The sequence below is a fragment of the Paenibacillus tritici genome, assembly GCF_018207515.1.
Classification (GTDB): domain Bacteria; phylum Bacillota; class Bacilli; order Paenibacillales; family Paenibacillaceae; genus Paenibacillus_AQ; species Paenibacillus_AQ tritici.
Window position 1 is genome coordinate 288356 of the sequence record NZ_CP073365.1, and the last position, 57671, is coordinate 346026.

The following is a 57671-nucleotide window of genomic DNA, read 5'->3' on the forward strand; positions in this document are numbered from 1 at the left end:
GGACCACGGCATTAAGCCCCGCTTGCCCGTAATGGTGATGAACTTCACCAATGAGGAGGGCGCGCGCTTCGAGCCGTCGATGATGGCCTCCGGGGTCTTGGCAGGCAAGTTCGGGAAGGCGGAGATGCTGGAGAAGAGGGACCCGGAGGGGATTACTTTTGGTGAAGCGCTGGAGGCCAGCGGTTATGCCGGAGATGCCGCCAACCGGATCAAGGAAGCGACGGCTTATCTGGAGCTGCATATCGAGCAGGGTCCTGTGCTTGAGAGAGAGAATCTCAAGATCGGCCTGGTGGACTGTGTGGTTGGAATGGCCTGCTATGAGATTGAAGTAACAGGCGAATCGGATCATGCCGGTACCACGCCGATGGATATGCGGAGGGATGCGCTTGTTGCCGCGACAGATCTAATGACGGAGCTGCGCCGGAAGCTGGCAGTGCTGGACCCTGAACTGGTCTATACGATGGGCAGAATGAACGTGCTGCCTAATATTCATACCGTTATTCCGAATAAGGTGATCTTCACCGTGGAGGCCAGACATAAGGACATGGACATCGTCCGTGAAGTGGAGGCGATTATTAACGGCCTGCCGGAGGAGCTGCTGGAATGCAGCGTGTCCAAGACGAAGCTGTGGGGCCGCGACACGGTATGGTTCGATCCGGGAATCTGTACGCTGGTGGAGCAAGCTGCGCAGAAGCTTGGTTATAGCAGCCGGAAGCTGGCCAGCGGAGCGGGGCATGATGCCCAGTTCGTGGCCGGGTTTCTGCCTTCGGCGATGATTTTTGTTCCCAGCGTGAAGGGGAAAAGCCATTGCGAGGAAGAGCTCACTGCTTATGAGGATTGTGAGCTGGGCGTGAATGTGGTGCTGGAGACGGTGCTGTCGGTGTTGGCTGGTGGCTGATGAAGGCCTTGCTGTATGGGCAATGGGGCGTGGGGCGACTTAGAGATATTTAAGATATTGGGGAGCATTTAACATACCTTGAGACTTTGAGACACTTTAAGACAAATTGAGACACTTACCCAGTGTCTTTTTTTATTTATTTTTAGTTAGGAAATGTTGATATCCGTCTGTTGTGGATAATATGTGCATAAAGTTGGGGATAAGTCTCTTGAGTAATCAGGGATAGGGGTCAGGATTCCTGCTGACCCTCCAGTATCCGCTGCTTAAAGGATCAAAGGGAAAAATCCCTTTGAATCCGGCAAAAGTGGGCAGTATGGGGGAATCAGAGGGAGAAATCCCTTTGATTCAGCCGAAAGTAGGGAATAGGGGAAAATGAAAGGGATAATTCCCTCTGAACCAGTTGGAGGTGGGCGGCAGGTAGGCGGCAAGCGGGAATGAAGAGCATAAGTGCACCTGAATCCGGTGAAAGTGGGCGGCAAGCGTGAATGAAGAGCATAAGTGCACCTGAATCCGGTGAAAGTGGGCAGCAGGCGGGAAGGAGGAGCATTAGTGCACCTCAATCCGCCGAAGGTGGACGGCAGGCGGGAATGAAGAGTATAAGTGCACCTGAATTCGACGGAAGCGGGCGGCAAGCGTGAATGAAGAGCATAAGTGCACCTCAATCCGGCGAAAGAGGGCGGCAGGCGGGAATGAAGAGCATAAGTGCACCTGAATCTATCGAAGGTGGGCGGCAGGCGGGAATGAAGAGCATAAGTGCACCTGAATTCGGCGAAAGCAGGCAGCAGGCGTGAATGAAGAGCATAAGTGCACCTCAATCCGGCGAAAGTGGGCGGCATGCCGGAATGAGGAGCATAAGTGCACCTCAATCTGGCGAAGGTGGGCGGCAGGCGTGAAAGAGGAGCATAAGTGCACCTGAATCCGCCGAAGGTGGGCGGCAGGCGGGCGTCCATTCTGGTGGAAGTGTGTTCAATGCCGCGACAACGTATCAGTCTGATATAATATGAAAGCGCATCCACCGCGCGCGACATTTTAATAAATCCCGTTAAACCGGGATTTCAATGTGCAATCCGAAATCAATCCTGATTTCTTGGCTTATATATACAATTCCTGTGATGGACAGGCCGTAAGCAATATATCGATATCGCGGCAAGAATGGGAGATAGTCAGCATTGCTGTATAGCGTTAAGTTGGAGAAGCGGGAGGCAGCACCACAGCAAGACAGCAACTCAGCAGAACAGCACCAACAAGACAGCAACTCAGCAGAACAGCACCTAAAAGACAGCAACTCCGCAAGACAGCACCAACAAGCGAGCAACTCAGCAAGCCAGCAGCACAGCACCACTAAGCCAGCAACTCATTAACACAGCAAGACAAGGAACTACTGGGCCTCCGGCATCGCATGACGACTATTAATTAAGAACACATGGGGGAGATGTGAAGGATGAAGAGAACTTGGAGAAGGCGGATGACGCTCGGGACCAGCCTGCTGCTGGCGATAAGCGGACTGGCAGGCTGCTCGGGCGGCGCGGACGGGAACAAGAACGCGGAGGGAGCAGCGGCGGATAAGCCGACCCCGATCTCGATCTGGGCGTCGCTGAATACGAATGTGTCGATTACGCTGAAGAATATGAGTGAGATTACGGCGATTCAGGAGTGGGAGAAGAAAACCAATATTAAGACGGAATTCCAGCACCCTGCCGTAGGCGCGGAGACGGAGCAGTTCAATGTCATGCTGGCGTCCAATAAGCTGCCGGATGTAATGTTCGTTTACGGGGATTACTCCAAGCTGTACAACGACGGCTCCATTATTAAGCTGAATGACCTGATTGACCAGTATGCGCCTAACCTGAAGAAGATTCTGGACGAGAACCCCGAAGTGGCGAAGCAATTGAAAGCGGATAACGGAGATATCTATGCGATTCCCCATCTGCGGCTCGGCAAGTACAAAACCTTCGGCGGCACGTTCATCCGTCAGGATTGGCTGGACGAGTTGAACCTGCAGCAGCCGGAGACGCTGGAGGAGTGGGAGACGGTGCTGAAGGCTTTTAAGGAGAAAAAAGGCGTAACCGCACCTCTCCTGTTCGGCGCACCGCCTAAGATGACAACCATGGGCCCGGCGGCCCCTACCTTCCTGGAAGCTTACGGCATTACCAATACCATCTTCCTGAAGGACGGCAAGGTGGCGTTCGGGCCGATGGAGCCGGAATTCAAGGAGTTCCTGACCACGTTCCACCGTTGGTATCAGGAAGGGCTGATTGATCCCGATTTCGCGACCAATGATCAGAAGACCTATGATGCCAAGATTCTGGGCGGTCAGGCCGGGGCCTTCTTCACCTTCATCGGCGGCGGTATCGGGCGTTATCTGCCTGCACTGCAGGAGAAGGAGCCGAAGGCCAATCTTACCGCCGCCCAGTACCCTGTGTTGAACAAAGGGGATGAACCGATGTTCACCGGACGGTCCTGGGAGTGGAGTGGTGCCGGAGCAACGATTACGAAGAGCAATAAGCACCCGGAAGAGACCGTGAAGGCGCTGGATTACTTCTTCAGTGAAGAAGGGCATATGCTGAAGAACTTCGGCGTAGAAGGGGTTACGTATACAATGAAGGACGGCTATCCGACCTATACGGATGAGATTCTGAAGAATCCCGAGGGGTTGTCGGTGGTTCAGGCGATGGCGAAGCATTTCATTGCCAATTATCCGTTTGTCGGCGAGGATGACGACCGCTATAACGAGCAGTATTACCAGTTCCAGCAGCAGAAGGACGCGGTTGCGCTCTTTTCCAAATACAGCGACAACACGCTCAAGGTGGGCATTCCTCCGGTCAGCCTGACCACTGAGGAGTCCAGTGAATACAGCAAAATCATGAGCGACATCACCACCTACCGCGATGAAATGTTCATCAAATTCGTGATCGGCGCGGAGCCGCTGGAGAACTTCAGCAAGTTCACGGCCCAGATTGACAAATTCAATGTGAAACGGGCGATTGAAATTCAGCAGGCGGCGATAGACCGCTACAACGCAAGATAATTCAGGAGTTGAGGACGCCCGCGGCGCGGCGGAACTTAAAGCTAGTGTCAGTATAGTGCCCCCGCGGAGCTTGTCCTGAAGAAGAAAGGAGGGAGATTATGCCGCAGAGGCTCTCCCTGGTTTGGCTGAACTACAAGAAGAACAAAGCGATCTACTGGATGGCCCTCCCCGTGGTTGTGTATTTCCTGGTATTCAAGTACCTGCCGATGTATGGTGCGGTGATTGCTTTTAAGGAATATACCGTCGGCAAAGGCATCTGGGGCAGCGATTGGGTGGGACTGCAGCATTTCCGGGATTTTTTCCAAAGCTATTATTTCTGGCGGATTCTCAAAAACACCCTGGTCCTAAGCTTCTACCAGCTGCTGTTCGGCTTCCCGGCCCCGATTCTGCTCGCGCTGCTGCTCAATGAGCTCAGACATGAGCTGTTCAAGCGTACGGTGCAGACCATCTCCTATATCCCCCACTTCATTTCGATTGTGGTCATTTGCGGAATGGTGGTCGATTTCTCGTCCCGTGACGGGCTGTTTAATTCTATTATTGTGTTCTTTGGCGGGGAGAGCAGCGCTCTGCTGAGTGAGCCGGGCAATTTCCGTACGATTTATACCGCTTCCTCCATCTGGCAGGAGCTTGGATTCTCGACAATTATCTACCTGGCCGCGCTTAGCGGAATTAATCCTGAGCTCTATGACGCCTCCAAGGTGGACGGGGCCAGCCGGATACGCCAGGTGTGGCATATTACCCTGCCGGGGATTATCCCGATGATCGTGATTCTCCTGATTCTGCGGGTGGGCGGACTGATGGAGATTGGCTTCGAGAAGGTCATTCTGCTCTATAATCCGAATATCTACGATACCGCCGATGTCATCTCAACCTTTGTCTACCGCAAAGGGATCAGTGAAAGTGCCGAGTTCAGCTATACGACAGCCGTCGGCCTGTTCCAGTCGGTAGTCAATTTCATTCTGCTCATTGGCGCCAACAGGCTGTCCAAGGCGGTATCTGACAATAAGCTGTTCTAGTACGGCTTCACCAGGAAGACAAAGTGAGGGATTCCCATGATAATCAAAAGAACGATAGGAGAAAGAATCTTTGACAGTATCAATGTGCTGATCATGATTCTGCTGATCATTATCACCTTGTATCCGCTGTGGCATGTGCTGAATGCGTCACTTAGTGACTCCAACCGGCTGATGGCCCATAGCGGGCTGCTGCTCCTGCCGGAAGGGTTCAATCTCGACAGCTATAAGCTGGTGCTGAGCAATCCGAGCATTCTGTCCGGCTACAGGAATACCATGCTGATCGTAGTGCTGGGCACGGCACTGAATCTGCTGTTCACCATCCTGGGGGCGTATACCCTGTCCCGCAAAAGCTTCATGCTGCGTAATCCGATCATGCTGGCCATAGTGTTCACTATGTTTTTCAACGGCGGGATTATTCCCACCTATCTGCTGATCAACAATACGCTGCACCTCGGCAATAATCTGCTGGCCCTGATTGTGCCGGGGCTGGTCAGCAGCTATAATCTGATCATTATGCGGACGGCCTTCCAGGAGATCTCCGAGAGTCTGCTGGAATCCGCCAGGATGGACGGGGCAGGTGAGGTGCGCATCCTGTGGCGGATTGTGATCCCCTTATCCATGCCGGTGATTGCGGTGATGATTCTTTTCTACGGAGTGGCGCATTGGAATTCCTGGTTCAGTGCCATTCTGTATCTCCGCGACCGTAATTTGTATCCGCTTCAACTGGTGCTGCGGGAGATTCTGATCCAGAACAGCACGGATTCAATGACGACTTCAGCGGCAATGGGCGACAAAGAGGCGATCGGAGAAAGTGTGAAATACGCAACGGTGATGGTGGCTACGCTGCCGATCCTCTTTATCTATCCGTTTTTGCAGAAATATTTCGTAAAAGGTGTCATGATCGGCGCGATTAAGGAATAACACACACACGAGGAGGAGGAGAACCATGAAAAAGAAAAGCATCCTGTTATCCTGGAGCCTCTCTTATCTGGTCATCCTGCTCATCCCGGTCGCTATCGGCGCCGCCGTCTTTGCGGAGTCGCGCCATCTGCTGAAGGAGGAGGTTAACCGCTCCAACAGGGTGCTGCTGTCCCAGGTGCAGGAGACGATTGACAGCCAGACCCAGGATATCAGCAGCATCAGCAGCCAGCTAATGGCCGATTCCCAGCTCAGCAGCTTCATCAATCACGCGTCCGAGCAGGATGCCAGGTGGCGGCTGATGGGGCTGGAGCTGATTAAGAACCTCAAGTCGATCCGGATCGGTAATGGATTAATCCGTGAATTATATATCTATGTGAAATCTGCGGATGTGGCGCTGTCCTCCTCCTCGCTCGTCTCCAAGAATCTGTTATACGATATTTATTATGAGGGGACCGGGGTAAGCGAGGAGGAGTGGACCCGGCTGATGCAGGATTCAAGCGAGAGCGTGTTCCGCAAAATGAAGGTCTTCAGCGAGGACCGCCGGATTGAGGAGACGCTCGTCTACCTTCAGCCGTTCCCGGTCAGGGTATCGGAGGATAGCCCGGCCACCTTTGTCGTTACCCTGGACCCGGAGCGGTTCCAGCAGGCGATCAATAATGTGCGTCTGGAGCCGGAGAGCATCGTATTCATCCTGGACCGGAACGGGCGGACGCTGTTCTCTACGGGAACGGCCGAGACCCCTTATTCAATATACCGCTATTTGCAGGAAAACAAAGATACGGGAAGACGGACGGGAACGGCAGACTGGAACGGGGAATCGGTGACGGTCTCCCAGATCTCTTCGGGCGTACAGGATTGGCAGTATGTCTCCATCGTACCTACGCGTATCTATGCCAAGAAGCTGATGGTCATCCGCAGCATTACATTCACCGGAGTAGCGGCCGTTCTGCTGCTGGGCGGTGTGACTGCCTGGTGGTTCACCCGGCGCAATTACCGTCCGCTCGGCCGGATCATGAATATCATTTCCGACAAGGTCAAAGGGAAGCTGGAGCAGCCGGATGATGAATTCGGCATCCTGCAGACCGTGCTGACCCGGGCCTGGGAAGAGCAGGACCAGTTCGCGACGAGGCTGAAGGAGCAGCAGACAGTGGTGCGCAGCGGCTTCCTGGCGAGGCTGCTGAAGGGACGGGTCCAGCCGGGGGCGGGGGTTGCTGCGGAGCAGGAGATGGAGCGCCTGGGGATCAGGTTCGAGAGCGATTCCTTTGCCGTATTGCTGGTACACATTGAGAATTATGAGGGACTGTTCCGCACCCGCGGACCGGAGGACAAGGAGGGCAAGCTCCAGTTCGTCCATCTGATTCTTACCAATGTGCTGGAGGAGCTGATGGGCCCGGCCGGCCCTGTCTATTCCGCTGAAATGGATGGCCGGATCGCCCTTCTGGTCAATATCCGGGAGAATGACGCGGATGCTGTCCCGCAGTTGATCCAGGCCGCCGGAGAGGCGCAGCACTTCATTCAGTCCCGCTTCCTGATCTATTTCTCGGTTGGAGTCAGCAGCGTCCGCCAGTCCATGGCCGAGATCTCGGCCTGCTATCAGGAGTCGGAGGAGGCGCTGGAGTACCGGCTGATTCTGGGCATCGGCCAGATTATTGACCAGCATAGAATCCGGCAGCCCAAGGAGGAGCTCTATTATCCGCTCGATCTGGAGCGTCAGCTGGTCAATTATATCGCTACAGGCAACTACGCCCGCTCTACAGAGGTCATGAATGAGATTCTGATGACCAATTTCGCCGGGGAGCCCTTGTCGGTAGAGCTGGCCCGCTGCCTGATGTTCGAGCTGATCGGTACCATGCTGAAGGCAACCGAGCAGATCAAGACCGATGACATGAAGGAGCTGGCCCGGCGTAATGAGCTGATCCGCCAGTTGTTCGCCTGTGAGACCTTCGAGGAGATCGAGGCCGAGCTGCTGCAGATTCTGGAGACGGTCTGCCAGATGGTGCATGAACGCAAGCGTTCCCACAATACGGAGCTGAAGGAGCAGTTACTGGAGTTCATTCATGAGAATTACGCCGATGTCAATCTGGGGCTGACCCCCATCTCCGAACGGTTCCGCTTCCACCCTACGTATGTCTCCAAGTACTTCAAGGAGCAGACCGGAACCAATGTGATCGACTATATCAACCAGTACCGGATCACAGAAGCCAAGAGGCTTCTGCAGCAGGATGAATTGAACGTGCAGGAGGTATCGGAGCGTGTAGGCTTCCTGAACAGCAATTCCTTCATCCGTGTCTTCAAAAAATATGAAGGGATCACACCCGGCCAGTATAGACAGAACAACCGGCTGATCCCGCACGATAATCTATAAGAAGGAGCAGTGTCTGATATGTGGCAGCAAGCAATTGAGGATGCGCTTGGTGTGACCAAGCGCAATATTACAAGATTCGGGGACCGGTTCCCCCACGTGAGCGCCGGTGATGAGCATTATACGCTGAATGACAATACCGAGTGGACGGCGGGCTTCTGGTCCGGCATTCTGTGGCTGTGCTCCGAGTACAGTGAAGACCCGGTCTACCGCGAACAGGCGCTTAGAACCGTCCAGAGCTTCCGGCACCGGATGGACCATAAGATCATCTTCGATCATCATGATATCGGCTTCCTCTACTCCCTCTCCTCCAAGGCCCAGTGGATCATTGAGCGGGATGCCGGGGCGGCGCAGCTGACGCTCGAGGCGGCAGATATGCTGATGAAGCGCTGGCGCGAAGAGGCGGGGCTGATTCAGGCCTGGGGGAAGGAGGGGGATTCCGTCAACGGCGGGCGGATTATTATTGACTGTCTGCTCAATCTGCCGCTGCTGCTCTGGGCGCATGAGCAGACCGGCAATGACGCCTACCGGCGGGTAGCGGAGCTGCATGCCCGCAAATCCCGCCGTTTCCTGGTGCGGGGGGATGATTCCAGCTATCACACCTTCTATTTCGATCCGGCGACAGGCGATGCGATCCGCGGCGGGACGCACCAGGGGTATGGTGACGGCTCCACCTGGACCCGGGGGCAGGCCTGGGGGATCTACGGCTTCGCACTAATCAGCCGTTATCTTCAGAGCCCGGAGATGCTGGAGACGGCGAAGCGGCTGGGCCGTTATTTCGTAGCCCAGCTGCCGGAGGACGGCGTAGCGTACTGGGATTTCGATGTCCCCGTGGGGCCGGACACGAAGCGCGACAGCTCCGCATCGGCCATTGCCGCCTGCGGACTGCTGGAGATTGCTGCGCAGCTGGATTCGGCAGACCCGGAGCGCCGTTTCTTCCAGGAAGCGGGGGAAGCGTCGGTGAAGGCACTGGCTGAGCAGTATTCGACCCTGGGCAGCGAGCACGCAGAGGGTCTGCTGAAGCATGGCGCGTATTCGGCCAGAGCCGGGGATTCCCCGGATGATTACACCATCTGGGGCGATTATTATTATCTGGAGGCGCTGATGCGGCTGGAACGGGGGATTCCGGGGTATTGGTATGAGCGGCCTGTTCTATAAATCCCAGCGGTGTGGGATGACCGGGCGGCTGAACAGCGGTGTGCCGCAGCGGGCTTATCTCCCGATATATTGCAGCTTATCGGGATTGCGGACAATATACAGCTTCTGGATCAGATGATCCCGGAGATGCAGAAGTCCTACGGTATGAATACCCTCCTCCGAGCGAAGGAGTAAGCCGGGTTGCCCGTTAATCCGGCTGACCTCAATCGTCACCTCGCCGTTCATTGTAGCTGCCCCGCGGAAGGGGCCCAGCAGGAACCCGGCTACAAGCCCGGCGCTGACTACCGGCTTGGCGGCAGCGTGTACTTTGCCTCCCCCGTCGGAGATTAACTCAACTGCCGGATCAAGCAGTGACAGCAGCTCATTCAGGTTGCCCTGCTTCAGGGCGGCGAGGAACCCGTGTACCCATTCCTCTGTAACCGCCTCAGGCTGGACGGGCTGCTCAGGAACGAGGCCCAGCTTGGCGCTGGCCCGGCTGAAGAGCTTGCGGCAGTTCGGCCCGCTTTTGCCGACCAGTTCTGCAATCTCCTGATATTCAAAGCCCAGCGCCTCGCGCAGCACGAACACCGCCCGCTCCGCCGGAGTCAGCCGCTCGAGCAGGACAAGCATGGCGTAGGATAAGAGATCATCCTGAACAACGGACTCCATCGCATCCGGGGCTGTACCGGCAAGCGGCTCCGGCAGCCATTCGCCGAAATATTCCTCCCGCTGCTTACGCGCGGATTTGTGCAGATCCCGGCAGCGGTTGGTGACCATTTTGCACAGATAGGCTTTGGGTTCGGTGAGGCGCTCGGGCGGCACATCATAGATTCTCAGGAATACGTCCTGGACCACATCCTCAGCATCGGCGGCCGATCCGGTTAGCTGGTAGGCAAGCTTAAACAACAGATTCTTATACTGGTCATACCACTCCTGCATAACGACACTTCCCATCCTAATATAGTCAATCTAACTCTGCTACTCTGCTATGATGTAGACAAAATAGACGGAGGATGTGTGACAGGATGGGGCAGCATTACGCTCGGGGGGCATTGTCACAAAAAGAATAGCTGTCTCGTTATATGTCCGAAGGGCGAAGAAAGTCCGGAACCGGACCTTCTACTAAAACCAGCCCCAAGGAGGAATATATTATGGCACAACGTGTGAATTATATGCAGCAGTCCCCGGAGCTTTTCAAGAAATTTCTCGATTTCAGCATGGCCCTGAAGCACAGCTCCATTGAGGAGAAGATCGAAGATCTGGTATCTATCCGGGCTTCACAGATGAACGGCTGCGGCTTCTGCCTGGATATGCATGTGAAGCAGGCCAAGATGAACGGCGAGAGTGAGCTGCGTATCTATCACCTCTCTATCTGGCGGGAATCGACACTGTTCTCCCCGCGTGAACGGGCGGCGCTTGCCTGGACGGAGGTACTGACTAAGCTGCCGGAGCACGGCGTACCTGATGAGCTGTATAACCGTGTCCGTGAACAGCTGTCCGAGCAGGAGATTTCCGACCTGTCCTTCTCGATCATGGCGATTAACGCCTGGAACCGGGTGAACGTAGGCTTTACCACCGTACCGGGTTCATCCGATGCGGCCTATGGCCTGACTAAGGCAGGGCTGTCGTAACATCCTGATATCCAATAATGCGGTCCGTGTGAATGACAAAGGAGCTATGCCACTGTATGATCTGTGGCATAGCTCCTTCGCTTATAAGCAGGGTCAGCCCTTCACCGCCGAGCTGGCCACCCCTTCAATAATGTATTTCTGGCCGAGCAGGAAGACGAGGATCATGGGAATAATCCCGGCTGTCGCGGCGGCCATCATGCCGTTGTAATCGACATTGTTCTCCAGGATGAAATTCTGCAGCCCGAGCGGAACGGTGAACAGATCATGGTCGATCAGGAAGACGAGCGCATTCTCATAATCGTTCCAGTGCCAGGAGAAGTCGATGATGGCGAGGGTCGCCAGCGACGGCTTAGCCATCGGCAGGATAATCCGCGAGAAGATGCGGAAGTGGCCTGCGCCGTCGATGAAGGCGGCCTCTGAGATTTCATGGGGCACCGAGAGGAAGAACTGCCGCATCATGAACACGCCGAAGATCGTGAACATTCCGGGCAGGATCAGCGCCCAGTGGGTATTGTAGATGCCCGCCCAGTCGAACATGATGAATTTGGGCACGAACAGCACCTGCGGGGGCACCATCATCATGGACAGATAGATCATGAACATGGTGTTGCGTCCCTTGAATTCAATCCGGGCGAAGCCATAGGCCGCGAGGGCGGACAAGGAGACAGCCCCTATGGTGCTCAGAATAGCCACCTTAAGGGAATTGAGATAGTAAGGCACGAAGCTGCCCGTACCGGACCAGACCTTAACATGATGACTCCAGTTGAAGTGCTCAGGAATCCACTGGATCGGATATTGGAATACCTCCGCCGGGGTTTTCAATGAGGTGCTGATCATCCAGATGAAGGGCACAATCATTACGATGCTGAAGAATAACATGATCAGAGTAGCGATGCTTTTGGTAACTGCGGCTTTATTCATTTTCTCAGCTCCTTAGTAGTGAACCCAGCGTTTCTGGCCCAGCCATTGAACCACGGTGAATATCAGAATGATCAGGAACAGGGCCCAGGAGACCGCTGAAGCATAGCCCATTTCGTAATAGCGGAAGGCATTCTGATAGATGAACAGGGATAATACGGTGGTACTGTTGCCGGGTCCGCCCTGTGTGATCGCCTGGATGATGCCGAACTGCTTGATCGACATGATCAGTCCGGTAATCAGCAGCAGGAAGGTGGTCGGACTGACCAGCGGCCAGAGGATACTGCGGACCGTCTGCCAGGTGCGGGCACCGTCGATTTTGGCGGCTTCCAGCAGCTCACCGGACACCTCCTGCAAGGCGGCGAGATAGATAATCATGTTATAGCCGAGCATGAACCAGATCCAGATGATGTCGATCGCATACATGGACGTCTCCATCGTGGACAGCCAGCCGGGAGGATTCTCAATGCCGATGGAGCGCAGAATGCCGTTAATCGGCCCGTTGTTCGGATGGAACAGCAGCATCCAGACAAAGGCTACCGCAACGCCGCTTGTGATATAAGGCATGAAGTATAAGGCGCGGAGCAGCTTTTTGAGATACACGGACCGGTTCAGCACCACAGCAACGATGAAGGCCAGTCCAATGGATACCGGAACGGAGACCAGGAACAGCAGCGTGTTCTTGATGGCGATATAGAAGACCTCATCCCCCAGCATCCGCTTAATGTTGGCCAGCCCGATGAACTTGGTATGGGGACTCATAAACTTGTAGTCTGTAAACATGAGATAGAAAGAATAGACGGCTGGTATGATGAAAAATAGAATCACGCCAATCATATTTGGCCCGATAAACAGATAGCCCAGGTACTGCTGCCGTTTCATCCAGGATGCCTTCACATAACCCCACTCCTTTAGGTCTTTTGAGTACACTACAAGCATACCAAGCGGCTTCAGGGGGGTTAAGGAACAAAACCAACGACTTCATGCTACAGAAATATACATTTACGAAGCAGCGGCGGACAGGAGGATCGTAGTTATGTTCTATCCCTGTCCGCGCAAAAAACAGCCTTCCCGCTGGGAAGGCCGCTATTCTATACACTGTACTATAGACTCATGGAGTCCGGCTTATGCCGCTGGGTATGCCTGTACTGGCTTGGCGTCTGCGTCGTGAGGCGTTTGAAGATCTTGATGAAATAGTTATCGTTCACGAAGCCGACCCGGTTGCCAATCTCATACACTGGCAGGTCGGAGGTGGTCAGCAGCCGGATCGCCTGATCCACCCGCACCTGATGCAGGTAGTGGATCAGGGTCTGGCCGGTTTTCTTTTTGAACAGGGTGCTGACATAATTCTCGGCCATCATGACATATTGTGACATGGACTTCACGGTAATATCCTCTGCGTAGTGATTGTGCAGATAATGGAGGATCTTCTGGATCTCCGGGTGGCTGGTGATCTCCTCATGGGCCGGCAGCTGCGGGGGAGTATCCGGGCCGGGCAGGCCTTGGCTTCGGGTGCGGTTCTCCAGGCTTTTCTCCAGCTCGCCGCTGATCTTGCGCAGGGTATCCCGGAGAGAGTTCACGCTCATGGACAGCTTCAGGATATAGCTCGAAGCCCCGTACTCCATGGCCAGCCGCACATTCTCGAAATCATTCATGCAGGTCAGCATGACGAAGCGGGAATCCACCCCCTCTTCACGCGTGCGCCGCAGCAGCTCCACCCCGTCCATCTCCGGCATGACAATATCCGAGATCACCAGATCGGGGACATCCTGCCGGATCATCTCCAGCGCCTCTGCCCCATTGCCCGCTTCTCCGCTGACGGTGAATCCAAGCTCCTCCCAGGCAATAATCTCGCGGACGCTCTCCCGTACAAAAACCTCATCCTCAACCAGCAGTACCTTCCACATGTGTATTCCCTCCCTTATAAATGCGCTCTAAGCCGGATGTTCATTGCCGTAAGGTGTGGACAACAGAAGCGGTATGGTGAAGCGGACGGTGACCCCTTCCCCGGTGGATAACACCTCCAGAGTACCCTCTTCCCTGTACAGCAGCCTCAGCCGCTCCTGAATATTACTCAGCCCGATACCGGGGCGCTTGCGCGGGGCCTTGTTCATCCTGGCCTGCTCCATACCTGCGCCGTTGTCCCTGATCTCTACGATCAGCCGATGCTCTTCGCGGTGCACGATCAGCTCAATCAGTCCCTTGCCGGGCAGTCTGCTGATCCCGTGAATAATGGCATTCTCGACCAGCGGCTGAAGGCTGAGCTTGGGCACCAGCGCATAGAGGATATCCTCGTCATAGCGGGTGGTTAGCTCGAACTTGTGCGCGTACCGGACCTGCTGAATATGGACATAGGCCTCGACAAGCTCAATCTCATCTTTGAGATGGATCAGATCCTTATCGGTATTGAGACTGGCCTCCAGCAGCTTGCCGAGCGACAGGGTCATGTTCGTAATATCCTCGTTATGCTCACGGATGGCAATCCATTTGATCGTATTCAGTGTGTTCAGCAGGAAATGGGGATTCGTCTGGGCCAGCAGCATCTGGAAATGCACAGCCTCCTTCTGCCGCTCCTCCGCCTTCAGCTTCTGGATCAGCAGGTGGGTATCGTCCAGCATGGTATTGAAGGTCCGGGTCAGATCCAGGATCTCCCCGCTGAATTTATGCTCGGGCAGGCGGATTTTGAGGCTTTTCTGCACGGCGGCCTTCATCTTGTTCTGCAAATGGGACAACGGGCGCGTGATGGTCGTAGCAATGACGAAGGTCATCATCAGGAAGATGGCCGTCAGCACAAAGAACGTAATAAAGTACTGCTGCTTCAGCCCTTCGATCTCCACGAACAGCACCGACAGCGGAATCCGGTTCACGATATACCAGTCGAGCGACTCCACATAGATATAATTAATCAGGGAATTCGAGTCCTTGTCGATAAAATACTGCTGTCCGGCGAAACCCGCCTTGACCTTCGCAGATAAAAGGCTGCCCGGAACCGACTGGGAGATATCTTCTCCCGAACGGGTAATCAGGAAATACTGCTGCTCCAGATCGGATTGCTTATGGATGGAGCGCAGCCAGTAGGTGTAATCAATACTGATGCGAGCCATTCCATACGGCTTGTTCCGGGTATCCTCCAGATAGGCGTATAAGGAGAGAAGATAGGCGCTGGTGGAGACATCGCGCAGCACGTAGTTGGTATCATTGGGCACCCAGTGATAAGAGCCGGTATTCATCTGGCCCCGGTCGAACCCGGGATTTCCCCGCAGATCCGAGTAGATTAGCGAATCCTTGGGCGGATAAGAGGTGTATGCGCTTTCAGTTAAGTCCAGAATCATGAAATACACCGAAGGATTGTACAGGAAAAAGCTGTTGTTCAGATTCTTGAAAATATTCTCCATCAGCCGCTTATTCTCCAGCTCATTGCGCTGTTCGGGATGGAGCAGCACGGACTTCACCGTATCATCCTGCTTCAGGAACAGCAGTGTCTTGAAGGCAATGCTGATCTGATCCTCGAGCGTGCGGTACATCTGCTCCAGCTGGTAGTGGCTCTGCTGGCTGATTTTTTTCTGGACCAGGGTCTCAATGCGCTGATAATTATATATATTCAATGCGCTGAAGGGCAGCAGAATCAGACATACGAAGGCGGTGAACAGGCGGTATTTCAATTTCTGGGGAATCAGAATACGCAACAGCTTTGACATACGGAAGCACCTCCAAGCCTGACTGAACCTGCCCGGTCCGGGACGGTTGATATGGCTAGATTATAGCATAATCAAAATGCCGGATAGACGATATTTTAAATTGCATGGTTTTGTTACAGCAGGCATGGGGTGGATGCCGGAATTACATAGTTTTGTTCTACTCGGGCTGCTTGACAGTGGGGAAAGACGGGCGGATGCTGATGAGGCCCGTCTTGCAAAGTGGCTTCCTGGAGGATGCAGCGGCATAGTACATCAGTTCAAACGGATGATGTTGTACTTCAGAGCCAAGAGAAGAAGAATCCCGGCCAGAATAACGGTTCCCGCCGTTACTAATCCTCCTACAAGGATTGTTCTGTCAAAGGATTTAGAGTTCTTGAGCATTTCATCACTCCTTTACAAAGATAGTAGAAAGAAGATATCGAAGTCTAGCAACCGATCAGGACGGGCAATACCAGCTCCAATATAGACTAAAATATTGTATATTGGTAAATGGAATGTTATAAAGGGAATGGTATCCAGCAGACTGCAATTGCTCAAACGTTTCTTAGTCGTGTGATGCCGCTCCAGTTCCTCCAGGGATATGTCGTTATTAGAATCAGAAATGGCCTTACTATGTGCTGCAGCGAAAGGAATGGGTGTGAATTATGAACAATTCTATCGTGAAATTTCAAAAAAATTATATTTTAATAATAGTATTTATAGATATAATTTGGTTATTTTCTTCCACCTTCAATTATGATATTACTATATTTAAAAAAAGTAACTTTATAGTTCCTATCGTACTGCACATCATTTTATTTTTTTGGCTAGGCTACAAAAGTAAAGGAAGAAAGCTAATTCTGTTTGTTATTTTAATTATTCTTTCTTTTCTTTTTCTGATTAAGCAGTCATTTGCCCCAGTGTTTAATCCATACAGTTATGAGCATCTAGATGTTCCTGGAAACTATGGTGAGGTTATAGTAGAACATCGAGCGAACCTAATAGACCAAGGCATTACAGAGTATCGTGTCTACCAAACGAAATTATTGGGTTTGTTCTTAACTGAGTTAACGACTAGGGAAGTTTTTATAGAAGAACCACACGACTTATATCTTTCCCAGAAAGATATTTTTAATTACTCTGCTCCAGAATGGACGAGAGAGACAGTTAGTTTTGAAACCTATAAAGGAAAACTTACTCTCAACCTCAAATAAAAAAACGGGAGTATCAGTAATTAAAATATACGAGAAAGAGAGGCTTGCCACGATTTCAATGGCAAGCCTCTCTTATCATGCACGCTACTTCTCTATTTCCATTTCTGTCTGTATCGCAGCCGCTACTTCTTCTGCTTCAGGTACTCATTATGCCGGGTGACCATGGCCTGGACCGTCTGATCCAGTGACTGGGAGTCAAGGAAGTACTTCTCGTACTCCTGGGAGCGCAGGTCCATTACTTCCTGAGGCAGGCTGCGGACATAGGTCGGCGTCTTGTTGTCGAACATGACGTACATCAGGGAATCCAGATCATAGGAATCACTTTTATCGCCAATGAGGCTTTTGAGCGCGTCGTCCTGGTTGGCATCCTTGGAGGCCGGCAGTCTTCCGCCTGCTGCCATCGGGGACATGCCGCCATCGGAATACCACTTCAGGAACTCCCACGCGGCGTCCTGCTTCTTGGACTTGGCGTTAATGGAGATATAATCGCCGAGGCCTCCGCGGGTTACATAATCACCTGCAGCTTCGGCTAGTCTCGGTACAGGAGCGAAGGCGATTTTGAAGTCACGCGGGAAATCGGTGAAGTTATTCGAGCTGCGCAGCAGCCATGCCCCGATATTGAGCATCGGCACCTCTCCGCTGAGGAAGACCTGCTCGACCGGCATTTTGGAAGTCAACTGCTCGCCCAGCGGCGGCGTAGTCTTATCTTCCTTCATCATCCCGTTCAGCGTCTCCAGCCATTGCCGGACGAGAGGATGGTCCAGATTGGAGCTGCCATCGGCCTTGGTGTAGCCCTCCTGGGACAGCACGGAGTCAATGGGGTCCACGAAAGGCTCCATGTTTTGAATGAATCCATAGGAGTTGCTGCCCTTCAGCTTCTTCGCATAGTCGCGCAGTTCATTCCAGGTCCATTCCTTCGGAACCGGCAGGTTCGCAGCATCAAGCGCGTCCTTGTTCAAGGCGATGAAGAACGGGCTTTTGGTAGTGGGAACGCCGTAGAACTTGCCGTCAATCTTCCAGCTCGCAGTGTCCGCGCCCATCTTCTCTTCAATGTTGTAATCGGTGAAACGGCTGAGATCCAGGGCCAGACCCGATTCAACGCGTTTGGCAGCATGGGAGATGGTGTAGTTCACGAATAGATCCACATCCTGGCCGGTAATCATAGCGGTGTCCAGCTTGAGGTTCCCGTCATCATCATTAACATAACGTACATACTCCACCTGAATATCCGGGTGATCCTTGTTCCAGTTATCCACGACCTGCTGCGGACCGGATTCCGGGGGAACACCGCCCCACATTTTGAGGGTGACCGGGCCTGCAGACTTCGTGCCGTTGCCTGCGGCTGGGCTCGCATTATTGGCTGAAGATGAATTGTTGCTGTTACCGCAGCCTGTCGCCAGGCCCATTATAAGAACGAGTGAAGTAATTCCGGCGATGAAACGGTTCTTTTTCAAAAGCGACAACCTCCCTGTGTATACTGTATAGGCTTGCAAATCAAGAATAGCAGATTGCCGGAAGCCTCAGAAGGAACAAAAAACATGAGAATATGGAACATAACTTTACATTTCACCGCCCGGACTCCGGGTAGGTTGCAGGGAAACGTTCTATCCCAGGAGGGGGCCATTCCCTTGTGTAAAAACACAATCATGGCAGATAATTTTTTTCTTTTTACCCAAAAGGCAGCGGGAATTCGTATGTTATGATTCTTCACATAAGAGGATTATATCAGACGGGAGCGATTGAAGATGATTATTGGCGTACCTAAAGAAATCAAAAACAATGAAAACCGCGTAGCGATTACCCCTGCGGGTGTGGTAAGTCTGGCGGCAGAAGGACACAAGGTGCTGGTCGAGGCCGGAGCGGGTATTGGCAGCGGATTCCTGGATGAAGAGTATGCCGCAGCCGGTGCGGAACTGGTTGCAGAAGCTACTGCGGTGTGGGCGGCCGCCGAAATGGTGATGAAGGTCAAAGAGCCGCTATCAAGCGAATATGGTAACTTCCGTCCGGGGCTCATCCTCTTCACGTATCTGCATCTGGCACCAGAGCCTGCTCTTGCCGCAGCCCTTAAGGACAAAGGCGTATTCGCCATCGGCTATGAGACGGTTGTAGATGGACGGACCCTGCCGCTGCTCACCCCGATGAGCGAGGTTGCCGGGCGTATGGCCGTGCAGCTTGGTGCACAGTTCCTGCAGAAGAACTACGGCGGGCAGGGCATTCTGCTCTCTGGTGTTCCAGGTGTAAGCCGCGGCAAGGTGAGTATTATCGGCGGCGGGGTAGTGGGGACTAATGCAGCGAAGATGGCGATCGGCCTTGGCGCCGAGGTGACCATTATCGACTTGAGCGCAGACCGGCTGCGCCAGCTGGATGATATTTTCGGTTCACAGATCAGCACCCTGATCTCGAATCCGTATAACATTGCCAAAGCGGTAGCTGAAGCAGACCTGCTGGTAGGCGCGGTGCTGATCCCGGGCGCTAAAGCTCCAAAGCTGGTGACTGAAGAAATGGTCAAAACCATGAAGCCGGGCTCCGTCATTGTAGATGTGGCGATTGACCAGGGGGGTATCGTTGAGACGATTGACCGGGTGACCACACATGATCAGCCTGTATTCGAGAAACACGGTGTTCTGCACTATTCGGTCGCTAATATGCCGGGTGCGGTCGCCAAAACCTCGACCATTGCCTTAACGAACGTTACGGTTCCTTATGCACTGCAAATTGCCAATAAAGGGGTGTTCCAAGCGATCGAAGACAATGCGGGCCTGAAGAGCGGTGTCAACTTAGCTAACGGAAAAATTACCTGCCAGGCCGTGGCAGAAGCTCTTGGGGAAGAATACTTCACGGTTGAGGCTGCTGTAGAGCAGGAGTTCACGCTGATCTAATCTGGCGGGAGGCGTCAGGTGGAGCAGAGGGATATCGGAATAGACAGAACAGGGGTAGAAAAGTATGTCAGGTTTCCTTCACTTTCCTTGCATCTGCCTATAGGCAACTGCTGGGCGCTGTAATATAATGTAATCACTTATTCTGCTATTCTTCGGGTTGAGGTGGGAACATTGACAGAATCAGAGCCAGCATTTGACCGTTTTTTTGACAGTATGGAATCCCTGGCGGATACCCTCAGTGAATCGCTTCAGTCTCAGGTTACCATTGAGGACAGCAACCATCACGTGATCGGCTACAGCTCCCATCAGGCTGAGAGTGATCCGGCACGGATCTCGACCATTATCGGCAAAAAAGTTCCGAATACGGTGATTATTGGTCTCCGCAAAAAGGGAGTCATGCACGATCTGGAGAATACCAGCCACCCTATCCGTATCCCCGCAGTGATGGAGGTCGGCCTTGGCCCCAGACTTGCCATGTGTATCAAGCACCAGCAGGAGATACTCGGTTATATCTGGGTGGTAGACCGGGGGAATCTGGCCGAGGGACAGGCGGAGCGGGTTGTGGAGAAGGCTGCCGGGATCGCGGGGCGGTATCTGCTGAAGCAGCGCGGCTGGAAGACGAAGCAGGAGAAGACGTTCGAGGACTTCTTCTGGAAGCTGCTGACCTCCCATTATGAGAGTGAGCTGCGTATCCGCCAGGAAGCGGAGGCCGGGGCCATTCTGCTGCCGGAGAGCTATTATATTGCCGTGCTGGAGAGCGGCAAGCCGATGGATGAGCATTTCCTGCTGAGCTTCCGCCGGATGATGGATGCCTATGCCGGGCAGCGGCTGCTCTTCCAGACCGCCGAGCAGAACCGGCTGATCATTCTATTCTCATTCCTATCTCCGGTAGACCAGGCAGAGCGGCTGTCCTCGTTCCTGCACAAGCTGCTCCGGGATTTGGGCCGCAGTGAAGACTGTAGGCTTACGGCAGGCTGCAGCCCGGGATACCGCGAATATACTTCAGCGGCTGACGCGTACCGTGAAGCGTTGCAGATTCTGGAGATTAAGCACCTGCTGCCATATCATGCACGTGAGCTGCTGCTTTATGAAGAGATCGGGTTCTGGGCCTACCTTCCGGCCATTCTGGAGCAGAAGCGGAGCCGGACACGCCGCAGTCCGCTGCTCTCTCCCCTGAAGGAGCATGACCGCGAGCATAAGAGCGATTTCCTCAAGACCCTCGCCGTGTATCTGTCGCTGAACGGGAATCTGAAGGAATCCGCCGCCTTTCTGCATATTCATACCAATACCTTGATGTACCGCCTGAACAGGATCGCCGAGATCACAGGCAAGAGCCTCAAGGAGACCGATTACCGGACCTCGATCTACCTTGACCTGCTGACCGAGGAGACGGCACAAGTGAATCTCTGGTTCCAGGAGGCGGCTCCCGGTATCCACGGCTGATTTTATTCCAAAGAGACTAATTCAAGAAAATTCACAATAATTTCTGAGCGTGCCTCTTCAGTTGGTAGACGGGCGCATTGGCTCGAATTCTGTATATCGGTTGAGAATAGTTCAAGAAGCTGCAGCATCGCTGCGGCTTCTTTGTTCCGGGCTGAGTGGATCAGTCGTGTGATTTCGTAGTCTGAGATAGCTGGTTGATGATTTTCTTTTTCCATTTATTCACCGCCTGTTGGCTGATATTGAATTGCTTCGCGACCTCGGCCTCGCTGTACCCCTCCAGATAGAGCTTATACAAGATAGATTTCTCAAAAGCAGGCAGACTCTCCGTGAGCTGCTCAAGCATTATTTTGTTCTCGGAGTCCTGAATAAAGTTCGCTTCAGCCTGTATATTGTCAAAAAGTGAACACTCCGTCCGGCTAACCTTTCTGGCCCGGTACTCTATTTTCCAGCCTATTCGATAGATTTCATTCCTATAATGCTCGTAGAGAGTCTGTGACCCGTTCAATTCGGATTTCCCCTTTCAGAAGATAGAAATAGTGATATGTATATGGATGGAAATAATGGTTTATTTCATGAACAATAGGAACCTGTGTTCTTATTTATTGTATCATAGTTTAATCGTTTGAGGCCACAAGAGGCTATAAAAATATTTTTTATTGTTAGGTTGTATTCTATCTGTCTAAATTACCTTATAAGTGAAGGCATCTGAGCCTATCTGCTAACCAGAGGGAGCTGGATACAAATGAAGAATGTGCTATACGTACCATTGGATGATAGACCCGTCAATCTGGACGATGTGATTACTCAAGGGAAATCGGCAGGAATTCATGTCATCACCCCGGATGCAGCCGATCTTAGAAACCGCCTGGATTCGCACAAGACATCATCGGGAACCACCTTGTTAACGACATCTTGTCCGGCATACGGCGACAGTGCCAAGATCCGGCAATTTATTCTTGATCATGCAGCATCTGCAGACGGATTCATTCTCTCGGCGGATATGCTTGCCTACGGGGGATTGATCGGAAGCCGCCGTCTCCGGGCGGATGCAGGGGGAGCTTACCCGGCCTATGATTCTACGGTCACGGACTTGCTGGATGTAATCTGTCTGGTGAAGCAAGCTTATCCGGACAAGCCGGTATATGTACTGGATACGATTATGAGACTGGCGACAACATCTTTTGCAGAAGGGCTGGATCTGGCTGCCTATACCGAATCACGGAATTTCATGCTTCAGCCACGAAGAGTCTTCTCGCAGTTTGCCGACATCCTCAGCGGGTATAACCTGTCTCCGGATGGTTCCTACGGCAGCACTGCTACTTTCGACAAGGAACAGTATTACAACACCAGACAGCATAAGTTCAAGACAAATCGTTACATTCTGGAGTATCTGGCGCAGGAGGGGGCTATTGATTTTCTTGCAGTAGGTGTGGATGATGCCAATACTCAAGGGGTGCAAATTAACGAGATTCATTACGTGGAAGAGTGCATCAACGGATGGCTTGGCGGTATGAACGGACAGAATCCGGACCGGGCAATCATTCTTCCGGATGCAGACGGACTGGGGCAGGCGTTAATGGCACGTATGGCGGATCAGTTCTATCGTAACGGGGCCAAGACCGGGTATGCTGTGCAATACTTCGGACCCCATGGCTCCACCCTTACAAGTCCCTATGAATATATGGATGTGCATCAGAACATTGTGCATCATGTGGAGATTGTCGGTGCGGAATTTGTGAGCAGTTCACCTGCGGTAGAAATTGTTGCGGTTACCGCCAAGGATCAGGCTCCGGCTGCGGTTGACCGTATTGAAGCTAACCGCGCCAATGGAACTCCGACTGTAGTAATTGATTTTGTCGGCGCCGGTGCAGCGGACGCTATGGTCACTGAGGCCTTGCTGGGCAGCAGGCATACGGGCAGTCTATTGGGATACAGCGGCTGGAATACACCGGGTAATAAAATCGGCATCGCGCTGGGCATGAGTCAGGCGCGTTATGCATTTGTGACTACGGAGAACGATGCGGCGGCGCTTAGCCTCGCTGTCAATGCTCACGGATCGCTTTTATTTAAACGCTTCTTGAAGGATTACTATTACAAAAGGCTGGCGATTGCCGAGATTCGGGAATACGCAAGAGCCCATTCCTTATACGAGAATGTTGCGGCAATTGCCGATCAGAATATGTTGTTGTTCAATAGTCCGGAAGACTATGCTCATTTGCAGGCCATGCTGAGAGAACGGATGCAGATACACACAGCCACCCTGGCCGGAGCATGTGCCTTCCTGATCGGCAGTGATGAACCGGCGTGCAGTATCCGGCAGATTAATGGAGACGGCTGGTCTTTCTCCGAGTACGCCAGCGCGGTACTTCCATACGATGATCCCGATTATATTTGGGGCCGTGCGTTTGAGATTACTTTGAATCCTAATCTGACTTTGCAATAATAGCCTGATCTTTATGGGTTATATTTTATATATTTGGAGGGGGAGCGAAGCTTCCCCCTCTTTAGGTTTGTGAAAAGAAAAATAGATGAACCTTAATGAGGGAAGAATATATATGGTATAATAAGTAAAAAATAGGAAAGGAGTAGCTGTGAGGGGAAGGATAATAACGTAATAGTATATGAGAGGGATACATTTAGGTGTAGTGTACTTCCTATGGAATGGATTGGATAACAAAAATTTAACTTAAATATTAAATAATGTTAATTATATGTCATTCATGGATTCATTTGCTCTGATATAATTTCTGCTAGGTAGCCGAAGGGAGATTATTGTGTTAAAAAAAGAGCTTGGTATAGTGATGTTGTTGAGTGTCGTTTTACTTTCAGGATGTGGTGGATCAGGTACGCCCGCAACGGTTACGCAAGTGCCGGGTCAGTCTCCCAGTAAACAAGCAGCAACACAGCCGGAACAAAATACTGATGAATATTGTACTGTAGAACGTATAAATTTGGATAGTGAAACTGAAAAATATTTCTTTGGAACCTGGAAGGTTGAGAAGCTTTTAGGATTTGCAAATTCATATAATGATGCTTCTGAATATCCAACAGGGCAAAAATTTATTGGAGATGAAATTATCATCAAAAAAGACTTTTTTTCATCAAAAGGACTTAAAAACTATAGTAAGTATCAATATGAATTAAAAAATCCATTATATCAAATTACAGAGACATGTTATAACTCTGACGCTTTTTATAGATCATATAAAATAGATATCCCAGATTTAAAGATAAATGATGTATTAAAAGTAATGGATATAAGTGACCCTTCTACAAAACTTAGAATACCTGTAAGTGTAACTTTTTTTGTTGTTAATAACGATAGGCTTATCTTGTTATCAGAGGCAACTATTTTTGAGCTTAAAAAAATTACAGATTAAATGAATTATGGTTACGTAATAAGCCAAGAAAGGTCAGCCTCTTTAGGCTGACCTTTCTTGTTTATGCTGTAAAACGAATAAACTACACTGTATATACTGGATATTTGTGAGTATATCCACTGCCCTTACAGAATAAAGTTGCTTCTTCATTTCTTCGTCTTTGTAAATTTCGATCATATGAAAATGCCTTGCTGACCAATCTTGAACAAGTATCAAGTTCATTTGTAGTACGTGGGCCAATAAAAGATGGATATATCTGCTCATATTTAAGCATAGCTTGTACATCAGCGGTTGCTAGCACCCCAGAACCTCCGTTAAAAGTGAGCGAAACAAGTGCATCAAACTGAGATTGTGAAAATGTATGACCGTTAGGAGGTGCTAATTTATTTACTGCTGCTACAGCCTTTGCAGTATCATTTGTAAAAAAATTATTTGCTTGAGTCTGAGAAATTGGTGAAGTGTAACCTAGATTCAAAGAGCTAGATAGAGCATTAGCTTGTGCTTGGGTTAGAAGAGAATCATTTGGATTACCTGTTGTATTTTTAGTATATGTTTTAGTCTTTGTTATCAGATGTCCCCATCCAACTGTTGGATACCCAACAGGATCTCCATAAAATTTCAAGGAAAATCCCTCATGCGATTTGATAAGGTCTGCTCCACCAGTGCCTAGATTTGCCATAATTATCACTCCTGAAATTATTTTTAGTAGAAGAACAATAGGGAGGAATCAAAGCCAGAGCACCATTCCCGAGTTTTCTGCAATGCCATATTGCCTTCACATTATATAAAGAGAAATGAGTCTCTTTATTTACAACCACTCTCCAAATTTTATTTCAAATCACTAATATCAAAGGTCTGTATAACCTCAATCATTTTGACATAGAGCTCCTGTTTCAAATCTTCCCGGTGATCGGCGGGGACTTGTCGCAAGGAGGCTTTGATCTTTGGTGTGAAAGATTCTAGGATATGTAGTGTTGCCCCCTGATCATGGTGTTGCTGTGCTTGTACTAAAAGTTCGGCCAACATAAAATCACCGCTTTACATTTTTTTGTATTTCATTTTTTAAAGCATTAATAGCCTCGCTTAAATCAGATATTTTCTTTTCAAAACGAATAAGCAGATACAAAGTAATTGCAATCGGGAAGCCTAAATTAGCAATGAAAGTAGCGATGTCACCCTCCGTCATCATTCATCCCCCTTCCGTTATTAAGCTGCGCAATTTAGTTAGGGCTTTTAAGCGGTGTTTCGAAACATTTTGTTGCGACACTCCCAATATTCCGGCTATTTCTTTGTCATTTAGTGCTTGTACATAAGCAAAAGATAGAATCTTTTGTTGCTGCACTGATAAGGATTCATAGGCTTGATAAAGGGAGTGATCCGTAATGTGATCTCTTAAATTTGGTGGTACAGATTCAGCATCATAAGTGGTAAGTAAGATGGACTCCAGGTTTTCATCGTTGTCTAAAGTCAGAGGAAACCGGCTGTCCTTCATTCGTCTTTTTTTGTCATAATTGATAGAGTTGTAGTATATGAATATAAGCCCCCCGTCCTTTTTAAAAAGAGAGTACTCCTACCCTATAAAGAGAAATGAAATGTATTTTTTACAACCATTTTCCAAAATAAAGAACGTATGTTCCTATATTTTAACATTGTTAATATTGCAGTCAATGAAACTAAATCTATGGTGCTGAGGACCGGGCAGCGGCACAGGAAGGAGAGCACCGGCAAAAGCCGGTTCTTTTGGCACAGTAAGCAAACTCCTCCGCACCAATTGCGGCCCGATACGTACAATAACCTATATTTCATGACAAGAAGATGAAAGGGGGAAGCAGAATGGGGTATGGATATACGCCTCCGGCAAATCCGGCATTTGAGATGAGGATGCGGGGGGAGATTATTGCGGCGGCCCGGGCGATGAATGCAGGGGGGACGGATTTCTCAACGTTCAAGAACTCCCGCTGCAATCCGAGATTTTGGACCCGTACAGCCAATGGGGGCTTCGAGCTGAACGCTAATGTAACACCTTCGGCAGCGATCAATGATATTTTTGTGAATGGACAGCTGTATGCCTTTGAATGCGCTATGGCGATGGTGATGATTCTATATAGAGCGACCATCAGTATGATCGGGGAGGCTGCCTTCAACCGTTATTTCACTGGTCTGTTCCTGTGGGACTGGAGCTATGACAGCAATCTGAAGATGATTACCACGTTCAACCTGGCCGAGCTGCAGCCGGGCGATGTTGTCTATTTCAAGAATCCCGACCATGATCCGAATAAACCGGAATGGCAGGGGGAGAATGCGATTATGTTATCGGCTGACCGTTACTATGGGCATGGACTGGGGATTAAGAGCGCCTCCGAGATGATTACTTCGCTGAATAGGCAACGGGTGCCGGGCAGCCGGACCTCGGCGTACCTGGCGGATGAGGGGCTTCACCCGGACTTCGCCTATATCGCTTCACTGGGCAACGCACGCTTCGGTCCTCCGGTATCCGGCAAGGATGAAGCAGGAGAAGCCATCTATTCCAGAATAGGCGTGAAATCCTATATTATCCGCTAACGCCGGGGCGGTTTAGCCTTTGGCCGAACGGAATTTAAGCGGGTGCAGGCCGACGTTTTTTTTGAACACAGTGCTGAAGTAATGGGGATTCTCATAGCCGACCCGCTCCGAGATCTCCATTACCTTCAGATCCGTATTCAGCAGCAGCTCCTTCGCCTTGCCTATGCGGATCTGCGTGATGTAGTCGGTGATGGTCCCGCCGGTCTCCTTCTTAAAAAGCAGGCTGATATAGTTAGGTGTCAGGTAGACCTCCTCGGCGATCCTTGAAACCGAAAGCTCAGAGGCGTAGCCCTCCTGGACAATGGAACGGATTCTGCTGATGATCCGGCTGTTTTTGGAGGTGTTTTTGCCTGCTATATACGCGCTTAAGTCATGCAGCAGGGACAGCATATACGCCTTGAGGTCAGTGATGTTCTTCTGCTGATACAGCTTATCCATGATGGTGATGCGGTCACTCAGGACCTGCCGGATATCCTCATCTATCTCATATAAGGCTCTGGCGGAGGTGAAAATCATCTCTGCACAGATACTCTGTACATATTCAATCTTCAGCTTGGGGCCGGCCAGCTTGGTGAACAACTGCTCCATCAGCCCGATGACGGTGTCCGTATGTCCTGCCTTCAATTCATTCATCAGCCGGGCCTGGAATTTATAGAAAAAAGTGCTCTGCAGCGTCTCTGTGTCCGGCTGGATATCCTTAATGTAGAGGACGGAGGCATGGCCGGTATAGAATTTGTACACCAGCGCAGTCAGGGCATCCTTGTAGGAATCCTCCAGCTGGCCTGCAAGCAGACAAGCCCTGCCGATGCCGACCGAGGCATCCAGCCGAAGATACTTCTGGAGGTTGCCGATAATCTGTTCGCAGGTTGCTGAGATGGAATGGGCCGAAGGCGTCTGCGGTGTGCAGAGCACCAGAATGAACTCATTCTCGCTGGCCACGAAGCTGATGGAGCAGGGGTGACCGGTCAGGCACTCGTTGATGACATTCTGGATGGAGAAATAGAGCAGCTGCTTATACTCCTCCGAGTATTTGTCAACCGCGCTCCGGTACTCATCAAGCTGCAGTACACAGGCGGTTAGTGTCATCCCCCGCTTGAAGGGCAGGGCGAAATAGTCGATCTTCTGCCAGATATCCTCCTCCTTGCGGTACAGGCCGGCAATCAGATTCTGCAGGAATTTCTCCCGGAGCAGCGGCATATTGTCATGGAGCTGCTGCTTCAGCTGCCTCACATCCATCTGCTGCGCACGTTCCTCTGTTAGCCTGGCAACCGTCTGGCGAAAAACACTGCGGATCTCGGGCAGCTTGACAGGCTTCAGAATATATCCCTCGGCGCTGACCTTCAGCGCATCTCTGGCATAGGAGAAGTCCTGGGCGCCGCTGATAATAATGATTCGGGTAGGGCAGCCTGCTTCCCGCAGCTTCTCTGCTACCTCAAGCCCTCCCATCAGCGGCATCATAATATCGGTGAACAGAATATCCGGCGTAAGCTTCAGACATAACTCATAGGCTTCCAGACCGTCCGAGGCTTCGCCGATAATCTCAATGCCGAATTCCTCCTGCCAATCGAACGCACGGATCAGGCTGCTGCGAATATACGGCTCATCATCCGCTACGATCATCGTTAACATCTTCACTCACCTCATTCCAAGTAGTAACCACCGGAAACCGGATGACCGCCAGCAGACCGCAGCCATCCTCGGTATTGGTGTAATAACGGATTCCGTAGGACTCTCCGAAAAACTGCCGGATTCTCATATGCACATTGCGGATACCGTAAGACTGGTTGCCCGGCTGGTGGGGATCTGTCAGCAGCAGGTTCAGCCGCGCGGGGTCAGCGCCTATTCCGTCATCAAACACGGAGATACTAAGGACGTCCTGCGCCCTCTCAACCCGGATGCGGATGGTGCCCGTACCCCGCCGCTGCTGTATCCCGTGAATCAGGGCGTTCTCCACGAGCGGCTGCAGACTCAGCTTAACCACTAAACATTCCTCTATCAGCGCCTGGTCTGTCTCTTCCAATTCATATTTAAGCCGGTCCTGGAACCGGAACTGCTGGATTTGCAGATAGCTCTCCACTTGCCGCAGCTCATCGCGGAGCGGAATAATGTTGCGTCCCTTGCTTAAGCTGTATCTGAAGAAATCCGACAGCGAGGTTACCATGCTGCTGATCTCGGGAATCTCGTGGTTGATGGCAATCCAGTTAATGGAGTCCAGCGTGTTGTATAGAAAATGCGGATTGATCTGGGCCTGGAGCATTTGAAGCTCGGCTTCTTTTTTGCGGAGTTCGGTGACGTAGAGCTTATCAATCAGCGCCTTAATCTGCTGCAGCAGCTTGTTATAGCGGTTGAACAAATAGGAGAATTCATCCTTGCGCCGGTAGCGGATGGGAATATTGAAATTCCCGTTCTCGGCATGTGACATCGACTGGATGAACTTGCGGATGGGCGCCGAGATATTCTCTGACAGCAAGAGGGCCATAAGGAATGAGACCAGCATACAAATACTTATAACGATATACATGACCCGGCGGAAGGAGATCAGCTCCCCGTTAAGCTCACGGACAGGCGAGAAGGATAGAATCGTCCAGCCGGTGTTCTCCAGGGTTTTGAACGAGACGAGCATATCCTCGCTGCCCATGGGATGGTGGAAGGAATGAAGAGTGGAGGGATTGCCTGAGCTGCCTGGAGTCGTGTTCAGCTTGCTGTAGTAATCTTGTGAGACGATGTTCTGGCCGATGAGCGCCGGTTCGGCGCTAATGGCAATCGTTCCGGTTCTGTCTACGATATAGACCTTGCTGCCGGGCGTTGGTTTGTAATGCTCCAGCAGCGTGCCGAATTCGGCAACGGGAATATCAATGGTTAACAGTCCGACATAGGGCAGCTGTGCATGGCGGATACCGAACAGTCGCCTCGCAAATTTGAGGGTGAACCTGGAATCCAGCGAGCTAAGGCCCACGACTGCGAAATCAGATTTGGCCGGAATGCTTAAATACCAGGGCTTCAGGGTGATAAGGTCGATATTGAATACACGCCTTGAGAAATTATATTGGGTATATTCCGGCCGGTTCAGCATATAGAGCATAGGAACGAAGCTGCTGCCGGATGTACCGTTCGAAGGGAAATTCTCAAGGATTTTACTTAGGGCAGCCAGCTCGTTAATAATTCCGGTGCTGTCTGTGGGCCGGTTGGAGGAGATGAGGTCCGCGAATTCCGAATTCAGGTACAGCGCAATCATGGATTTATTAGCCGCTTCGAACCGCCGGGCCAGATTATCCTGCACCAGATTGAAGTTATTCTCAATGGATGTATTCATATTTCGGGTGATGATATCCGCAGATTTGTTATAGATCGTGACCGATATAATTGTGGTCGGTAGAAGGACGAGGAAGAGGAAATAGAGGATCAGGCGGCTGCGGATGCTGAAATGGTACAGGAAGAGAGTCTTCGACAATGAATCAAACCATGTCTTCATCGGAGTCCTCCTTCAGCTAAGCTGATGTTCGGGCCTTTCCATTTACCGGAGAATCCTGGATAATACCCATCAATAGCTGGTATTCATTGTAAAACGCAAGAAGTCTTGATGTCAACGCAGGAGGTGTAGCATGAAAAGATTCCTGTTCTATCTCATCGCTCTGTTAGGCTGCGGGCTTGCTATCTATACTATGGTCTATGACCGCCCGCTGCTGCCGGACTTCACCCCGGAACAGCCTGCCGGTGTGCCGGTGCAGACAACCCGGGTGAAGATCGCCCTCTATGACTGGACGGAGAACCTGGAAGTGAAGAATGCGATCAGTCAATTTAATCGAACCAATCCTGATCAGATTGAGATTGAAGTGATGGATATCGCTGCCGATGTCTACGATGACACCTTGAACATGCTCATGACCTCCGGCCGGGGACCGGATGTGTTCAGCGTAGACAATGCCTGGCTGGCTACCTATGTGAACAAGGGATATCTGGCTAACCTGGCTGTGGAGCTGGAGCCTGGCTATCTGGAGCGATTCCCTTCATGGGCCAGGGACTATGCGTCCGGTTCGTTGTTCAAGGGCGGAATCTATTTCCTGCCTTCCAGCATTGATACCGTGCGCCTGGTATACAACAAGCAACTGTTCCGTAGTGCCGGACTGGACCCGGAGCAGCCTCCGCTGACCTTCGGAGCGGTGAAGCAAGCCGCCCTGCAGATCAGCAAGGCCGGAGTAGGGGTGAACAAATACGGATTTGTGTTGCCCGCAGGGGATACCCAGGACAGTCTGCAGACCGGACTTGAAATGTCGAATACCTACAGCGGTTATTATTTCTATGATTACCGGACGGGCCGTTATGACCTGAGTGTGTATGCCCCCTGGCTCCAAATGGTGATAGAGATGAAGCAGCAGGGCAGTCTCTATCCGGGAGAGGCTCTGCTTAAGCGGAACAGCGCCCTCCGGCAGTTCGCCGATGGCAATATCGGCATGATGTATGTCACCAGCAAAGATTATGTGAAGCTGCAGGAGTATATGCCTAAGGATGACTGGGGAGTGGTTCTGCCGCCGGTTGCGGATCTGTCGAAGTATAAGGCAGGCGCCCTGATGATGGTCCCCCACTCTCCGCTTGTTGTGAACAGCGCGTCTGGCGGACGGGAGGCGGCGGTTAAGGTATGGAGATTCCTTCAGTCGAAGGAGTTCCTGACGATTCTCTATCAGCAGGCGCTGGCCCTGCCGGTTGTAGATGGGATTCTCAACCTGCCCAGTACAGCCCCCGGACTGGGGCATTTCAAGGAATTCTACCCCACGGCGGCAGAATCCATCTATCCGCCTGCCCCGCAGATTATGGACCAGTACGATCCTAACACGGTATCTACGGAGCCGCGCGATTCGGGTGACCGTCCAAGAATGCAGCTGTATCTGCGGATTATCGAAGGGGAAATTGGACTTCGCCAGGGGCTGCGCAGCGAGACAGAGCGGCTGAATCAGATGCTCGACATTGCAGATACGGGGTATTCTTTTGAGCGTGATGAGTATATCTATCCGGACTTCGATCCCCGGGAGCCCTTGAAGGGAGAGAGCCAACAGAGCCGGTTGAGTAAGGAGTAAGAAGAGCAGGCTCGGTAAGGACAGGAATACAATAATAGCAGGGCTATATTCAGGGCTCTTTCCTGGTCACAGCGGCCGCGGGAGGGGTCCTTTGTGTTGTCTCCTATTTATATAGGATGAGTGCCGCAATGAAGCTGTAATGTCCATACCATAAGGGAATTAATGGAATACTACTATATTAATCGCCTCTTTGTGCTGCTAGTTTCCGTGCTGGCTTCTATTAAGAGAAGAGATAGATTCAGCAGTGAAAGGAAGTATGTAGCAGGAAAATTAAAAAAAGATATTCATAAAGGAGACGGGGAGATGACCTTTCTATCAACAGGACCACTGGAAAATAACCAGGTTGGAGGAGTTAGACCGACTACGCAGGTTACAGTCAGAATTGATAACCGCAGTTCTCTGGAAGCTTCCACATTATTGGTACAAGGCTATTACATGCTCGGAGGAGTAAGAACCGTGTATGTCAGTGAAACTATTAACGTAGCTGCGAACGAATCTATTTCTAACACTTACTATGCGGATCTGGACGCTTTTGAATTTCTGTTTGTTACATCAGCGACAACGGATGATCCGATCCGGATATCGGTATGGGGCAAGAGCAGCACCGGCCAACTGGTAACCGCCCACCGCCTGGTCTCGGGTGAATTAACGGGCGAATTAGGCATAACGGGGGCGACCGGAGCGACAGGGGCCGGAGTGACCGGGGCGACGGGTGCTACTGGAGTGGCGGGAGTGACGGGTGCGACAGGACCTGGAGCGGGAGTAACCGGGGCGACCGGAGCGGTGGGAGTGACGGGTGCGACCGGAGCGTCGGGAGTGACGGGTGCGACCGGAGTAGCAGGAGTGACGGGTGCGACTGGAGTAGCAGGAGTGACGGGTGCGACTGGAGCGTCAGGAGTGACGGGAGCGACTGGAGTAGCGGGAGTGACTGGTGCGACTGGAGTAGCGGGAGTGACTGGGGCGACCGGAGTAGCGGGAGTGACCGGGGCGACCGGAGCGGCGGGAGTGACTGGGGCGACCGGAGTAGCGGGAGTGACGGGTGCGACTGGAGCGGCGGGAGTGACTGGGGCGACCGGAGTAGCGGGAGTAACCGGGGCGACTGGAGCGTCAGGAGTGACCGGGGCGACCGGAGCGGCGGGAGTGACCGGGGCGACCGGAGTAGCGGGAGTAACCGGGGCGACTGGAGCGTCAGGAGTAACCGGGGCGACCGGAGCGGTGGGAGTGACCGGGGCGACTGGAGCGGCGGGAGTGACCGGGGCGACTGGAGCGGCAGGAGTGACCGGGGCGACCGGAGCATCGGGAGTGACAGGTGCGACTGGAGTAGCCGGGGCGACCGGAGCGGTGGGAGTGACCGGGGCGACTGGAGCGGCGGGAGTGACCGGGGCGACTGGAGCGGCAGGAGTGACCGGGGCGACCGGAGCGGCGGGAGTAACCGGGGCGACCGGAGCGGCGGGAGTAACCGGGGCGACCGGAGCGGTGGGAGTGACGGGTGCGACCGGAGTAGCGGGAGTGACGGGTGCGACCGGAGTAGCGGGAGTGACGGGTGCGACCGGAGTAGCGGGAGTGACGGGTGCGACCGGAGTAGCGGGAGTGACGGGTGCGACTGGAGTAGCGGGAGTGACGGGTGCGACTGGAGCAGCAGGAGTGACGGGTGCGACTGGAGCAGCAGGAGTGACGGGTGCGACCGGAGCGGCGGGAGTGATGGGTGCGACTGGAGCATCGGGAGTAACTGGTGCGACTGGAGCAACGGGAGTGACGGGTGCGACCGGAGCGGCGGGAGTGACTGGGGCGACCGGAGCGGCGGGAGTGACGGGAGTGACGGGAGCGACTGGAGTAGCAGGAGTGACTGGAGCGGCGGGAGTGACTGGGGCGACCGGAGTAGCGGGAGCAACCGGGGCGACTGGAGCGTCAGGAGTGGCCGGGGCGACTGGAGCGGCGGGAGTGACTGGGGCGACCGGAGCGGTGGGAGTGACGGGTGCGACTGGAGTAGCGGGAGTGACCGGGGCGACTGGAGCAGCAGGAGTGACCGGGGCGACTGGAGCGGCGGGAGTGACTGGGGCGACCGGAGTAGCGGGAGTGACCGGGGCGACCGGAGCGGCAGGAGTGACCGGTGCGACCGGAGCGTCGGGAGTGACGGGTGCGACCGGAGCGGCGGGAGTGACTGGGGCGACCGGAGTAGCGGGAGTGACCGGGGCGACCGGAGTAGCAGGAGTGACAGGTGCGACTGGAGTAGCGGGAGTGACTGGGGCGACCGGAGTAGCAGGAGTGACGGGTGCGACTGGAGTAGCGGGAGTGACTGGGGCGACCGGATCGGCTGGAGTGACTGGAGCGACCGGAGTGGCGGGAGTGACCGGGGCGACTGGCCCCAATATCGCAATTGAAGGGTTCTCCGCGTTTTTGCCTACATTCTCGGCAGCGACCAGTACGCAGCTCACAGGCTGGACGGTGACAACTCCTTATTACGACAGTACGACTTTTAACGAAACAACGGGTAATTATACGATTCCGGCAACCGGCAGATACTCATTTGAGGCTACCATTAACTACAGTACTACGGCTGCAATCTCGGTGGCGTTAGGTGCGGGAGTCAATCCGGCTTTTGTAGTGCGGAGAAGCTCTCCAACGGTAACAGATCTGGTAACAGGATTGTTCCCGCTGCTGAATGTTAACATTGCACTTCTGCTGACCCTCCGGACGATTCTTGGCAACGGCACGGTAACCTTGACAGGTGAATTCGAATTGACGGCAGGCGACGTAATCGGACTGTTCTATGTAGCAGATGGATTAACACTGCCGCTAGATCTTGGCGGTGCTTCCTCAGGTGTTGTATGGTCGGTGCATAGACTGACCTAGTCACATCAAATCAGACCGGCAAGATAAGTTTCAGCTAAACACAAAAGGGTGTTCCACAGTTACCAATCGTGGAGCACCCTTTGTGTTGCTTGGATGTGCCCGCTTACGCTTAATTCAACTTTCGGGGGAATTCATGTTTATTAGGACAGGATTGCTAACTCATCATAAGCCGGAAGCAGGCGTTATGTGGAAATGAAAGGGATAAATCCCTCTGATGCGGCCGGAAGCGGGCGATGTGCGGAAATGAGAGGGATAAATCCCTCTGATGCGGCCGAAAGCGGGCGATGTGCGGAAATGAGAGGGATAAATCCCTCTGATGCGTCCGGAAGCGGGCGATGTGCGGAAATGAAAGGGATAAATCCCTCTGATGCGGCCGGAAGCGGGCGATGTGCGGGAATGAGAGGGATAAATCCCTCTGATGCGTCCGGAAGCGGGCGATGTGCGGAAATGAGAGGGATAAATCCCTCTGATGCGTCCGGAAGCGGGCGATGTGCGGAAATGAGAGGGATAAATCCCTCTGATGCGGGCGGAAGCGGGCGATGTGCAGCAAGGAAAGGGATAAATCCCTCTGATGCGTCCGAAAACGGACGGCAGCCGCTCCGGAAGAGCAAAAGTGCACCTCAATCCGCCGGAAACGGGCGGCAGTCGCCCCGGAGGAACAAAAGTGCACCCCAATCCGCCTAAAGCGGGCGGCAGTCGCCCAAGGAGGAGCAAAAGTGCACCCCATTCCGCCGGAAGCGGGCGGCAGTCGCCCCGGAAGAGCAAAAGTGCACTCCAATCCGCCGGAAGCGGACGGTAGCCGCCCGATCGAAACTCCGTAGGATTTTGAACTTTTATTATAGATGGCCTTATTTAGCATCGGTCCTTCTGCGGCTACACTTAAGACATGGAAGAGAGGAACTGCTGAAGGAATCAGGAGGCGGAAGGCATGATTACAGAGGATAAGAAAAGCATGGCTAATCCGGGCGGCGGCAGCCTGCCGGTAGGCCGGAACAAGAAGAAGCCCGTGCTGAAGCATCTGCGCAAGCATAAGGTTCTGCTGCTGATGCTGCTGCCGGGTGTGGTGTTTTTGCTGGTCAATAATTATCTGCCGATGTTCGGGATCATCATTGCCTTCAAGAATATCAACTATGTGGACGGGATTCTCGGCAGTCCGTGGGTGGGGCTGGATAACTTCAAATTCCTGTTCGCCACCTCGGATGCCTGGATTATTACCCGCAATACGGTGCTCTACAACTTCGTGTTTATCATTCTCAATCTGGTCATCGCCGTGTCCATTGCGGTTGCCCTGAATGAGCTGAGGAACAAGCTGGCCGCCAAATTTTATCAGAGTATCATGTTCTTCCCGTACTTTCTGTCGATGGTGGTAGTAAGCTATCTTGTGTTCGCCTTCTTGAATGTTGAATACGGTTTCATTAACAAAGGAATCTTCGCCCTGTTCGGGCTGGATGAGCTGAACTGGTATTCCGAGCCGAAGTACTGGCCGTTCATTCTGCCGCTGGTTAACCTCTGGAAAGGGGTGGGCTATGGCTGTGTCATCTACCTCGCGGCCATCATCGGTATTGACAACGAGTATTATGAAGCGGCCCTGATTGACGGAGCCACCAAGTGGAAGCAGATTCTGCATATCACCATTCCGCTGATCCGGCCGGTCATTATTATTACCACGATTCTGGCAATCGGCGGGATCTTCCGCTCCGACTTCGGGCTATTCTACCAGACCACATTGAATTCCGGGGCACTGTACCCGACAACGCTGGTCATCGACACCTACGTCTATAACGCGCTGATTAATATGGGTAATCTGGGGATGTCCGCAGCGGCCGGATTGTACCAATCGGTGGTCGGTTTCTTCCTGGTCCTCGGCTCGAACTGGATCGTGCGCAAGGTCGATAGGGATCAGGCTGTATTTTAGCAAAATATCCAGGCGGCGTATGTACCCTAAGAAGGAGTGTAAATCCGTGGCGAATAACGAAATATCCAGATTCACTAACATCCTCCTCCATGTTATTTTTATCATCCTGTCTCTGGCCTGCCTGCTGCCGATTGTCCTCGTCTTCATGATCTCCATTACGGATTACGATTACATTGTGCGTAACGGATATCAGTTCATCCCGGAGAAGCTTAGCCTGGAGGCTTACGCTTATATCTTCAAGGATTACAGCGTGGTGCTGCGGGCCTACGGCATCTCGTTCTTCGTCACCATTACCGGAACGCTGGTCAGTGTGTTCATCTCTTCCCTGTATGCGTATCCGATCTCGCGGGCCGACTTCCGCTACCGGGGGCTCTTCGCCTTCCTGATCTTCTTCACCATGCTGTTCGGCGGCGGGCTGGTGCCGTGGTATATGGTCTACACCCAGGTGCTGGATCTCAAGAACTCCATCTTGGCGCTCATTGTGCCGATGCTGCTGTCTCCGTTCAATGTGCTGATTATGAAGACCTACTTCCAGATGAGTGTTCCGCCCGCGCTGATTGAAGCCTCCACCATCGACGGGGCCGGGGAGCTGCGGACCTTCTTCAAGATTGTATTTCCGCTGTCCCTGCCGGTCTTCGCCACGATTGGGCTGTTCAATACCCTGCATTACTGGAACGACTGGTTCAACAGCATGATCTTCATCACCGATACAGACCTCTACTCCCTGCAATACCTCATGTACAAAATGATCTCCCAGGCCGACTACCTGAGCCGCAACGGGGCACTGATTCAAGGCTCGGCCACAGAGCTGGCCAAATTGCCGGGGGAAACTATCCGCATGGCGATGGCGCTGATCGGCATTGGCCCGATTGTGCTGGCCTACCCGTTCTTCCAGCGGTATTTCATCAAAGGATTGACGCTTGGCTCCATTAAAGGCTAACCTCGGCATCCACCGATTAGCATATATTGATCCATCAAGGGGAGGAAAAAGTATGGCAGGTAAAAAAGTCACAGGTCTGCTGCTGTCATTGGTGCTAATGGCGGGGTTCACCCTGGCCGGATGCTCCGGCAATAACAACAATCCGGCTGCGCCTACAGAGAAAACAGGAGAGAGCACCACAGCTCCGGCAGCCACGAAGGAAGCCACAGCAACGGAAGCGGCCGGGACAGAAGCGCCGGATGGGCTGGAACCGGTAGAGCTGTCACTGTATCTGCCAGGCGGGCCGGATAAGGATGTAGCTGCTGTTGAGCAGGAGATCAATGCTTACCTGAAGGATAAAATCAATGCCACCCTCAAGATTAACCAGCTAAGCTGGGATAAACCCGCCGACAAGGTCAACCTGATGATCCAGTCCGGCGAAGTGTTCGATATGGTCTATACCTGGAACTTCATGACCAATGCCGCCAAGGGAGCGTACCTGCCGCTGGAGGAGCTGATCGACACCTATGCCAAGGAGACGAAGGCACAGATTAATCCGGCCTATCTCCAGGCCGCTACGGTGAACGGACATTTGTACGCGATTCCAACCGAGAAGGAGCTGGGGCAGTCGGTCGGGTTTGCTTTTGACAAGGCGATTGTGGATAAATACGGCTTCGATGTCAACAGCATCAAGAAGCTGGAGGATATTGAACCGATGCTGAAGACGATTAAGGAGAAGGAACCGGCTCTCTCGCCGCTGTTCATGAACCATACCGACAGCCTGCACTGGTTCACCGCCTATCCGGACAGTGAGGATCTCGACGGCAGCAATGAAATACCGACCCTGCTCGACTACAAGACGATGAAGGTATTCAACGAATACGATACGCCGGAGATTGTGGAACGGCTGAAGCTGATCCGCAGCTGGTATGAAGCAGGTTATATTAACAAGAACGGGGCCACAGACAAGACGGAGCTGAAGGATGCGGTCAAAAGCGGCAAGGCCTGGTTCGTCTACGGCAACATGAATCCGACCTCCACCAATGACTGGACCCGGCTTGCCGAGAAGCCGATGATCATCAAGACGCTGCTGCCGGTGGGGGTCAGCACCAAAAGTCTGCAAGGCTCGATGCTCGCCATCTCCAGAACCTCCAAAAACCCCGAGCGGGCCATGATGTTCATGAATCTGATTCATACCGATCCGGTGCTCTACAACCTGCTGACCTTCGGCATTGAAGGCAAGCATTACAAGAAGCTGGAGAATGACACGGTGGAATTCATTCCCGAGAGCGGCTACAATTCCGTATCCTCCTGGATGATCGGCAACGTGCTGCTGAACTACCTCAACAAGGACGAAGATCCTAAGCGTGTGCAGCTGTACACGGACTGGAACAAGAACGCCGCCGTGTCGCCGGTGATCGGATTCGTCTTCGATTCCACCAAGGTGCAATCACAGATCGGTGCCCTGATCAATATTACGAAGCAGTATAAGAATACCCTGTACTCCGGGGAAAAGGACCCTGAACCGGTCCTGAAGGAAATGAACAGCAAGCTGAAGGCCGCCGGCCTGGACGCTGTGATTACCGAAATTCAGAGTCAGCTCGATGCTTTTCTGGCCGCCAAATAAGCAGCTATGGCCATAGCACGCCCGGTATTCAGAGCAGCAGTCCCAGCGGCCGCCTGCCGCGGATACCGGGTATTCTCTTTCGCTGATCCAGCCCTTGGGGAGCCCCTATCTGATCATAAGAGAGGGTGTTAATATGCGAATTCAGAGAATTACAGGCAAATTGCTCATTACTGTTCTGGTGCTGATGTCCGCTCTGATGCCGGCCGGTTGGATTCATTCCGCCGGACCGCCGTCAGATGCGATTGTGATGGAAAACAACGAATCCACGGCAGAGCTCCCGCCGCCTGCGCCTAATGCTGATTCGATGCATAATAGTACAGTCACAGAGGATACCTATCTGCCGTCCGGGCTGCTCTGGCAGGTGGGCGAGCAGGATAACAGCTCCTCTGAATTCACGGTATTTCAAGATGTGTACAGTGAGAATATTCCCCTCCCCGTAAGCTCCGAGAGCTGGAATACCATCTCCCGCGGACTGAAGCTGGACCGCAACGGGACGATGAGTCTTACCTTCAATCTCACAGAAGTTCCGCTCTATGGCGTGGAGTTCAGCTTCAGGGTACTGGATGCAAGCACCGCCATTCCACAGCTGGCAGTGTTCACCAACGGCAGCTTCAGCGGGCTGATCCAGATTACCGGGCTGAATGACGGCGAGACCCCCCTTTCGCGCACCTGGAAAGAAACCTACAGACTCTACATTCCCCGGGAAATGCTGCAGGCCGGAGGGAATGAGCTTAAGCTGGTTCTGGACCGCGGGTTATATGCCGATCCGCAGTCTCCCGGTTATGACGGAGACAGATACCTGTGGTTCGAGTGGGATTATCTCAGGCTGGATGCACTGGCTGAGCAGGCCGCAGAGCCTATTCATGGACGGTATGTGCATCTGGGAAGCACCATTGCCGCGTCGACCTTCAGATATGACGAGCATGCGATCCGGCATCTGGCGCCGATGACCAAGTGGCTGGGCATCGCCTACAGCGGCAACTGGATGCGCACCTCCTTCTGGTCGGATACCAGCGCAGGCTGGGACCCGCAGGGACGGACCTATCTGGAGACGCTGCGCGACCTCAATCTGGAACCGATGGTCAATATTATCGGCGGCAACTGGAAGAGTAACAGTGAGCTGGCCGCCGGCACCATCAGCCCGGCGCTGCGGAGCTATTACAGCGGATTTGTCAGCAAATTCGGCGATCTGTACCAGTATGCCGAGACAGGCAATGAGCCGGGATTGTTCGGCTGGGCACAGAAGGCGGTGTTGGCGCTTCACGGGCTGATGGATGAGGAGAGGCAGAGTAACAGCCAGCCGTATCTGAAGATTGTCGCCCCCGGCTGGGCGTACTGGCCGTATAACGGGACACCTGACGGCTGGGAACGGGATGCCGCCCAGCGGGCCGCGATTGAAGCACTGTCGGATGTGACCAACGGCCACAGCTACGGAGGCACCGGGGTTCAGCCGTTGCCGGGCGGAAGCCTGTATGAGAATCTGCGGGTCTATGGCGATTCTGAGGAAGGCTTCGGCAAGGAAATGGCGATGAGTGAGACCGGCAGCAATGACAACCATTCCGACAATACGAAATACGGGACGTTTGCTTACAGGTTCGCTTCTGCTTTTGACCGGGAGCTGCGCGGGAATATCGGTTATGTGGACCATATTATGCAGCATGCGGCTTTCTTCAACGACGGGACTGAATTTGGCCTGTTCGATTCCGCGATCAACTGGAATTCACACCGCTATGAGGACACGGCAGCAGTGCCCGCCAATATCAACGAATCGGGGGAGACCCGGCTGAAGACATTCCGCAGACTGGCCGCCGCCTATGCTACCCATGGAAGTCCGCTCCGCTACGAGGTTCTCAATGCATCTGCATTAACCGGGCAAAAAGCGTATGTCCGCGCAGTCGATACCTCGGCGCTGGGGACTTCGGCTATAGGCGCTTCGTCCAATAAAATTCTGCTGAATTTCGTCAACTTTGAGACATCGCCGGTAACCATGGAGGTCCGGGTTGCGATGCCTTCCAGCGGAACGTATACCGGTGAACGGTTCGGTCCAGGCGGTACCTATGCTGCCGCCTATTCCCGGGTTCAGCTTACAGCATCGCCGTATATTACACTTACAGTGTCACTCGGTGCCGGGGAGACCGTCCAGTATATTCTGGATGAGCAGGAGAATACCGCACCCTCTGCTCCAGCCAGTCTGTCGGCAGCGGCAGTAAGCCATGAGCAAATCAAGCTGACCTGGAATGCTTCAACGGATAATGATGCGGTTGTAAGCTACAATGTGTACCGTGACGGCGGAACCGTTCCGGTAATCAATGTTCCCGGACGCCTGACCTTCTGGAGTGACTACACGGTGGCTCCGCAGACCACTTATAGCTACACGGTTCAGGCTGTGGATGACTCCGGCAATGAATCGCCCCTCAGCGCAGCCGTGTCTGCAACTACAGCGGTCATGCCGGTTACGCCTCATGCCGCGGGAGATCCGTCCAAATTCGAGGCTGAAGCCACCGCTTTTGCACTTCCGCTAAGGACCGGCAACAACAGCAGCGCCTCGGGCGGCAAGGTCGTCGAGCAGACGCATAGCGGGGGCCTGGCGATCCAAGGCTTCGATTCTGCGAACGGCGGAAGCTACACCTTAACTATTGTATACGCTTCCAATGAGGATTCTAAGAAAAATATCCTCGTGAACGGAGTGAAGCAGTCCACGGTTACACTGCCCTCCACAGGAAGCTGGACGGCCAATATTACTGCAAGGCAGTATGGGATTACACTCCAGCCGGGCTACAACACGATCAGCTTCACTTCAGCCGGGAAAGGTGCCAATCTTGATTACTTCAAGCTGGAGGAGGGTCTGTATGTTCCGCTCTCCCACTGGTATCCGGTCGCCCATGATCACGCTTATATAGACTATACCGGGTTCGAGACCGCACCGAACGGCGTGTCCCATGTGACGTATGGGCCGGATGCTTCGGCCGGGTTCAGCTTCAACGGCATCGGCGTCCGCTGGCGTTCGGATATCAAGAGCGATATGGGCAGTGCGGATGTCTATGTGGACGGTGAATACAAGGAGACCGTAGTGATTCCGCAGGCCGGTCTGGAGGGCGACCACAAAATTGTCTATGAGCTGACGGGTCTTGCGTACGGGCTGCACCGGATTGAAATTGCAGGCAATGGCGGGAAAGTTATGGTCAGCGGGCTGGAGTTCGAGAGCTATGAATCCGTGCTGCCGGCGCCGGGGCCGGATCTGACGGTGACCGGTATCGGCTGGAATATCGTGAACAGCAATGGCAGCCCGTCCACGCACAGCACACCGCAGCTTGGGGATTCCCTGATCTTCTGGGCCAAAGTGAAGAACATCGGCGTCCGTCCTACGCCGCTGAATGCTTCGACCGGCCTGGGCCAGATCACCGGCGGAGCCTTCTCGGTGAACGGCGGGGTAGTATCCTGGACGGATACGAATACCAGTGTGATTCAGCCGGGCGAAGAGATCACCTTAACGGCCAACAGCAGCGCCCAAGGCACGCCCCGCTGGACAGTGCCGACCATCGGGGACTTTACAGTCAGCTTTTTTGTGAATGATATCTGGCGTTATGCGGAGATGAACAAGGAGAATAACAAGCTCAGTGAGACCCTCCATATTGCTCTGCCCTGACGGAGGGAGGAACGGGGGATTATAGAAATTTGAACTTATATTATAGCTGGCTGTATTCAGGGCAGCCCGGATTATCGTTACACTGGAGACAAGAAACTGCCGGGAGGAGTCGGGACTATGCAGAGGCCGTTAAGCAACGAAGAGCAGGACTGGGTAGAGCGCACGCTGGAAGGATTGAGCTTGCGTGAGCTGATCGGGCAGACGATGCAGGACCATGCAGGAAGACTGCCGTTCAAGGGAGATGATGAGGCAGCGCTGCGCAGGTATCTGGAGCAATATCCGGTCGGCAGCTTCTTCATCGGCGGAGAAGTCATCCAGAAGGCTGCGGGTAAGGCCGGGGATTACCGGAGCTGGGCCGGAATGCTGCAGAGCATCAGCAGGCTGCCGCTGCTGTTCTCCGGTGATCTGGAATTCGGGGCCGGCTCCGCAGTCAGGAGCCTGACCGCTTTTCCGCCCCTGCTTGCCCTGGCTGCTGCCGACGATGAAGATATGGCCTACGAATACGGTAAATATACCGCGATGGAAGGCCGGGCGGCCGGATTCACCTGGGCGCTGGCACCGGGAACCGATCTGCTGCTGAACTGGATGAATCCCGTCATTACGACCCGTTGTCTCGGGGATGATGCCAGGCGGGCGGCGCGCCTGTCTGCGGCACTCATGCGGGGGATGCAGGACTATGGTATGGCTGCTTGCGCCAAGCATTTTCCCGGCGACGGGGTAGATTACAGGGATCAGCATATCATTACTACGATTAATAGCCTGTCTGAGGAGGAGTGGTTCTCCACTTACGGGGAGGTATCCCGGACCATCATAGATCAGGGCGTTATGTCTTATATGACCGGCCACATTGCGCTTCCCTGGATCGAGGGCGGGGCTGGCAGCACGAAGCCTGTCCCTGCAACCGTGTCGGAGCGCATCACGACAGAACTGCTGCGTGAACGAATGGGCTTCGACGGGGTGGTGCTGTCGGATGCGCTGGATATGGGCGGTTTCCTGGCCTGGGGGGACTATGAGATGCGCATCATAGACTGCTTCAATTGCGGCACGGATGTGCTGCTCTGGCCGGGCGTTAGATATTTCGCGGTGATGGAGCAAGCGGTGGCGGACGGGCGGGTAAGCCGGGAGCGGCTGAGCGCCAGTGTCCGGCGGATTCTGGAGATGAAGGCGCGGCTTGGAGTGCATTCTGCCGGCGCTGCGGGGGAAGACAGGGCAGCGCTGCCGCTGCTGGATGACAAGCTGCGGCCGGAGCTGGACCGGCAGGTCAGGCAATTCAGCCGGGCGCTGGCCGGGCGCTGCCTTACACTGGTCCGCAACCGGACCGGCCAGCTGCCCCTGAATCCGCAGACAGTCCGCCGGGTGCTGGTGATCATGCTGAATAAGGTGACGGAAGGGCGCAGATATGCACGGATGAATCTTTTTGTTGAACAGCTTAAGGCTAGAGGGCTGCAAGTGGATATTCTGGATGAATTCGAGCCGCTGACTACACTGAGGCAATGGGAGCTGTCCGGGGTACACTGGGATGCTGCCTTTGCGCCTTATTTCCTGCCGCTGCACGGGATGATGAATACGGCCCGTCCGGTGGGCGAAGCGGCCAAGGCAATCTGGGCCATGCAGCATGCCGAGACGATCCGGCCGATCGGCGTTTCCTTTGCCTCGCCGTATCTGCTTCAGGATATACCCTTCCTCGACACCCTGGTGAATGCTTATTCGCTGCATGAGGATACGGTAGAGCTTACAGTTCAGGCGCTGTTCGGGGAGATTCCGTTCCAGGGAAGCTCTCCGGTCCATGCAGATACGCAAGGGGAGGATTACGGTTCAAGGGGGATCAGAATGTCTTGAGTACGAAGCGGGCGTCAGGAGAACGGCGGGAATTAGAGGAGAAGCTGGACCTTATCTTTGAATATATGCGGTCCGAACAGCACAAGGGCAATTGGGCGATGGATATGGAGCACTGGGACTGGGTGCCGGGCGTGGGTGCGATCTCTTTATTGGAATACGGCACAGCCGCCGGTGCGGAGAAGGTGACCGGTTACCTGCTGCTCTGGGTGAAGCGGAATCAGGTGAAGGCGGAGGGGGCTCTGGTCATCAACTCCCTGGCTCCCTATGCGCTGTTCCCTGAGCTGTACCGGCTGACCGGGGACCCCTGGTTCCTCAGCAAGGCTCGGGACGTTGCCGGATGGATACTGAGGTCTGCGCCGCGAACCCGGGAAGGGGCGCTGGAGCATACCGTGACCGAGGCGGCGGAATTCCCGGAACAGGTGTGGGCGGATACGGTGTATATGGCCGTGCTGTTCCTGGCCCGGCTTGCCGGGCTGAGCGGAGACCGGAGACTGGCGGAGGCCGCCTTGCACGAGACGCTCCTGCATCTGCGGCTGCTGCAGGACCCGGAGACGGGGCTGCTGTTCCATGGCTGGAACAGCCGGGCGGGCGACCATATGTCGGCCGCCCGCTGGGCCCGGGCCAATGCCTGGGTTGTCCTCTCTGTCCCGGAGATTGTGGCCTTAACCGGGCGGATAGCTGCCGTCCCGGAGGAGCTGTACAGCCGTTACCGTAAGCTTGCCTCAGCCCTGCGGCTGGTTCAGGGAGCGGGCGGCTTGTGGCATACCGTGCTGGACCGGCCGGATTATTACCTGGAGACCTCGGCCAGCGCCGGTATCGCCTGCGGCTTCTTCAAGGCGGTGAGGGTCGGTCTGCTGGAGGATTCTTTTCTGGGGAGCGCCGTGAAAGCACTGGAAGGAATTCTTCCGCTCATTCGTGCAGACGGGGAGGTAGAGGGGGTGTCAGGAGGCACTCCGGTTATGCCCTCGGTCGAAGCCTATAACGCTGTTCAACGATATCCGGCGCTGTATGGCCAGGGGCTGGTGATGCAGCTGCTGACAGAGGCAATGACTCAACAGCAGCTGGACAGCATAGACAGTATCTAGAGCATCTAGATAAGAAGTGCTAAAGAACTAAACAAAAAGCAAAAGAAGCGGAGGGGAAATTTGGAACTGTAGGAGCGGTAGCGACCGCCTTTGTCACCGGATTTCACCCGCTAACAGTGGTTCAAATTAAGAAATCTGGGGACAACAGCGGCCGGAAGTCCAAATGTTCACCGCAGTGACGACAAAGCTTCAAGTTCAAGACTTAGGTGTGTTTTATATACACTATCCAAAGCATCCGAGGGTGGACGGTACCTTTGAAGGTTGAAGGAGAGGCAGGAGGATCAAGTGAAGGAAACCGCAGAGCCTGTGAACGAAGAGATTGATCAGCTGCCGCTGCTGATTCGCACGATGGCCGGGCAGGAAGCCCGTTATGATCCGGACCTCCGCATGCTGCGCTCCCCGTTCAGCAGTCCGGGGTATCATACGACGCTGAAGCAGGCGGAATTTATCCATTCCACCAGAGATTCGCTCACCTATGCGCTCGGGCTGCTCGACACGGAGCTGACCGGTTATGAACAGCGCGCATTCGATATCATCCGGCAGGTGATCTCCCTGCAGGATACCGACCGGAGCCATGATACCTTCGGAATCTGGTCCTGGTTCTATGAGGAGCCGCTGGATCAGATGGCGCCTCCGGACTGGAACTGGGCCGACTTCTGCGGCAGCCGGCTGGTGCAGGCCATCGCACGCCACGGCTGCCGCTTCCCGGACGATCTGCTGGAAGCGGTGACCCGTTCCATTGAGTACGCCTGCGAAGCCATTATCCGGCGGAATGTCGGCCCTGATTATACCAATATTGCGATCATTGGAGCTTTTGTCACGAGAATTGCCGGGGAGGTGCTGGGGCGTGAGGAGTATGCCGAATATGGGCTGGAGCGGCTTAGGAAGCTGCATGTTCATACCCTGAAGCATGGGGCCTTTCAGGAATATAACAGCCCGGTCTACACCTATATTGCCCTTCTGGAGCTGTCGAAGCTTCGCTCCGGGACTACGGACGCCGGGGTGAAGGCATTGACCGGGGAGCTGCTTGACCTGACCTGGAAGACTGTCGCAGGTTATTATCACCCTGCCACGGCCCAGTGGTCCGGGCCGCATTCCCGCAGCTACGGGGCGCTGCTGGATGAGCAGAGCCAGGCTTGTCTGCAGCTGGCGACGGGAGGAGCAGTGATGTTCTTCCCCTGGGAGGAGCTGCCTTACCAGGAAGAATGGTATAAGAGCGGCCTGCACTGTCCGACCGCCTACCTGAATGGCTTCACGATCCCTGAGACGAAGGAAGTCAGACAACGGCTGGAAGGGGAGGAGCCAGGGGGCGGCGGCAAATGGGCGGTCACTTATATGACTCCGCAGTGGAGCATGGGTTCCTTCACCCATAGCGACCTGTGGAACCAAAGACGGCCGCTGCTGGTCTATGCGGACAATCACGGCCAGCCCGCCTATATCCGTCTCCGCTGCCTGCATGACGGCTATGACTACTGCTCTGTACGTTTTCAGGCGCTGCAGGAAGCGGGATATATGCTGTTTGGCATCGACTTCCTTACGGACGGCGGCGATACCCATCCCAATCTGGACCGGATCTCCGGCGTCATTGAGGCTGCGGACCTGCGGCTGCGGCTGGAGATTGGCGGCTGTCTGGATGGAGTCACCGCCGTAACGACGGATGACGGGGCGAGCATCATCATTGGAGGGACTGAGTTTGATCTGAGAACCTGGTTTATCGCATTCATCGGACCGGAAGAAGCAGCGCACAGCCGCTCGTGGGAAGTACACAGGACGGGCGGCCGGATAAATATCGACAGGATGCTCTATTCCGGTCCGCGCAGAAGCATTGATTTCACCTCTCTGGAGCAGGCGGCGCTTGTGTCCTCCCTGGAGGTACAGGGAGACGGCGCGAAGGGTACGGCCCCCGTTCTGGAGATGGCAGACGGGGGCAGGCTGCGGGTGAGCGGCGGACAGAACGGACAGAACGGACAGAACGGGAAGAACAGGCAGAATGGAGAAGACGGAGAGAATAGCGAGAACAGAGAGAAGGGAGTGAATGGAGAGACTAGAGGGAGGGGAGTGAATGGAGAAACGGTAGAGAAAGTAGGGACAGCAGAGATAGCAGAGACATCAGCTAAAGGAGAGTTTGTGCTTAACCTGCGTCCCGGACCGGCAGGCTAAGCATGACAAGTGCGCAGCCTACGGTCTTTCAAGCGTTACATGGGCGGAGGTATTCCCGCCTGCACTACCTGAATAGACAACACAAAGAGCGGGTCCCAGTGTTCTTACTGGGACCCGCTCTTTTACATACTATATATAAGACGCACTGAAGAAAATAACAAAAAGCAAAAGAAGCGGAGGGGAAGATTTTATTGAGAAATCTCTACAAACTCATCTCTGAACCGCTCCACATCAGCGGCCCGGCATTCCAGCTTCAGGCGAGTGCCCTGTTCTTCATAGCTGACGGACTGCACATCGGCATGTTCATTGAAGTAGGAGACAATATGGCCCCGGTCGAACGGGACCAGAATCTCACATTGGATATAGTCGGTGAAGATGCGGCTGCGGATCAGCGTGACCAGCTCGGCAATTCCGCGGTTTTTCTTAGCCGAGAGGGTTACCGAATCCTCCCCTACCTGCGGATAAGGCTCATCCCTTAGATCGGCTTTGTTATAGGCATATAAGGTGGGGATTCCGTCAGCGCCCAGTGCCTTCAGGGTCTCCTCTGTTACAGCCATATGCTGCTCATGCTGCGGATCGGAAATATCTACGACATGAATCAGCAGATCAGCTTCGGTTACCTCCTCCAGTGTCGAGCGGAAGGCCTTAACCAGATGATGGGGCAGCTGGCTTACGAAGCCTACGGTATCGGTTAACAGGAAGGTTTTGTGATCGGGCAGCGCAATGCTGCGCACCGAGGTCTCAAGCGTCGCGAACAGCATATCCTTGGCGAGCACCCCTTTGCCTGAGCCGGGATGATAGGTCTCCACCAGTGTGTTCATTAAGCTGGACTTCCCGGTATTGGTATAGCCGACCAGACAGACGACGGGCACCTCATTCTTATGCCGCTGCTTGCGCTGGATCTGGCGCCGGGAGACCTGGGTCTGGAGCTCTTGCTGCAGCACAGAGATCCGTTCCTCGATCCGTCTGCGGTCCAGCTCCAGCTTGGTTTCCCCGGCCCCTCTATTCTTCAGACCGGCTCCGCCCCCTTGTCGTCCAAGAGACTCACGCAGCCCCGTCAGGCGGGGAAGCATATACTGAAGCTGGGCGACCTCTACCTGGAGCTGGGCTTCCTTGGTCTTGGCCCGCTGCGCGAAGATATTCAGAATCAGAATGGTCCGGTCAATCACCTGGCGGTCCAGCGCGGACTCCAGATTGCGGATCTGGGACGGTGACAGCTCATCGTTGAAAATGACGATAGGCGCTTCGTATTGCTCCATGAGCAGCGCCAGCTCCTGGATTTTGCCGGTCCCGAGATAATGAGAAGGGTTCACCCGGCTGGACTTCTGGCTCAGCTCAGCCACTACCTCAATCTCGCAGGCGGCTGCGAGGTTACGAAGCTCCTCCATCGAATAAGCGAAGTTCGTGTCATGCTGTAGCTGTACACCGACGATGACTGCTTTTTGTAGTACGGATTCCATATATAGATCAACCTCCAAAGTGTAATTTGAGCATAAAAAAGCACAGGCAGTCTGCCTGTGCTAACAGTAAATTGAGGAACAACAGAATAAGGTCCAAGTATAGCCCGCTATACGGGAGCAGCTATACAGCCCGGCATATCCATAGACACCATGAAGTACAGAACCGCAGCCGGAGGGTGGAAATTCCGGCGGCCAAGAGGCATACCTGCATATCCTGCCGGTACCCCGGTTCCTTGATGCCGGTACAAATTATCCTGAATAGGAGGAGAAACCCTCATATAAGGACAGTGTAACGGTTTTGGTTACCGGCTGCACGGCAGCGGATTAGCAGGTATTATCTATGGAATGCAATGCTTATGGGTTGCTATTTATGGACAGACCTATCCTGAGTCCTCTGCACAAGGCAGAGCTTTCGCGCTATGAGAATGTAATTAGCCGCGTAAAGTACGAATCCGGATATAGTCTATCACACGCAACCCTCCGTTCTAAAAAAGTTAAGTTGATTTTAGCACACCGGTCCTGATCTGGCAACAACCTCCAGTTCTGAATGGGCCAGGGGCTTCTGATCTCATCCTATCCTACCCATTCCCGGCGCAGCGTGAACAGATCCTTCAGGGCATCTGTAGACAGCTCGGTGATCCAGCCTTCGGAGCCGGAGATTACATCGTCGCTGAGCTGCTGCTTGCTCTCCAGCATCTCGTCAATCTTCTCCTCCAGCGTACCGAGCGAGATGAACTTGTGCACCTGCACATCCCGGGTCTGGCCCATGCGGTAGGCCCGGTCGGTGGCCTGGTTCTCCACGGCCGGATTCCACCAGCGGTCGAAGTGGAACACATGATTGGCAGCCGTCAGGTTGAGTCCGACCCCGCCTGCTTTGAGCGAGAGAATGAATACATTCGGCTGATCGGACGGCTGATATCCGGCGGCATTGGCCGCGGCTTCGCCTGCGGGCGGCGCGGGCGCCTGGAACCGCTCAATCATGCGGTCGCGTGTGCTCTTCGGGGTGCTGCCGTTCAGGTACAGCACCGGCTCCTGCAGCTCCTGCTGGAGTACGGCCTGGAGCATCTTGCCCATGCCGACATACTGGGTGAAGATCAGGCAGCGCTCATTCTCTTCGCGCAGCTCACGGACCATCGCCAGCAGCCGTTCCAGCTTGGCGGAGCGTTCGATCAAGGCGCTGGTATCCAGAACATGGCCCGCCTCCGGCTCAGGCAGCGCCTCCTTGGTCAGCAGCATCGGGTGGTCGCAGAGCTGCTTCAGGCTGGTCAAGGCGGCGAGAATGGCCCCCTTGCGTTCAATGCCCTCCAGCTTCTGCATCCGTTCGAGCAGGCTGTTCACATTCTGGTCGTAGAGAGCGGCTTGCTCGGCGGTCAGGTTAATATAGGTTTTCATCTCATTCTTATCCGGCAGGTCGAGCTGAATCGCCGGGTCCTTCTTCTTGCGGCGCAGCATGAACGGCTTGACCAGCCGCTGCAAATCTGCGGTCCGCTCGGCATTCCGCTCTTTCTCAATAGCATTTGCGAACCGGTCCTGGAACCCCTTGGGACTGCCCAGGTATCCCGGCGTGATGAAATCGTAGATCGACCACAGCTCAGACAGCCTGTTCTCAATCGGGGTCCCGGTCAGGGCAATCCGGTGCAGGGCCGGGAAGCTGCGTACCGCAGCGGACTGCTTCGTTCCGGCATTCTTGATATTCTGCGCTTCATCCAGGCATACGGTAGCCCAGGTGAACTGCTTCAGCAGTTCCTGGTCCAGCGCTGCGGTCGCGTAGGAGGTGAGGACTACATCCGCCTGCGAAGCGGCGCCGTAGAAATATCCGGCATCCAGCCGTCTGCTTCCGTAGTGAAGCATCACGTTCAGGGAAGGCGCGAAGCGCTGCAGCTCCTTCTGCCAGTTGCCGAGCACCGAGGTCGGGCAGATGATCAGCGAAGGCCATCCGGCCGGCTCGGTCTGCCGCCGGGCTACGGGTGCGCCGGAAGCAGCCGCTTCCGCCTCCTGCTCCTTCAAGTGGAGCAGGTAAGCAATCAGCTGCACCGTCTTACCGAGCCCCATATCATCGGCCAGGCAAGCGCCAAGGCCGAAGCGGCGCAGGAACACCAGCCAGGCGAAGCCTTCATGCTGGTAGCTGCGAAGCTCGGCATGCAGACCGGCCGGAATCTCCGGCTTCGGCCACTGGCTGCGCTGCCCGAGCTGGCCGATCAGCGTCACCAGATGCTCGTTCAGCTCGACCTCCAGCCGGACGCGTTCAGCTTCTTCCTCCGCACGCAGCGCGTCCGCTTCCTCCGAATCGCCGTCTGCCCCGCTGTTCAGCAGGTGCAGCTGCAGCACATCCTGGAAGGATAAGCCGCGTGATTTGTCCATCCCGGCCATGGCCCGCTGAATCTGCGCCAGCAGCGCAGGGTCCAGCGGAATCCATCTGCCGCGGAACTGGACGAGGCGTTCCCCGCGCGCCACGAGGTCGGCGAACTCCGCCTCCGACAGGTCGGCGTCGCCGATGGAGATGCGCCAGTCGAAATCGACGAGTGCATCAAGACCGAACAGCGACTGCCCGCGGCTGCCCTCGGCGGTGCCGGAGCTGATCTTCGCGCGCAGGCGCGGCTTCCTGCGGCTGGCGGCTTCCCACCACGCCGGCAGCAGCACCTGCCAGCCGGCCTCCAGCAGGAGCCGGCTGTCGGCCGTGAGGAACCGCCACGCGACCGCGTCGCTCAGCGGCTCTGCCAGCACATCGGCCCCGCGCCCGATGTGCTCCGGCAGGCTGTCACGCAGCCGTGACAGCCACCCGCCCGCCCGCTCGTGGACATGCTCTGTCCACGCATCGGGCCAATCGCCGTGCGGCTCGCCGTCCCCGGTGAGCCGCAGCGGCACAAGCGCGGACTCGTCGCGCTTGTCCTGCAAGAGAAGCTGGAGCCGCCAGTGCGGCAGCTCATCGTCAGGCTCGAGCAGCTGCACCACCGGCCGGAACGGCGCGGTGTCTGCCTTCCAGCCGATGGACATCAGCCAGCTGTCTTCGTCCATCCCGGCCGCTGCGGCCGGGTTCCCGCTGAACAGCAGCGGGAATTCACTGCGCAGGTCACCGGCCTGCGCCTCGGCGCTGTAATACCGCTGGAAGACCGCCGCAGAGAAGGCGGCCTGCAGCCCTTCGGTGAACCCGCTGCGCTCCTGGAGACTGTGCAGCGCCGCTGCATCGTCCCAGTTCGCTTCGGCGGCTTCCGCCAGCGCCTGCTCCCCCCAGGTCCAGCGGAGCTGGCCTTCACGGAAGGCCGGGAGGCTGGGGGCATACTGTTTAGACTCCAGTACGCCCGCCAGCAGCGGGGCCAGCCGGGTTAACAGCTTCGCATCGCCCTGCCAGCTCCAGCCGACATGCCGGAGCAGCCGGAGGCCGGCGAAGAATGGAAGGACCTGCTCCGCAGGAAGCACGATCAGCTCCACTTCATCGGCCTTCGAGAGACTAAGCTCCGTGCCGTAGAAGGATTCTTCATGCCAGGCGAACAGCAGCTGCTTGAGCTGGACACCGGGAACATAATCATCCCGGTCATCCACGCCATAGATCAGCGCGTCCCCATACTGGCTCAAAGCGAGCTGGACCGTAATATTGCGCATCATTGTATTCATGGAATCAGTTTTCCTTTCCGCAGCTCCTCCTGAAGGGCGCGCAGCCGGCTGTGCCTGTCCAGAAAACCGTCCAGGAACTCGTTCCAGCGCGCTTCGCGTTTTGTTTTTTTATACAGCTTGGCAAGACGCTTCAACAGCTTCACGGCCGCTTTGTAGCCATGCCGGTTCTTCTCCAGCACGAATCGTTCCACCGCCTGATGATAGAACGGCAGAAGCAGCTCCGGCGCATTCTTCTCTACCGGCTGCAGATCGCTTACCCGGAAGTCGGCCGGCCGGTGTCCGGAGGATAGCTGTATATCCATCCATTCCTGCCATTTGCCGTAGGCCAGGAGCTGTTCCTCATAGATCTCGCGCGACAGCGGCAGCATACCGGACAGCGTCTCCCACATCCGGGGCTCCGCTTCGGGCAGATAATGGATGGCATCGTCCCAGTATTCGGCATAATCCTGCAGATTGTACAGCCTGCTGCTTAGCAGCGGTCCGGTCATAGCCAGCCAGTCTGTAAGCCGCTCCCACTGCCGGGCTCCAGCCAGTGGAGAGAGGAAGTCCATCACCTCTTGCGGGTGCAGCCCGGGATGCTCGGCTGCAGTGCGCAGCTTCTCCATAGCGGCGGCATCCTCATGCAGGAACACATGCATCCGGCTCTCGGCCAGCAGCAGGGCATGGCGGGAGGCAGAGGTGCTTAACGCTTCCCCTGCCTGCTTCAGCTCCACAAGCTCCTTGGCATACAGCTCCGGTCCGCTTAGATTTGGTGTAATCCAATGGTTCCACAGCAGGGAATAACAGTTAGCGAGATAAGGCTGTTCCCTTGAACGGTCACGGACCTCAGCCAGCATCTCGCCCCGCAGATAGGCAATCGTATCGTAGACTCTGGGCCATTCTTCGGGGGCTTCGGCCAGCGGCAGACTTTGCTTCATCATCTGGAGGATTTGCTTTTGCAGATCGGATACGGCAATGGAGGTGTAGTAGCCGACCGAATAGCTGAGGGTGGAGAGGCCTGCTGCCAGCGGCTGTCCTCCCGGCTTAATCAGGCTCTCCAGTACACAGAGATGGGCATGAAGCTTGAACAGCTTGCCGGCAGCGGGAGACAGCTTGGGCGCAGCCCCGGTGATGGCGGCCAGCCCCCGGTCGGCATATTGCGGGTTACGCACTGTATGGATCAACGGCTCCAGAATAAGTGCCATGTACTCACGCCACTGCTGCACGGTAGCCCCGGGAATCAGCGCGGCCAGCTTCTTCAGTTGTTCGCCGCGCCGTCCCGGAACGGCGGGAGCCTTGGCAGGGATCTTAGGCCGGTCTACAAGCGCCTTGGCATTGGCAATGGAATGCACAGGCCGCTCCTGATCCTCCGCATACTGCATCAGCACAGCGGCCATATGCTTACACATCCCGGATACGGGACAACCGCAGCGGCTCTCCGGCAGATGGTCCAGCTTAACCGCTGTGACATAATCTTCCCGGCCCTCTACAATGCACATGATTTCCCGGTCTGTCATCATCTTGAAGGCGTGCAGGCGTTTTTGTTTATAATATTGAAATCCCCGTTTCAGGGTCAGATCATCGAAAGATTGGGCTACCTCCGAGATGAGCTTGTCCCACCCGGCATCGTCCATGTAAGTTGGCTGCATCGCTATCGTTCTCCTGTAGCAGATTGGTATTCAGAGTTCAATTATATCATTTTTGCGCCGGGCCATTCGGGTCTTTTCGGAAAGGCTAAACTTGGCAGACAGGACGGTTACTCGGGAATCGCACGAACAATATCGACGTAATTAAGGCCTGAGTATTTCAATTTTTGTACAGTGCCATCACTGAGGGTGTGATAACTGCTATAAACACCGTTGTTATAACTAAAAGAATCCTTAAACAGATCGGAAATATACTCCGGCTTCATTCCGCCAAACGTAGTCGCAGGATAACCGGGGATATCTGCCTCCGACACTTGCCATACGGCTGTAGCTGTTCCTTCAGTAATCTCAACTACTGTCCTTATTTCTCCGTTGCTGTAGGTATAGCGGGTGGCGTCGCCGGAAGCAAAGGAATACGTATAGTATTGGGATGGATCACTTTGTGTGCTGGTGCCAGGTTGGAAAGAGTAGAGAATCGGCAATGAAATGGCCGCCAGGCGCGCCTGCTTGAGATCTGCTGAATAGACGGCCTGGGCATCACGAGTGAAATTCCCGGATTGAATGAATACAATCTCTCTTATCTTGTCATAGTACACCTTATATCCAAACGCCTCACTGACAAACTTGGCAGGAACCATGATCCGTCCGTTATAATTATTGGCCTCGCTATCCATTTGAACAGGTTGTCCATTCTTATAAGCGATGGGCTGGCCCTGAGTCATTTGAAAAATATCATGGGAAGCATTCGTAATCGTTACTGTATGCTCTATAGCATCCCAAGAATATTCGAGCCCTAAGGAAGCCAGCGTTCGGATTGGAATCATGATTCTGCCAGATTGAATGAACGGGTTACTGTCAGTAGAAATGAAAGCACCATTGATGTTAACATGTATAGCTCTTGTTGTGGATCGGGTAGGGCTGGCAGCAGCGGCAGTTGAACTAATATTCGGAAGCAGCAATAAGATGATTAAACAGACAGGAAGTATCCTCTTAAGAATGGACATAGATCATCAATTACTTCCAATTTTTGTATCTATTGATTATATCGTGAATTCCGGCGGATGTTAAAGATTGGACGAAAAAAGCCTTCCAGACGCCGTCATGGCATAGGGAAGGTTTGGTTTGTTTGGCGCGCTTCAATTTTATTTCTTCACCACCGGAATCCACACCTCGCAGATAGATTCTTCATGGCTGTCATCAGTCCAGTAGTATTTCTCCATGCACGGTCCTTCCACTTGTTCAAAACCCGCTGACGGGAACCATTCGGAATAGATTCTCCGCCACACATTCAGGATCTCCATTCCCATCTCAGTGTCATCAGAATAGGTATCCCGGCTATCGAATACGGCATAGGTCTGATCAGGCACAGTCAGGCTGACAAGCTCCTCTGGCACCTCTTGTCCATCCGGCAGTTCAGTCCCCATCAGATAACGTTTTGTCCCGTCCTCGTTGAAGTCGTAATAATAGCCGAACAGCAGCGAACCCGCAGGTCTTCCGGCACATTCGTTAATCCGGTCATGCGTACCATCCTTCCAGATCATCTCTACGAATGCCGGGATTTCTGTATAAGCATCCTGGCGGACAATGACCTCTTTTCCAATCACATGACAACCCTTTTCTTCCACGATCCGATAATCCATTTCGGTCTCTCCCTTAATTTGAATTTGAAAGGAGATGCGGGAAAACGATTTGAGCTTCACGTTCTTTTTCTTCGCCATATTCGGAGTCACCCCATGCACACGCTGGAACGCCTTGGCGAAGGACTCCGGGGTCTCGTAACCATACTTCAGCGCAATGTCGATCACCTTGCCGTCCGTCCCGGCCAGCTCTTCCGCCGCCAGCGTAAGCCGTCTGTTGCGTACATACTCTGTAACGGTGAAGCCCGTCAAGGCATGGAACATCCGCTGAAAATGGTACTTCGAGGTCATCGCGGCTCCCGCGATATCCTCCACCCCAATGGCGGAGTGCAAGTTATGCTCCACATAATCAATCGCCTGCTGTAGCAGCCGTATCGTCTCCAAATCCTCACCTCTCCTTTCAATTTCATTGTAGAGAAACCGGCAGGGCGGTTCCTGACCGGGAGTGCTTTGATTTGTCCAACAGAGGTATTAGCTAAGAGCGGATATTATGGCGGCAGAAGCAGTTGGATTTTGTACACTTGCTAATGAGCGAATGGACCGTGATGAACCGGTAGTTGGATAAACAACACTTAATTTCTCCCATTTCAAGCCCAGTAGCCAATACTAGCATTAATAAATGCTGTTTTTCCACTTGCTTCCTCACATCCTTGGAAAATCGAGGAATTAAGATACGTTTATCCATTTGCTTGTGGCGTGAAGCCTTGCTCCCGAAGAACGGCCTAGTCTCAATACGTAATCTGCCGGCAAATGCGAATTCGTCACAGTATCACTGAGCGATACCGGCTGTCGTAATCTTGCTCTCCTATCCCAATAGGCTGCATAAGCCAAAACGAATCGTTTATACTGGCTGTAAGAGGTGATCAGGGATGGAACCGCAATTATTTGAGCGTATTTACGATTCGGTGGTGCGGCGCGAGCCGACCTATGACGGTGTTTATTATACAGCGGTGCTGACGACGCATATTGTCTGCCGGCCTTCCTGCCGGGCCAGAACACCGAAGGCTGCCAATGTGGTGTTCTACGGCTCTTTGGAGGAGGCCATCCGGGAAGGCTTCCGGCCCTGCAAAAGATGCCGCCCCGAAGAAGGCGGCGTCCTCCGGCCGGACGCGGTGCTGGCGGCGCAGGCGGATGCCATCATGGACGGGCAGTTCG

At 54.0% G+C, this 57671-nt stretch carries 44 protein-coding genes (2 of these 44 running past the window's edge); 25 read left to right on the top strand and 19 right to left on the bottom strand.

Annotation, left to right across the window (positions count from 1 at the left end):
• The 8 genes from KDC22_RS01345 to KDC22_RS01380 all read left to right on the top strand — a co-directional run.
• Window positions 1-898 carry the 3' portion of a Zn-dependent hydrolase gene (locus tag KDC22_RS01345; RefSeq protein WP_211721821.1) on the top strand. Its footprint begins 332 nt before the window's first position, so only the last 898 of its 1230 coding nucleotides appear in the window; its start codon lies beyond the left edge, outside the window; it ends in the stop codon at window positions 896-898.
• A gap of 485 nt (window positions 899-1383) precedes the next feature.
• Window positions 1384-1536 carry a hypothetical protein gene (locus KDC22_RS01350; RefSeq protein WP_211721822.1) on the top strand — a complete coding sequence of 51 codons (153 nt, stop codon included), beginning with the start codon at window positions 1384-1386 and terminating at the stop codon, window positions 1534-1536.
• The gene (locus tag KDC22_RS01355; protein WP_211721823.1) at window positions 1537-1689 is read left to right on the top strand and encodes a hypothetical protein; all 153 of its coding nucleotides are present in this window, start codon (window positions 1537-1539) and stop codon (window positions 1687-1689) included.
• Window positions 1690-2339: 650 nt separating this feature from the next.
• Window positions 2340-3926, top strand: a complete 1587-nt coding sequence (locus KDC22_RS01360; protein ID WP_211721824.1) for an extracellular solute-binding protein — start codon at window positions 2340-2342, stop codon at window positions 3924-3926.
• A 98-nt stretch (window positions 3927-4024) separates the two neighbouring features.
• A complete protein-coding gene (locus KDC22_RS01365; protein WP_173135381.1) occupies window positions 4025-4942 on the top strand; it encodes an ABC transporter permease in 918 nt (305 codons plus the stop codon).
• Between the two features lie 36 nt (window positions 4943-4978).
• Entirely contained in the window at window positions 4979-5863 is an 885-nt protein-coding gene (locus KDC22_RS01370) for a carbohydrate ABC transporter permease (RefSeq protein WP_173135378.1), read from the top strand.
• 25 nt (window positions 5864-5888) lie between these two features.
• Window positions 5889-8228 (top strand): helix-turn-helix domain-containing protein, encoded by a 2340-nt coding sequence (locus tag KDC22_RS01375; protein WP_211721825.1) that lies wholly within the window; start codon window positions 5889-5891, stop codon window positions 8226-8228.
• Window positions 8229-8246: 18 nt separating this feature from the next.
• Complete coding sequence (locus tag KDC22_RS01380) at window positions 8247-9383, top strand: glycoside hydrolase family 88 protein (RefSeq protein WP_211721826.1); 1137 nt, start codon at window positions 8247-8249, stop codon at window positions 9381-9383.
• Window positions 9384-9437: 54 nt separating this feature from the next.
• Here KDC22_RS01380 and sigJ read toward each other — a convergent pair whose 3' ends face one another.
• Complete coding sequence (gene sigJ, locus KDC22_RS01385) at window positions 9438-10301, bottom strand: RNA polymerase sigma factor SigJ (protein WP_211723851.1); 864 nt, start codon at window positions 10299-10301, stop codon at window positions 9438-9440.
• A 212-nt stretch (window positions 10302-10513) separates the two neighbouring features.
• Here sigJ and KDC22_RS01390 point away from each other — a divergent pair, with 212 nt between their 5' ends.
• A complete protein-coding gene (locus tag KDC22_RS01390) occupies window positions 10514-10993 on the top strand; it encodes a carboxymuconolactone decarboxylase family protein (protein ID WP_211721827.1) in 480 nt (159 codons plus the stop codon).
• 93 nt (window positions 10994-11086) lie between these two features.
• Here the strand turns inward: KDC22_RS01390 and KDC22_RS01395 are convergent, their stop codons facing one another.
• The 4 genes from KDC22_RS01395 to KDC22_RS01410 form a co-directional block, all read right to left on the bottom strand.
• Complete coding sequence (locus KDC22_RS01395; RefSeq protein WP_211721828.1) at window positions 11087-11914, bottom strand: carbohydrate ABC transporter permease; 828 nt, start codon at window positions 11912-11914, stop codon at window positions 11087-11089.
• Between the two features lie 12 nt (window positions 11915-11926).
• Window positions 11927-12808, bottom strand: a complete 882-nt coding sequence (locus tag KDC22_RS01400; protein WP_173135362.1) for a carbohydrate ABC transporter permease — start codon at window positions 12806-12808, stop codon at window positions 11927-11929.
• Window positions 12809-13014: 206 nt separating this feature from the next.
• Window positions 13015-13818, bottom strand: coding sequence for a response regulator (locus KDC22_RS01405; RefSeq protein ID WP_211721829.1), 804 nt, complete (start codon window positions 13816-13818; stop codon window positions 13015-13017).
• Between the two features lie 27 nt (window positions 13819-13845).
• Window positions 13846-15609: a cache domain-containing sensor histidine kinase gene (locus KDC22_RS01410; RefSeq protein ID WP_211721830.1), complete on the bottom strand. Its 1764-nt coding sequence runs from the start codon at window positions 15607-15609 to the stop codon at window positions 13846-13848.
• Window positions 15610-16268: 659 nt separating this feature from the next.
• Here KDC22_RS01410 and KDC22_RS01415 point away from each other — a divergent pair.
• Window positions 16269-16802 (top strand): hypothetical protein, encoded by a 534-nt coding sequence (locus KDC22_RS01415; RefSeq protein ID WP_173135353.1) that lies wholly within the window; start codon window positions 16269-16271, stop codon window positions 16800-16802.
• 122 nt (window positions 16803-16924) lie between these two features.
• Here the strand turns inward: KDC22_RS01415 and KDC22_RS01420 are convergent, their stop codons facing one another.
• Entirely contained in the window at window positions 16925-18256 is a 1332-nt protein-coding gene (locus tag KDC22_RS01420; protein ID WP_246553221.1) for an ABC transporter substrate-binding protein, read from the bottom strand.
• 291 nt (window positions 18257-18547) lie between these two features.
• On the opposite strand from KDC22_RS01420, the gene ald reads away from it, so the two are divergent.
• Window positions 18548-19681 (top strand): alanine dehydrogenase, encoded by a 1134-nt coding sequence (gene ald / locus KDC22_RS01425; protein WP_211721831.1) that lies wholly within the window; start codon window positions 18548-18550, stop codon window positions 19679-19681.
• A 171-nt stretch (window positions 19682-19852) separates the two neighbouring features.
• Entirely contained in the window at window positions 19853-21124 is a 1272-nt protein-coding gene (locus tag KDC22_RS01430) for a PucR family transcriptional regulator (RefSeq protein WP_211721832.1), read from the top strand.
• Between the two features lie 2 nt (window positions 21125-21126).
• Here KDC22_RS01430 and KDC22_RS01435 read toward each other — a convergent pair whose 3' ends face one another.
• Entirely contained in the window at window positions 21127-21339 is a 213-nt protein-coding gene (locus KDC22_RS01435) for a hypothetical protein (protein WP_211724291.1), read from the bottom strand.
• A complete protein-coding gene (locus tag KDC22_RS01440; protein ID WP_211721833.1) occupies window positions 21285-21629 on the bottom strand; it encodes a sigma-70 family RNA polymerase sigma factor in 345 nt (114 codons plus the stop codon). The genes KDC22_RS01435 and KDC22_RS01440 overlap by 55 nt, the downstream gene beginning before the upstream one ends.
• Before the next feature lie 237 nt (window positions 21630-21866).
• Between KDC22_RS01440 and KDC22_RS01445 the strand changes: the two genes are divergently transcribed.
• Complete coding sequence (locus KDC22_RS01445) at window positions 21867-23567, top strand: DUF4127 family protein (protein ID WP_211721834.1); 1701 nt, start codon at window positions 21867-21869, stop codon at window positions 23565-23567.
• 331 nt (window positions 23568-23898) lie between these two features.
• Window positions 23899-24504, top strand: coding sequence for a hypothetical protein (locus KDC22_RS01450; protein ID WP_246553223.1), 606 nt, complete (start codon window positions 23899-23901; stop codon window positions 24502-24504).
• 82 nt (window positions 24505-24586) lie between these two features.
• On the opposite strand, the gene KDC22_RS01455 is transcribed toward KDC22_RS01450, so the two are convergent.
• The 4 genes from KDC22_RS01455 to KDC22_RS01470 all read right to left on the bottom strand — a co-directional run bounded on the left by KDC22_RS01455 (window position 24587) and on the right by KDC22_RS01470 (window position 26041).
• Entirely contained in the window at window positions 24587-25183 is a 597-nt protein-coding gene (locus KDC22_RS01455) for a lysozyme (RefSeq protein WP_211721835.1), read from the bottom strand.
• A 149-nt stretch (window positions 25184-25332) separates the two neighbouring features.
• Complete coding sequence (locus KDC22_RS01460) at window positions 25333-25530, bottom strand: helix-turn-helix domain-containing protein (RefSeq protein ID WP_211721836.1); 198 nt, start codon at window positions 25528-25530, stop codon at window positions 25333-25335.
• A gap of 4 nt (window positions 25531-25534) precedes the next feature.
• Entirely contained in the window at window positions 25535-25693 is a 159-nt protein-coding gene (locus tag KDC22_RS01465) for a YvrJ family protein (RefSeq protein ID WP_343221902.1), read from the bottom strand.
• Window positions 25694-26041: a sigma-70 family RNA polymerase sigma factor gene (locus KDC22_RS01470; RefSeq protein ID WP_343222027.1), complete on the bottom strand. Its 348-nt coding sequence runs from the start codon at window positions 26039-26041 to the stop codon at window positions 25694-25696.
• 296 nt (window positions 26042-26337) lie between these two features.
• Here KDC22_RS01470 and KDC22_RS01475 point away from each other — a divergent pair, with 296 nt between their 5' ends.
• Window positions 26338-27066 (top strand): protein-glutamine gamma-glutamyltransferase, encoded by a 729-nt coding sequence (locus KDC22_RS01475; RefSeq protein ID WP_173135326.1) that lies wholly within the window; start codon window positions 26338-26340, stop codon window positions 27064-27066.
• Window positions 27067-27078: 12 nt separating this feature from the next.
• On the opposite strand, the gene KDC22_RS01480 is transcribed toward KDC22_RS01475, so the two are convergent.
• Complete coding sequence (locus tag KDC22_RS01480; RefSeq protein ID WP_246553629.1) at window positions 27079-28695, bottom strand: response regulator; 1617 nt, start codon at window positions 28693-28695, stop codon at window positions 27079-27081.
• A complete protein-coding gene (locus tag KDC22_RS01485; RefSeq protein ID WP_211721839.1) occupies window positions 28670-30538 on the bottom strand; it encodes a sensor histidine kinase in 1869 nt (622 codons plus the stop codon). Before KDC22_RS01485 ends, KDC22_RS01480 begins: the two co-directional genes overlap by 26 nt.
• 130 nt (window positions 30539-30668) lie before the next feature.
• Here KDC22_RS01485 and KDC22_RS01490 point away from each other — a divergent pair, with 130 nt between their 5' ends.
• The 9 genes from KDC22_RS01490 (at window position 30669) to KDC22_RS01530 (ending at window position 48182) form a co-directional block, all read left to right on the top strand.
• Window positions 30669-32138 carry an ABC transporter substrate-binding protein gene (locus tag KDC22_RS01490; RefSeq protein ID WP_211721840.1) on the top strand — a complete coding sequence of 490 codons (1470 nt, stop codon included), beginning with the start codon at window positions 30669-30671 and terminating at the stop codon, window positions 32136-32138.
• 303 nt (window positions 32139-32441) lie between these two features.
• On the top strand, window positions 32442-34991 hold the full coding sequence (locus KDC22_RS33695) for a beta strand repeat-containing protein (RefSeq protein WP_281424953.1): 2550 nt from the start codon (window positions 32442-32444) through the stop codon (window positions 34989-34991).
• A gap of 952 nt (window positions 34992-35943) precedes the next feature.
• The gene (locus KDC22_RS01500) at window positions 35944-36906 is read left to right on the top strand and encodes an ABC transporter permease (protein ID WP_425517048.1); all 963 of its coding nucleotides are present in this window, start codon (window positions 35944-35946) and stop codon (window positions 36904-36906) included.
• Window positions 36907-36952: 46 nt separating this feature from the next.
• Window positions 36953-37846: a carbohydrate ABC transporter permease gene (locus KDC22_RS01505; RefSeq protein ID WP_211721842.1), complete on the top strand. Its 894-nt coding sequence runs from the start codon at window positions 36953-36955 to the stop codon at window positions 37844-37846.
• Window positions 37847-37898: 52 nt separating this feature from the next.
• Window positions 37899-39452, top strand: coding sequence for an ABC transporter substrate-binding protein (locus KDC22_RS01510; protein WP_211721843.1), 1554 nt, complete (start codon window positions 37899-37901; stop codon window positions 39450-39452).
• 133 nt (window positions 39453-39585) lie between these two features.
• A complete protein-coding gene (locus KDC22_RS01515; RefSeq protein ID WP_211721844.1) occupies window positions 39586-43098 on the top strand; it encodes a carbohydrate-binding domain-containing protein in 3513 nt (1170 codons plus the stop codon).
• Window positions 43099-43215: 117 nt separating this feature from the next.
• A complete protein-coding gene (locus tag KDC22_RS01520) occupies window positions 43216-44937 on the top strand; it encodes a glycoside hydrolase family 3 protein (protein ID WP_211721845.1) in 1722 nt (573 codons plus the stop codon).
• Window positions 44934-46022 (top strand): glycoside hydrolase family 88 protein, encoded by a 1089-nt coding sequence (locus tag KDC22_RS01525; protein WP_246553231.1) that lies wholly within the window; start codon window positions 44934-44936, stop codon window positions 46020-46022. Before KDC22_RS01520 ends, KDC22_RS01525 begins: the two co-directional genes overlap by 4 nt.
• Before the next feature lie 285 nt (window positions 46023-46307).
• The gene (locus KDC22_RS01530) at window positions 46308-48182 is read left to right on the top strand and encodes a hypothetical protein (protein ID WP_211721846.1); all 1875 of its coding nucleotides are present in this window, start codon (window positions 46308-46310) and stop codon (window positions 48180-48182) included.
• A 188-nt stretch (window positions 48183-48370) separates the two neighbouring features.
• On the opposite strand, the gene hflX is transcribed toward KDC22_RS01530, so the two are convergent.
• The 5 genes from hflX to KDC22_RS01555 form a co-directional block, all read right to left on the bottom strand.
• Complete coding sequence (gene hflX, locus KDC22_RS01535; protein WP_211721847.1) at window positions 48371-49642, bottom strand: GTPase HflX; 1272 nt, start codon at window positions 49640-49642, stop codon at window positions 48371-48373.
• A gap of 573 nt (window positions 49643-50215) precedes the next feature.
• A complete protein-coding gene (locus KDC22_RS01540) occupies window positions 50216-53254 on the bottom strand; it encodes a DEAD/DEAH box helicase (RefSeq protein ID WP_211721848.1) in 3039 nt (1012 codons plus the stop codon).
• A complete protein-coding gene (locus tag KDC22_RS01545; RefSeq protein WP_211721849.1) occupies window positions 53251-54882 on the bottom strand; it encodes an SWIM zinc finger family protein in 1632 nt (543 codons plus the stop codon). The genes KDC22_RS01540 and KDC22_RS01545 overlap by 4 nt, the downstream gene beginning before the upstream one ends.
• Before the next feature lie 107 nt (window positions 54883-54989).
• Entirely contained in the window at window positions 54990-55883 is an 894-nt protein-coding gene (locus KDC22_RS01550; protein WP_211721850.1) for a copper amine oxidase N-terminal domain-containing protein, read from the bottom strand.
• A gap of 138 nt (window positions 55884-56021) precedes the next feature.
• On the bottom strand, window positions 56022-56900 hold the full coding sequence (locus KDC22_RS01555) for an AraC family transcriptional regulator (RefSeq protein ID WP_211721851.1): 879 nt from the start codon (window positions 56898-56900) through the stop codon (window positions 56022-56024).
• Between the two features lie 485 nt (window positions 56901-57385).
• Between KDC22_RS01555 and KDC22_RS01560 the strand changes: the two genes are divergently transcribed.
• Window positions 57386-57671, top strand: the 5' end (the start) of a protein-coding gene (locus KDC22_RS01560) for a bifunctional transcriptional activator/DNA repair enzyme AdaA (RefSeq protein ID WP_211721852.1). The gene runs 305 nt beyond the window's last position; 286 of the gene's 591 nt are visible here — the first part of the coding sequence; the start codon lies at window positions 57386-57388; its stop codon lies beyond the right edge, outside the window.

Excerpts from the sequence above, each read along its gene's own strand:
- KDC22_RS01350 (WP_211721822.1), top strand. The coding sequence starts at position 1,384 with ATGAAGAGCATAAGTGCACCTGAATCCGGTGAAAGTGGGCAGCAGGCG.
- KDC22_RS01355 (WP_211721823.1), top strand. The coding sequence starts at position 1,537 with ATGAAGAGCATAAGTGCACCTCAATCCGGCGAAAGAGGGCGGCAGGCG.
- KDC22_RS01360 (WP_211721824.1), top strand. The coding sequence starts at position 2,340 with ATGAAGAGAACTTGGAGAAGGCGGATGACGCTCGGGACCAGCCTGCTG.
- KDC22_RS01365 (WP_173135381.1), top strand. The coding sequence starts at position 4,025 with ATGCCGCAGAGGCTCTCCCTGGTTTGGCTGAACTACAAGAAGAACAAA.
- KDC22_RS01370 (WP_173135378.1), top strand. The coding sequence starts at position 4,979 with ATGATAATCAAAAGAACGATAGGAGAAAGAATCTTTGACAGTATCAAT.
- KDC22_RS01375 (WP_211721825.1), top strand. The coding sequence starts at position 5,889 with ATGAAAAAGAAAAGCATCCTGTTATCCTGGAGCCTCTCTTATCTGGTC.
- KDC22_RS01380 (WP_211721826.1), top strand. The coding sequence starts at position 8,247 with ATGTGGCAGCAAGCAATTGAGGATGCGCTTGGTGTGACCAAGCGCAAT.
- sigJ (WP_211723851.1), bottom strand. The coding sequence starts at position 10,301 with ATGCAGGAGTGGTATGACCAGTATAAGAATCTGTTGTTTAAGCTTGCC.
- KDC22_RS01390 (WP_211721827.1), top strand. The coding sequence starts at position 10,514 with ATGGCACAACGTGTGAATTATATGCAGCAGTCCCCGGAGCTTTTCAAG.
- KDC22_RS01395 (WP_211721828.1), bottom strand. The coding sequence starts at position 11,914 with ATGAATAAAGCCGCAGTTACCAAAAGCATCGCTACTCTGATCATGTTA.
- KDC22_RS01405 (WP_211721829.1), bottom strand. The coding sequence starts at position 13,818 with ATGTGGAAGGTACTGCTGGTTGAGGATGAGGTTTTTGTACGGGAGAGC.
- KDC22_RS01410 (WP_211721830.1), bottom strand. The coding sequence starts at position 15,609 with ATGTCAAAGCTGTTGCGTATTCTGATTCCCCAGAAATTGAAATACCGC.
- ald (WP_211721831.1), top strand. The coding sequence starts at position 18,548 with ATGATTATTGGCGTACCTAAAGAAATCAAAAACAATGAAAACCGCGTA.
- KDC22_RS01435 (WP_211724291.1), bottom strand. The coding sequence starts at position 21,339 with ATGGAAAAAGAAAATCATCAACCAGCTATCTCAGACTACGAAATCACA.
- KDC22_RS01445 (WP_211721834.1), top strand. The coding sequence starts at position 21,867 with ATGAAGAATGTGCTATACGTACCATTGGATGATAGACCCGTCAATCTG.
- KDC22_RS01455 (WP_211721835.1), bottom strand. The coding sequence starts at position 25,183 with ATGGCAAATCTAGGCACTGGTGGAGCAGACCTTATCAAATCGCATGAG.
- KDC22_RS01460 (WP_211721836.1), bottom strand. The coding sequence starts at position 25,530 with ATGTTGGCCGAACTTTTAGTACAAGCACAGCAACACCATGATCAGGGG.
- KDC22_RS01465 (WP_343221902.1), bottom strand. The coding sequence starts at position 25,693 with ATGATGACGGAGGGTGACATCGCTACTTTCATTGCTAATTTAGGCTTC.
- KDC22_RS01475 (WP_173135326.1), top strand. The coding sequence starts at position 26,338 with ATGGGGTATGGATATACGCCTCCGGCAAATCCGGCATTTGAGATGAGG.
- KDC22_RS01480 (WP_246553629.1), bottom strand. The coding sequence starts at position 28,695 with ATGTTAACGATGATCGTAGCGGATGATGAGCCGTATATTCGCAGCAGC.
- KDC22_RS01485 (WP_211721839.1), bottom strand. The coding sequence starts at position 30,538 with ATGAAGACATGGTTTGATTCATTGTCGAAGACTCTCTTCCTGTACCAT.
- KDC22_RS01490 (WP_211721840.1), top strand. The coding sequence starts at position 30,669 with ATGAAAAGATTCCTGTTCTATCTCATCGCTCTGTTAGGCTGCGGGCTT.
- KDC22_RS33695 (WP_281424953.1), top strand. The coding sequence starts at position 32,442 with ATGACCTTTCTATCAACAGGACCACTGGAAAATAACCAGGTTGGAGGA.
- KDC22_RS01500 (WP_425517048.1), top strand. The coding sequence starts at position 35,944 with ATGGCTAATCCGGGCGGCGGCAGCCTGCCGGTAGGCCGGAACAAGAAG.
- KDC22_RS01510 (WP_211721843.1), top strand. The coding sequence starts at position 37,899 with ATGGCAGGTAAAAAAGTCACAGGTCTGCTGCTGTCATTGGTGCTAATG.
- KDC22_RS01515 (WP_211721844.1), top strand. The coding sequence starts at position 39,586 with ATGCGAATTCAGAGAATTACAGGCAAATTGCTCATTACTGTTCTGGTG.
- KDC22_RS01520 (WP_211721845.1), top strand. The coding sequence starts at position 43,216 with ATGCAGAGGCCGTTAAGCAACGAAGAGCAGGACTGGGTAGAGCGCACG.
- hflX (WP_211721847.1), bottom strand. The coding sequence starts at position 49,642 with ATGGAATCCGTACTACAAAAAGCAGTCATCGTCGGTGTACAGCTACAG.
- KDC22_RS01540 (WP_211721848.1), bottom strand. The coding sequence starts at position 53,254 with ATGAATACAATGATGCGCAATATTACGGTCCAGCTCGCTTTGAGCCAG.
- KDC22_RS01545 (WP_211721849.1), bottom strand. The coding sequence starts at position 54,882 with ATGCAGCCAACTTACATGGACGATGCCGGGTGGGACAAGCTCATCTCG.
- KDC22_RS01550 (WP_211721850.1), bottom strand. The coding sequence starts at position 55,883 with ATGTCCATTCTTAAGAGGATACTTCCTGTCTGTTTAATCATCTTATTG.